Below are 55299 nucleotides of genomic sequence, written 5' to 3'. Positions count from 1 at the left end.
CCGTCGTACTGCTTTGCCACGCGCAACGTGCGCGCGTGGTCGTCCGACCCGCAGGGCATGCTGGTGGAGACCAATCCGCATCGCAATGGTGGTCACCGCTACTATCGCGTGGAGCTTGGCAGCCACTGCCGCCAGCTCGACCGTGCGCCACAGCTGAGCTTCCACTCCGGCATGCAGAACGGCCTGATCTGTGGCAATCCGGGCGATCGCATCCTTACCGCCGGATTCGAGAAGGGTGACCTGCGCAACGATGCACTGGCGCCGCTGCCGCAGTACACCCACGGCGGCTGCACGATCCAGGCGGTCTATCCGGCTTCCAGCCAGGCGTCGAACTAACCGTCGACGCCGAGGAAGGTGAACGGTGCGCTGGGTACGAACTGGCCCAGCGCATCGCCGGCAAAGGTGTTGCGCTGGTCCTTGCCGAGGTCCAGCTTGAGGACCTGGCCGCCGAAGTCGACCTTGTTCAGATCAACCCAGAAGGTGTTCGGGGTCAACGCCGACTCGAAGAAGTACAACCGCCGCTTGTGGTCGGCTACGGTGCGCCAGCGCGTGGAAGAAATGTTCGGCTCGCCTGGCGTGGTGATGCCATACGGCACCGATGCATTGCGGATCACGCTGAACACGCTGGCCAACGCCATCACCGGGTCTTCGACCTTGGGAATGGCATTGATGTAGAACGAGGCGCGGGCGAAGCGGTCGGCGGAACGGTTGGTGCCGGGCAGCATCACCGTGCCACCGATCTGCTGCCAATAGCTGTTCAGCGCCAGCTGGTGCTCGAAGATCGGCGAGTTGGTCATCACCTGGTAGCGCCGGTCATGATGGATCACCTGGCGACCGCCGATGTATTCGACGATCGCGCTGTCGCCGCTGGCATCGGACAGCGACAGGTGCAGCGTCGCCTGGCGGTCTTCGCCGGGCACCTTGTCGGTGACGATCGAGTACGGCTCGCGCTTCAACGCGGTGACCGCCTCTTCGACGGTAGCGAAGTTGTCCAGCACATACTGCGCCCACAGCGAAATCGCCAGGCCCGGCTTGTTGCCACGCTTCTGCGGATACTCCGATTCGACCAGCCACAGCAGGTTGGCCACCAGGCCCTTTTCGTTCATGCCGTCGGTGGTCGACACGTCGTAGCCGGTGGCCACCACGCTGCCGTAGCGCGCGGTCCACGCCAGCGACTTCGGGCCGGCCTGGCCGGTGCGCGCAATGCCGCGCGGCAGTATGTAGAGGTTGGTCGCCACATCGACCTTCCAGTCCATCGAGCGCGCGGTGATCACATCGCCGTTGTCACCCAGGTACACCGCACGCGTGCAGGCCAGTGCCGGCGTGGTCGCGGACGCCAACGCCACGGCCAGCATTACCTTTCCTTTCCAGTTCATCCGTGCCATGCACTACGCTCCTTTCCCCGTGATGCATGATCTGATCCGATCCAGGGTGACACCGGAGTGAAGCCTCAGCGCACGAACCGATCGTGCGCCCAGAAGCCCAGGACCATGGCAGGCACGAACCACAGCGCCTCGCGCGATGCCGCCGCCAGCCCCGCGATGGCCGGGCCCGGGCAGTAGCCGGCCCATCCCCAGCCGATACCGAACAGTGCGGCACCCAGCAGTAGACGCGTATCGACATCGCGCGCGGTGGGCAACTGGAAGCGCATCGCGAACCACGGCCGCGCGCGCCGCAGCGCCCAGCGCTGGCCGGCCGCACTGACCAGCAGCGCCGACCCCAGCACCCATAGCAGGGTGGGATCGAAATCCCCGGTGACATCAAGGAAGCCGAGCACGCGACGCGCATCGGTCATGCCGGAAAGGGCCAGGCCTGCGCCGAACAGCGCACCCGCTACAGCGGCAGCAGCCCTCGGACGACTCATGCCAGGGCTCCACCGTGCCGGGCCAGGAAGGTCGTCAGCATCGCGAACGCCATGAATAACAGCACCGCCAGCGACGATCGCTTCGAACCGCGCGCCAGGCCACACACGCCGTGGCCACTGGTACAGCCGCTGCCCAAGCGGGTGCCGAAGCCGACCAGCAGGCCGGCGCCGACCAACTGCCAGGCCGGCAATGCATCACGCAGCAGTGCGCGTGGCGATGCCGCGGGCACCGACTGCCACCACAGCACCAGCCCCGCCGATGCCAGCAGGCCGGCCAGGAATGCCCAGCGCCAGCCACGCTCGCCTTCGGCTGCCCGCAGGCTGCCCGCGGCGATGCCGCTGATGCCCGCCACGCGCCCGATGCTGGCCAGCAACAGCACCGCAGCGGCACCGATCAAGGCGCCGCCGGTGACCGCACCCCAGGGCAGGTTCATGCCCCACCCTCTTCGCCACCGCACATGGAATTGCTCCTTAATTTAGACTAATCTAAATTAGATCATCCTAAACAAAGGAGTCAACATGGTCCGGTCCCTGCCCGACGGCGCAGCCATGGCCGAACACGCTTCAGAGGCAGCCACGCTGCTCAAAGGCCTGGCCCACCCCGCCCGGCTGCGGGTGTTGTGCCGCCTGGTCGAAGGCGAGGCGGCAGTAGCGGAGCTGCAGGCGCTTACCGGGCTGAGCGCGTCGGCGCTGTCCCAGCACCTGGCGGTACTGCGCGCGATGAAGATCGTGGCAACCCGGCGCGAGGCACAGGCGATCCACTATCGGGTGGTCGAAGGGCCTGCGCTGGGTGTGCTGCAGGCCCTGCACGCTGCCTACTGCGGCCGGGCGTGAGGTTGAATGTCAGCCGGCATGCAGCGCCGGCTGCACCACCGTGTCCAGCAGGTCGACCGGTGTCGGCGCCGCGCGATCCCCCTCCAGCGCCCGGCTGAAACCGGCCCAGTCGCTGGATGACAACTGGCGCAGCAGCGCTGCCTCCACCGGCAACGCCCGCATCGACCAGTAGGGAAACTGGCGCTGGCCGAGGCGGCCTCGCGCCAGCTCGATGATGTCGATGTGACTGCCGGCCTGGAGAATGCGCTCATACACCGAGTCGATGCCATCCGGCGGCCCCTCGATGTACTGCAGGAAACGATTGCCATCGTGCAGCAGCACTCCGGTCACCCCCGCCATCTTGTTGAAACGCGCAGCGTCTTCGACCAGCGCCTGCAGGCGTTGGCTGGAGAGCTCCGGCAGCGCCCGGCTGATGTAGGCGATGGCGCGCAATGGCATGGTGCTTCCTTGGCTGGGTGTGAACGCACGGTAGCAGTTGCGGACGAGCCCGTCTCAATACGCCCGCCCGTTCCCTGAAGAATTCAGGTTGCGATGGCGCCCGCCCCGTCCCACCGCCGCGGCAGCACGGCCTCGAACACGACCTGGCCTGCCTCGTTGCGCGCCGCGATCCGGCCGCCGTGCGCGCGCACGAACTGATCCACGATGTACAGGCCCAGCCCCAGTCCCTTGCTCTGGTGGAAACTGGCCTTGAACGGCTCGAACAAGCGCGGCAACAGCGCGTCATCGATATGGCCGGCATTGCTCACCCGCAGCACCACCGCGCGGGCATCGTTGCCATCCAGCTGCACGTGTGCCTCGCTGCCATGCGTCAACGCATTGCCCACCAGGTTTGCTGCGATCTGGCCCAGGCGGTCCATGTCGCCTTGCAGGCGCGTGTCGCCGACGGCGTCGAAACGAATGCGCTCCTGACCGTGGGCACTGCCCGCTTCGGCGATCACCGCACGGGTGACCTCACGCAGGTCGCAGGCGGTAGCCTGCAGCCGCAGGCCACCACTGCGGATCCGCGAAAAGTCCAGCAACTGCTCGACCATCCGCGCCATGCGCAGGGTACTGGCCTCCAGATGCGCCAGTGTCTGCTGCGCGCTGCTGTTGTTCGCCGGAAGCTCCAGCGCCAGCTTGTCGGCACACAACAGGATCGCCGACAGCGGCGTGCGCAGGTCGTGGGTCAACACGGCGGCCATCGTCTCGTTGAGCTTCAGCGCCCGCTCGAGCGCCTCGTTGCGGGCCTTCAGCAGCTGGCGCTGCTGGTACAGCTCGATGAAGACGTTGACCTTGCTCAGGATGACCTGTGGTGCCACCGGCTTGTGCAGGAAATCCACCGCACCGGTTTCGTAGCCCTTGAACGCACGCAGCGGATCGTCCGGCGAGGCGGTCAGGAAGATGATCGGCACCGTGCGGCTGCGATGCGAGCCGCGCATCAGTTCGGCCAGGGTGAAGCCATCGATCTCGGGCATGTGTACATCGAGCAACGCCAGCGCCACCTCGTGCTCCAGCAGCAGCTCCAGCGCCTCCGCGCCCGAACCGGCCAGCAGCAGGTTCACGCCCTCGCGCTGCAACAGCGCCTGCATGGCCACCAGATTCTGCGGCACGTCGTCGACGATCAGCAGGTTGACCGGGGACTGCGACTGCGCAGGGTCCGGCGGCAACAGGTTCATGCAAACAGCTCCTTCAGGCGACGACACATCAGTTCAAGGGGCAGCACGGCATCGGCACCAGCGTGCTGCAGGGCGGAGGCCGGCATCATCGATGCCTCGGCCTCCTCGGGACATTGCAGCCAGGCTCGACCACCGGCGCCACGCACTGCGGCCACCCCTTCACTGCCATCGCTGCTGGCGCCGGTCAGCAGCAGGGCCAGCACCTGGTCGCCGAATACGGCCGCTGCCGATTCGAACAGCGGATCGATGGCCGGGCGCGAGAACAGCACCGGCGCGTCCACCGACAGCGCCAGCGAGCCGGCGTCTTCCACCAGCAGGTGGTAATCCGGCGGCGCGAAGGTCACCGTGCCACGCAGCAACGGCTGCTTGTCTTCGGCCTCGCGCACCGGCAGCGCGCAGTACGGTGCCAGCACTTCGGCGATGCGGCTGCTGCGATCGCGTGGCAGGTGCAGCACCGCCAGCACCGGCACCGGCAGCGTCGCGGGCAGCGCGCCGAGCACCGCCTGCAGGGCCGCGACGCCACCGGCCGAAGCCCCGATCACCAGTACGGCCGGGGGTGTCGGCGTGGCCATCAGGCCACCTTCCGGTACAGGCGATGCTCGCGCGAACAGACCTCGAACGCATCGTGGTGGCACCCGAACTGCAGCGACTCCTTGCTGCCCAGGCCCAGGAAGCCGCGGTGCACCAGCGCTTCACGGAACAGGCCCACCGCGCGGTCCTGCAGGTCGCGGTTGAAATAGATCAGCACGTTGCGGCACGACACCAGGTGTACTTCGGAGAACACCGTGTCGGTGGCCAGGCTGTGGTCGGCAAAAACCACGTTGCGGCGCAGCTGCCGATCGAACACCGCGCCATCGTAAGCCGTGGCGTAGTAATCGGACAGCGACGCGGCGCCACCGGCCGCCAGATAGTTGCGGCTGAACTGCGCCATCCGGTCGATGCCATAGGCCCCGGCTTCCGCGGTGGCCAGCGCCGCTGGATTGATGTCGGTGGCGTAGACGATGCTGCGCTCGAGCAGGCCTTCTTCGTGAAGCAGGATCGCCAGCGACCAGACTTCTTCGCCCGTGCTGCAACCGGCCACCCACAGCTTCACCGACGGATAGGTGCGCAGTACCGGCACTACCTGCTCGCGCAGCTCACGGAAATAGGCCGGGTCACGGAACATCTCCGAGACCTGCACGGTGAAGAACTGCATCGCCTGCGCGAACAGGTCCGGCTCGTGCAGCAGGCGGTGCTGCAGATCGGCCAGCCGCCCGCACTCATAGCGCTGCATGGCCTGGCGGATCCGTCGGCGCAGCGACGACACCGCGTAACTGCGGAAATCGTAGTGGTAGCGCTGGTACAACGCTTCCAGCAGCACCTTCAGCTCCAGGTCGAACAGGGCCTGCTCGTTCATTGCCGCGAGCACCAGACCCGGCACAGCGATACCAGCTTGTCGACGTCGATGGGCTTGGCGATGTAGTCGTTGGCACCGGCCTGCAGGCAGCGCTCACGGTCGTCCGGCATGGCCTTGGCGGTCAGCGCGATGATCGGCAGGTCCTGCAGGTGGCGTTGCGCGCGGATCTCGCGCATTGCGGCCAGCCCATCCTTCTCCGGCATCATGATGTCCATCAGCACCAGGTCGACCTCGCGCTCGGCCAGGCGATCCACCGCTTCCTGGCCATTGCGCGCGATCTCCAGGGTCACGCCCAGCGGTTCAAGCACACTGGACAGTGCGAAGATGTTGCGCACGTCGTCCTCGGCCAGCAGCACCGTCCGACCGTCGAGCACAGTATCGCGACGGCGCGCCTCGCGCAGCAGGCGCTGCTGGTCGGTTGGCAGGCTGGCCTCCACGCTGTGCAGGAACAGGGTGACCTCGTCCAGCAGGCGCTCGGGCGAACGTGCGCCCTTGATGATGATGCTCTTGGAATAGCGACGCAGGCGCTGCTCTTCCTCGCGGCTGAGCGCGCGACCGGTGTAGACGATCACCGGCGGGAAACCGACATCGTCGTTGCCGGCCATGTGCTCGAGCAGGTCGTAGCCACTGCCGTCGGGCAGCGACAGGTCCATCACCATGCAGTCGAACGTGACCGTGCTGAGCTGTTCCAGTGCGCCGGCCAAGGTGCCCACCGCGACGATCTGCAGCTGGTCGCGGCCCAGCAACAGTTCCAGGTTGCGGCGCAGCTCGCTGTCGTCCTCGACGATCAGCAGCCGCCGCACGTCGCGTTGGCTGGTCTGTTCCAGCTGCTCGATGGCCGTCACCAGCCGCTCGCGCGTGGTCGGCTTGATCGCAAACCCGATCGCGCCCAGCTCGCGCGCCACCTGGCTGCGATCCGTGGCCGAGACCACATGCACCGGGATATGGCGGGTATCCGGGTTGCGCTTCAGCCGCTCCAGCACGCTCAGCCCGGACACATCGGGCAGGCCGATGTCGAGCAGGATGCCATTCGGGCGCAGTTCGCTGGCCAGGGCCAGCGCCTCTTCCGCCGTGCCCGCTACCACGCAATCGAAGTCCAGTTCATGGGCCAGGGCCACCAGCGCTTCGGCAAACGTGGCATCGTCCTCCACCGCCAGGATCAGGCGACCGGCGCGCTGCCGGCGACCACGGTCGTCGGCCACGCCGGCCGTCGCAGTGACCGGCGCTGCCGCGCTCGCAACGCGCACGGGCGCGGCTGGCAGCACCGCCGGTGCCGCCGGCGGCGCTGCCAAGGGACCCTCGGCAGCGTCAGCCGCGCTCGCGGCGGGCGCACCCTGCAACGGCAGCTCCAGGATGAAGCAGCTGCCGCGTCCGGGCTCACTGTCGACCTGGATGCCACCGCCCATGCGCTCGGCCAGATCGCGCGAGATCGACAGGCCCAGCCCGGTACCGCCGTAGCGACGGCGGGTGCTGCCGTCGGCCTGGCGGAAGGCTTCAAAGATGACGTCCAGCTGCTCGCGGGCAATGCCGATGCCGGTGTCGCAGACCTCGAACCGGATGCGGCCGTTGCCGCCGGCCCGCACGTGCAGGCTGACCTTTCCATGCTCGGTGAACTTCACTGCGTTGGCCAGCAGGTTCTTCAGGATCTGCTGCAGCCGCTGGCTGTCGACCACCAGCTGGGTCGGTGCCAGCGCGTCGGCTTCGATCTGCAACGCCAGGCCCTTCTGCCGCGCCATCGGTTCGAAGGTCTCGCGCAGGCGCTGCAGCGCGCTCTCGACCACCACCACTTCATCGGACAGTTCGACGTGGCCGGCCTCGATGCGCGACAGGTCCAGGATGTCGTTGATCAGCGCCAGCAGGTCGTTGTTGGACGAGAGGATCGCACGCGCGTACTTCACCTGCTCCTCGGTGAGCGTGCCATCCTTGTTGTCGGCCAGCAGCTTGGCCAGGATCAGCGAGCTGTTCAGCGGCGTGCGCAGCTCATGCGACATGTTGGCCAGGAACTCGGACTTGTAGCGCGAGGTCGCGGCCAGCTCGTTGCTGTTGCGCACCAGCTGGCTCTGCGCCACCAGCAGCGCCTGCTTCTGCGCCTCCAGCTCGTGGGTGCGCTCTTCCAGCTGCACGTTGCTCTGTTCCAGCTCGGCCTGCTGCTCTTCCAGGTGGCTCTGCGACTGGAGCAGGCTGCGGCTCTGCTCTTCCAGTTCTTCGTTGGCCACGCGCAGCTCTTCCTGCTGGGCCTGCAGCTCTTCACCCTGGCGCTGCGACTCTTCCAGCAGCACCACCAGTTGCGCACGCAGCAGCGATGCGCGCAGCGCCATGCCGACGGTCTCCGCACAGCGCTCCAGAAGTTCGCGATCCAGATCACGCAGTTCGCCCACCTTGGCGCGACCCAGCTCGATGACCCCGACCACCGCGCCATCGCTGCTGATCGGCGCCAGGATGCGCTCGCGCACCGGCAACCGGCCGAGGCTGGTCTGCAGTTCAAGCACGGCGGCATCATCGCCGTGCAGGTGGCGGATGCGTTCATCACGAGCGACCTGCCCGGCCAGCCCTTCGTGAAGGGCCAGCGACGCTGGCGTTCCCGCAGGCAAGGCGACGCCACCGGTCAGCTGCAACCGCCCGCCTTCCAGTCGGTAGACCGCACCTACCTCCGCGCCGAGCTGCGCGGCCAGGCTTGTCGCTGCAGCCTCGGCGATCTGTTCCGGCCCCAGGTCACCGCGAAGGCTCGTCGCCACCGCGTTCTCGGCTTCCTGCAGCCAGAGCTCGCGCATTGCCTGGCGCCGGGCCTGGATCGCGCGCGAGACGATCAGTGCGATCATCAGGAAGGCACAGCCGCCAATGGTCCGGTTGACGAAGGAGAACGCCGAGTTGGAACTGGCGGGCGCGACGTTGAAGCCGATGACCAGCAGGAGGCAGGACAGCAGGGCCACCACGAACGGCGCCCGCGCGCTGCGCTGGAACACCGTGACGCCAACAGCCAGGAAGTAGGCCAGCCATACGGCATAGCCGAGCGGGACGACCAGTTCCAACGCGATGGTCGCGGCCAGCAGCACAGCGGACGTCATCCAGATCCAGCGGTCACGCGTAGTCGCACCAGGACGCATGCAGGTCGGTTCCAGAAGGCAAAGGGTGGAAGATGGTACTCCGTGTCGCATTCAGCCGCACAGGACAAATGGCACGTGTCAGGTGTGCACGCATCCTTCACACTTGACTGCCTAGCTTCACGTCCCTCACAGGGGTAACACTTATTTACACGTGGACGCAGCTGCCTCTACGACGTCCGTGCTGACGGACCCTTCCCGACAACTGCGACTGCTGATCGACAGCGTGCGCGATCATGCGCTGTACCTGCTTGATCCTGAAGGCATCGTCTGCAGCTGGAACCCCGGCGCCGAACGCATCAAAGGCTATTCAGCCGACGAAGTGGTGGGAACCCACTTCAGCCGCTTCTATCTGGCCGCCGACCGCGAGGCCGGCGAACCACAGCGCCTGCTCCGCGTCGCAGCGCAACAAGGGCATGTCGCCAGCGAGGGCTGGCGGGTACGCCGTGATGGCTCGTCGTTCCGCGCCAGCGTGGTCATCGAGCCGGTCGTCGAAGCGGGCGAACTGCTCGGCTTCGTCAAGATCACCCGTGACATCACCGAGCAGTGGCAGGCGCAACGGCTGCTGCGTGATGCCCAGCGTGCGCTGCGCAATACCCAGCAGTTCGAAACGGTCGGCCGGCTCAGCCGCGGCCTGTCGCACGAGTTCAACAACCTGCTGACCACCATCGGCAACGCGCTGGACCTGCTGTCGCTGCGCGTCAGCGGGGACGATGCACGCGCGGCCGAGCTGCTGGATGCCGCGCAGGCGGCCACTGACCGTGGCGCGCTGCTGACCCGCCAGCTGCTGGCCTTCAGCACCGGCCAGACCCTGATCCGCGAACCGGTGGACATCAATACGCTGGTGCGGCAGTGGCTGCCGGACCTGCAACGCGCCTGCCCGCCCACGGTGACGCTGGATGCCCATCTCACCCCCGGCCTGCCGCAGGTGAGCACCGATGCGATGCAATTGCAGACCGCCCTGGCAAACCTGGTGGCCAATGCCGTGGAGGCCACCGCCGATGGCGGCCGCATCCTGATCGGCACCGCACTGGAACATCGCCTCGACCCGGATGCGGACACCACGCTGCAACGCGGCTATGTCACCCTCAGCGTCTGCGACGAAGGCCACGGCATGGCCGCCGACATCGCCGAGCGGGCCAGCGAGCCCTTCTTCACCACCAAGGACATCGGCAAGGGCAGCGGCCTGGGCCTGAGCCAGGTGTTCGGATTCACTACCCAGAGCGGCGGCTTCGTCGATGTGTCCACCACCCCCGGTGTCGGCACCACGGTCAGCCTGCTACTCCCCGCAACAGAGGATGCAACCGATGACCGATGAACCGATCCGCGTACTGATGGTGGAGGACCAGAACGATCTGCGCGAGATGATCGGCATGGCCCTGCGCGATTTCGGCATCGAGGTATCCACCACCGCCGACGGCCATGAAGCTGCCGCGTTGCTGAAAGGCGACGCACGCTTCGACGTGGTGTTCAGCGATGTCAGCATGCCCAACGGCATGTCCGGTATCGAGCTGAGCGAGCATGTGGCGCGCGAACAGCCGCAGGCGCGGATGATCCTCTCATCCGGATACGCGCGCTCGCAGCTGCCGCCACTGCCCGATCAGGTGGAATTCCTACCCAAGCCGTATCGTTTGCGCCAGCTGGTGGAGCTGCTGAAGCAAGCGTAAGCCACGGCGCCCCGGCAGCAAGCCCCTGCGGTCATCCCTTCATCGCCCCCCGCTGGAACGACGCCAGCAGCGTGGAGGCCGCCGCGGCCGGCGCCAGCCGACCACGTGCGAGTGACCAGGTGATGCCGTAGAAACAGGTCCAATAGAAGTCCGCGAGCCACACTGCGGTGAAACCGACGTTGAACTCTCCGGCCGCCTGACCACGCAGGAAAAAGGCCTCGAAGCGCTCGCCGATCGGCGCCCAGCGCTCCGGCAGCAGATGCAGGTCGCCCTGGCGCTGCTGCTCTTCCATCATCCGCGCGAACAGCAGCGTCACCAGTTCCCAGTCCGCCAGCAGCGTGGCGGTGACCTGCTCCAGCACGTGGCGTGCATCACCGCCCTTGTCGAACCAGACCGCCGCCGCTTCCAGACGCTCGAAGCCTGCGGCGAACAGTGCTTCGTCTATCGCTTCACGTGTCGGTGCAAATCGATACAGCGTGGCCCGGCTGATGCCTGCCCCCTGGGCCAGTTCGCTGAGCGTGCAACGCGGATGGCTGACCAGGGTGGCTGCCAGGGCGTGGTGCAGGTCGCGGCGGGTGCGCGCTGCGGCAGGTCGCATGAAAGCGCTGAGGTGTGGGTTCACCCTCACGCTAGCATGAATCATCAATTAATAAACTGAATCATGGGTGATTCATCCGAATCACCATTGCGCTAAAACGGGTATGCGTCCGGTGCACCCGGGTCGGCGCGCGGCAGGGAAAGCGTCACAGGCATCGAAGGAGACAACGCCATGCTGCATCCACTACGCGATATCGCTGTGCTGTTCGACGCCAGCGACACCGGGAACCGCGTTCTCAACATCGCCGCCGATCTGGCGCAGGCGCAGCAGGCGCATCTGGTCGCAGTCTCCACCGCCCAGCATCCCACCGACATCGCCAACGGCTTCGCGCGCGGCGCCGCCATCGCCGCCGCGCTCGACCATGCGGCGCGCGCGGATGCCGCCTGCACCGCACAGCTGATGCAGAACCTGCGTGCCGTGTCCGAGCCGCTGCAGATCAGCACCGAACTGCGCATCGTCTCGGACTATCTGGGCGGCGCCGACCTGGCCCTGCAGTCGCTGTACTGCGACCTGATCATCGCCGGCTATCCGCGCACGCCCGGCGCCCCTTCTGGCTGGCACCCGCTGGGCACCCTGCGCCAGACCGGCGTGCCGATGCTGCTGGTGCCGCCGCACTGGCAAGGCGATCAGGTCGGCCATCGCATTGTGGTGGCCTGGAATGCCAGCAAGCAGGCACGTCGCGCGGTGGCCGATGCGCTGCCCCTGCTCGCACGTGCACACGCGGTGCACCTGCTGATGGTCGACACGCCCAAGGCCGAGGCCACACCCGGCGCAGAGATGGCCCAGCATCTATCGCGGCATGGCGTTGAAGTGGAGATCCAGACGATCAGTTCGAGCCAGGGCGGCGTTGCCGCAACCATCCGCCAGCACGTACTCGATGCCGACGCAGACCTGCTGGTGCTGGGCCCTTACAGCCGCAGCCGGGTGGTCGAGCGCGTGCTCGGCGGAGTCACCGAGGATCTGCTCGCCGAAGTACCGGCGCCGCTGTTCGTATCACATTAGTGCCACCCTGCCCCGCCCGGCGGTAGCCAGTCAGCGATTGACCGGTATGCCGCCGGAAGTAGCGACACAGGTAGGACGCATCCTCGAAACACAGGCGCTCGGCGATGCGACCGATCGGCAATTCGCTGTAGGTGAGCAGTGCCTTGATCTCCAGCACCACCTGACGGTCGATCAACGCCTTCGGCGTCTCGTCGAAGCACTCGCGGGTCAGCTGCGAAAGATAGAACGGGGTGATGCACAGCGCCTCGGCGTAGGACTGCACGTCACGTTGGCGCGTGCTGCGCTGCCCGACCAGCTCCCAGAAGTTCCAGGCCAGGCGTTCGCGTCGGCTGACCTGCGCGGGCGCCCGCTTCTGCTTCGGCAGCAACGTGGCCATCTTCAGGAAGAAACTCTGCAGCAGATTGCGCAGCATCACGTGGCGATGCCGTCCACCGTTGTGCTGCGCGTCCATCATCAGCTGCAACCATCCCTGCAGCAACGGCACATCCAACGGTGACGGCCGGCAGTGCGGCTGTTCGTGCAGGAACTGGAACAGCGCATTGGGCAACACATAGGCCACCTCCGATGCCAGCGCTTTGGGCATCAGGCAGACCATCGCCAGGAAGCCGCGCGAGCGATGCCGCAGCAGCGCCAGCGTGTCCTCTGCCAGCACCAGCACATCATGACGCTGCACCGCTACTTCGCGGAAATTCAGTGCAAAGCGCGCGCCCCCCGAGACGCATACCAGTACCACCAGATAGGTGTGACCGAACGACAACGGGACGCCCTGTCCTTCGGCCAGCGTACTGACCTCCAGCCGCATGGATTCGTCCTGGTCCAGAAGCTGGGGTACGCGGTCCATGGGCCGATCCGGCTGTATTCCGGGCCCCAGCATACCCGGGCTCGACCATCAGTTGTGAAAAGTACCGAAACCATCAAGGTCTCGCTCTGGGCCGGTCGCGCCTGGCGACCTAGCCTGTGCACTCTCTTTGTCTCCTTGTAATCGACATGCAGCTGCACACCGAACGCTTGATCCTTCGCCCCTGGCGAGACACCGACGCCGCCGATCTGTACGAGTACGCCCGCGACCCGCGCGTGGGTCCGATCGCCGGTTGGCCGGTGCACACCAGTGTCGAGGAAAGTACCGAAATCATCCGCACCGTCTTCAACCAGCCAGAGGTCTACGCTCTGCAGAACCGCGAAGACGGCCGCGCCATCGGCTGTGTCGGCATCCTGATCGGCGCTGACAGCAACTTCGAGATCAGCGACCGCGAAGGCGAGATCGCCTACTGGATCGGCGTACCGTACTGGGGCCGCGGCTTGGTACCCGAAGCGGTGCGCGAAGTGATGCGGCATGCATTCCTGCAGCTGGAGCTGGAAGCGCTGTGGTGCGGCTACTTCGCTGACAACCTCCAATCACTCACCGCGCAGAGCAAATGCGGTTTCCAGCATCACCACACCGAAATCAACAAGTTCAACAGCTTCCTTGGCGACTACCGTACCGAGCACATCAGCCGCATCACCCGGGAGCAATGGTGTGCCCTGTAGGCCGCCTCGCCGGCCTGAGCAGAGTTCAGGCCAACGTGCGCCGCATGAACAGAAGTTCCGGCGTCGAGGACGCTTCAACCTGCTGGAAACCGAGATCGCGGTACAGGGCCACGGCGGCCGTGTTGTCACGATAGACGCGCAGAGTGAGCCGCTGGATACCGCTTTCGCGCAGCGCCTGTGCACTCAAAGACTGAACGAGCAGCCGGCCAAGGCCGCGCCCGCGTGCCAGTGGGGAAACAATGATGCGGCCCAGGTGCGCGGTGCCGGCGCCAGTCATCCAGTACTGGCCGAAGCCTACACAAACACCCTGCTCGTCCAGCAGCGCCCAGCCCGGGCGCACCTCGAGCTCAAGCACCTGCGCGAACCGCTGCGGCGGTAGTGGAAACGGCACACCCGGGCCTGCCCAGCGCTGGGTGGCCCCGGCGGATTCGGGCCAGCTGGCGACGGTGGCGTAGTTCGAAGGCTGGACGGGGCGAAGGTTCGGTTCCATGACATTCATGGTGCGCCATTTGCACCGGATAGACACGCTTCATGGCCGCACTTGAGTTTTGTCATAGGACAATAAACAACTCCAGACGTCCAGTCGTCACGCCCCAGGCGCGGTGGCACCCAACCCATCCCAGTTCCGGGAGATCCCATGTTCAATGGCCTCAGCGCGTTTCCCCTGACCCCGCTCTCTGAAGCCGGCATCGACTTTCGGGCATTTGCGCACCTGATCGAGCGCCTGGCTGATTCCGGTGTTGATTCAATGGGCGTCCTGGGCTCTACGGGCAGCTACGCCTATCTTGAAAAGCCCGAGCGCAAGCGGGTGCTGCGCGAAGCACTCGCGCATGCCGGGGGCGTACCGGTGATCGCCGGCATCGGTGCACTGCGTACCCGGGATGTGCTGGAACTAGCGCTGGATGCCGAAGATGCGGGCGCTGCCGGCCTGCTGCTTGCACCCGTGTCCTACCAGTCCTTGAAGGACCATGAGGTGCAAGTGTTGTTTGAAACCGTATGCGCGGCGGTACGCACGCCGATCTGCGTCTATGACAATCCCGGCGCCACGCACTTCAGCTTCTCCGATGCGCTGCATGGCCGGATCGCCGCACTGCCCAACATCGCCTCGATCAAGATCCCGCGACTGGCTGATGACCCGGCCGAGGCAACTACGCGCGTCGCGTCACTGCGCGCAAGCGTTCCTGCCCGTGTGACGCTGAGCATCAGCGGCGACGCCACGGCCGTGCGCGGGTTGCTGGCGGGGTGCGATGGCTGGTATTCGGTGACAGCAGGGTTGTTCCCTGGGCTTGCGCTTCAGATCACGCAGGCCGTGGGCAACGGCGATGCGGAGGGCGCCCTTGCTCTGTCCACACGACTGGCGCCGCTGTGGTCGCTGTATGACCGGTTTGGCGGGATTCGCGTCATGGCCTGCGCAGCGGCCCTGCTGGGGCTGTGCGGCGAAGACTGCCTGCCACTGCCTCTGCAGGGGCTGCGGGATAGCGAGCGGGAGGACGTGGCGGCGGTGCTGGGTGGGCTGGGGTTGTTGTGAAGCCCGAGGCGACGGCTGCCGTGCAGCAGTGGTGGATGGTGACCCCGGCCCGATTCGAACGGGCGATCTTCCCCTTAGGAGGGGGGCGATCCGGCTATATCCGCCAATGCTCTTAGTGCGATCTGTGCCAATGCTGTGCCAGATTATGCGCGTCCGGGGGGCGCAAGCGCCGTAAAGGGCATGCTCTCGGATGGAACCTGAACGCGGGAACGGCTATCATCTCGCCTCCAAAATGGAAGGGGGATTAAGGATGAAAAAAGTACTCGCACTCAGCGCCTTTGTCGTTGCCGTACTCACTGGATGTGGAGGCAAATTTGAGCTTTCGGTGCCAGAGGGCATCTCAAAAGCAGGCCTACAGATCGGCAAGTGCAAACGCGACCACAGCGCCGCATCACCGGTATGCACAGTGAAGAACGATTCCAACCTGATCGTTCCGGAACGCTCTTTTAGCTACACCTGCTTCGACAAAGAAGGAAACATCCTTCGCGCACCTGGAAGCGGTCGATTCCCAGACCGAACGATGAACCCTGGAACGGGAATTCGATTCAAGTTCATGTGCCAGAACTCTGAAGACCTGGGGAAGATTGAAATAGGCATGTAACGGCCTTTCTCTTTGATTAGAGCGTTGCAGCACGAACTGGAGCAACGCTCTTACTGCGAGCAGCCTCTCAGGTCCATTGAGGCGTTCCGCGTCAGCCAGGCAGTGAACACGCTGCGGAACAACCGCGAGGACCTGCTGACGCAGGTAGCTTGAGCGGCTCCCATCGAGAGCCGGTAAGGCGGCATGGGGTCACGCAATCCCGACCCAGCGAAGTATCGACCTGTTCCCCTTCACCAGCCGCTCAAACACGAAGGCGCCAGCAGCGCACACGGCGAGCGTGGCAATCACGGCCAGAAGCACAAACGCGGGCTGCAGAGCGTCGAGGCCCGGCACTCTACGCAGGGCCGCCTGAACAACCCCGAGCACCAGCATGTGAGAGAGATAGAAATAGAAGCTTCGCGCACCGAGCCAGGCAAGAACCCAGCGCCAGCCGCTCGCTGTGACCCATGTGCGCGCGACACAGACCGTCAAGGCACACACCAGCAACGACGTAATCATCGAAGACAGCTTCAGCTGCGAGATCGCCAGCTCCATTGAGCTTGGAATCCAATAGAACGCTTCGACAACAGCACAGGTAACCCCAACAGACGCCAAGCCCACTGCAATCTGCCAGCGGCCGACATTCAAGGCCGAATCGCTCTTACCTGCAACCAAGCCGGCCAAGTAGAAGGGAAGCCATAGGAAGAACGGCAGCGCGCTGTACGGGAAGTGTGACCACGTTCCGTCGAGACCACCGGCGCGTATCCCATAGGTGAAGGCGCAGGAGGCCGCGATCGACACCGGGATGCCTACCTTCAACGCCCTGCTCGACAAGCGCTCAAGAGCCGGCGAGAGAACGGCGATCTGGAGCATCACGATCACGTAATAGCCCACCGATATAACAGTCCCTGTGGCCAACATCTCCGGTAGCTCAGCAAGTACCAGCTTGCCAGTGATCGCTTTCGCAGCTGAGTACACCGCCGCCCATACCAGGTACGGGACAAGCAGCCGAGATGCCCTACTCCTCACGGCGGAGAGGTACGAATTGGCCGGTCGGCCCTGCAATGCAAACATGCCCGAGAGGAACACGAAGAGGGCGACCGGGAAGTTGATGAACTGCCGGAGAACTACGGCGAATGTCTGGTTCGCGCTTCCATCCGGAAAGGCCAATGCGCTACCGCAGGCATGGATGGCTACAACAGCCACGATGGCAATGCCTTTCCAAACGTCCCAGTACAGATTCCTCATTACATCCCTTGAATTCTCAGCGGCGCGCATTTATAGCACGCCGCAGGCGGATTGCCAGAAGGGCCGCTCTTCAGACCGGTGCCCCCATAGCGTCTACCCATCGCGATCCACTCCAGAACACCGGCTTACCCAAGGATGTGTCCCAGAACCTGTAACCGGCGTCGATCGTCCCGAGGATGGGCGAGATTGTGGAGTTCCGAAACTGGGTATCGCCCCGTTGCAGCCGCTCCACCAGTATTTACTACTTGTCACCTTCGTAGTTGCTCAGAATTCTAAATCTGGCGCGATTGGGGACAGAGAAGCCGACGGCACCGAACGTTTCAAGCTGCTCATCGGGATTTGAATCCTTAGTACCGAACTAAATGCCTTTGGCAAAGAATGGCTTCCTGTTGTGGATTGGCTGGGCCTGAGAGTACGTGTAGGACTCACGCCTACCTGTGATGTTGCTCGTGCTGATGTTGGGCCCGCCGAAGCGCTGCAGAATAGCGCTATTCGTCTGATCTTGAACCTCGCAGTCCGTGCATGAGCCGGACTGAGCAACCTGAAAAGCCACCAGCTTCCCTACCGGTGCGACCTCGCCGGATCCTGCTCGATTTGGAACAAGCACTGTGCAACCATTTGCTCTGAACCCGAAAGCATCGTGCGAGAAGAAGATTCCGTAGCCACCGTTGGGTCGGCAGCGACTCCAAGGTGCTGATCGGTCAGCATTGAGCCTTCAGCCGACGACGGCAAACTCGGCGTCGACCACATCGCCTGGTTCGAACCCAGCACCGCTACCGTGGCCACCGCCTCGGCGCTGGGCGTAGTACTGCTGTTCGAGCTGCTCGGTGCGGTCGGCAGAACCGTGTTGAGGGCTTGCATGGGTTGCTCCACCGAGCGCGCGACATCCACGACAAGCGCTGTGCGTCCGCCGGCGGTGGCCACCTGGTCGCGTGCGCCTGCAGGTTGACCAGCAAGCATGCCGATCCCGACATGGCCATCGCAGCGCGGCGCCGACTCAACCGCCCCACCCGCAGCGCGCGAGCGCCCGCCCTGCCGGCTGTCGCCGACAACGTCGTGCAGTTCAACCTCGGCCTCGCTGAGCAGGCGCCGACCAGGAGAATAGCCGCGGGAGGCGCCAATGGGCGCCGCTGAAAGGCTCGACCTATCAGGGAAAGACTGGCTCACCGTCGAGGAAGCCGCCCACTACTGCGGCGTCTCCAACAGCCAGTTCAGGAAGAGCGCCATGGGCTACGGGCTGACGCCTCGCCGGTTCATGGGAAGCGGTTGTACGAAAAGGCGGCGCACTATGCCGCGATCGAAGGTGCAGAGGAATGGCAAAGGTTCGGCTCTACTGGCGCGGCAGCAAGGCCTACCTCGACTGGGCGGAAGGCAGAGAGCGCTTTCGCCGGTCCATTGGGCAACCTGACGCCCGTGAGGCGGAGAGAATACGTGCCGCGAAAGAAGCAGAACTGACTCATGGGGTCCGGATCTTGGCGCGCCTGCCGAAGGTCCGCGGTTACCTGGAGTGGTATCTGGACTGGTACGAGGCCGAGCACCCGACCACGATTTCGAAGGCCAGAAGCGAGGTAAAACGCTTCGTCGAGCGCTTCGGCCACCGGCCGATCGACAGCATCCGCGCAGTTGAGGTGGAGCAATACAAGCGCTCCAGGCTGCTGGACGACAAGGCGGCAAAGGAAACTGTCGGCAAGGAGATTCGGAGGTTGAAGGCGGCTTTCAACCGCGGCGTCGAATGGAAAGAGCTTGACGTGAACCCGCTGGCCTCCGTAAGGGCGCCTCGCGGCGTGCGGAGCGTGGCCGTCAAGTTCTATGACCGGGCGGCGATGCGCCGGCTCTATCGGGCGAACCCTGGGCGGGCGCCGCTGTGGCTCTTTATGGCCCACACCGGGCTGCGGCGGGGCGAAATCATCGGGCTTGAGAAGAGCTCGACAGTGGCCGGTCGGCTCCTGGTAGAGAGCGATCCGGACGATAGCGGCGAAGGCCTAACTAAGTCAGGGAAATGGCGGGAGGTTCCCCTCAATCGCTATTCCAGGTGGGCCCTGCGCCATCTGCCCGATCCGCTCGTCACGGCGCACAAAGACACCGTGTCGGACTGGTTTAAGAAAGATTCGGAGCTGGCCGGCGTGGGAGGGCATCCGCACAGGCTTCGCCATACGTTCTGCGCACACATGGTGATGGCTAGCGTACCACTGCGTCGTGTGCAAGTGCTTGCAGGTCATGCAGACTATGCGACCACCGAAAAGTATTACGCACATCTAACTCCAGATGGCGACGAGATGGCGGACTCTAAACTGCGCTATTGATTAAATCGCTCATAGCTAACGACGCTCCAAGGGAAGTGCTGAATCAAAAATCGTCCACTCTGACGAGCTAGGCGAAGGGTCGACAATAGCTTTCGCTTTTTCGATCAAAGCAGCGGCAATCTCACTCTGACGCACAAAAAGCTCGCCCTCGAGCGGCTCCTCATGTGGCACGGCGGTCGGGAAAACGACATTCGTGTGGCCTGCGTACTCCTCTGGAGTGTACTCAAGCCCAAGGTTCTCGGTTAAATAATCACCAGCAGTAAGTGCAGCCACGCCCCAATAATGGTTGCTACCGGAGTTGCCAATTGATGCACATCTGGCTTTGACCTTTGCGTCTGGGTCTTCCCTATCCAGCCAGCGAATAGTAGACAGCTTCGCGTGCCCACGTTGGGGCCGAAACGCAGCAGAGGTCAAGGATCCCTTCCTGTAGAAGTGGGGAGTCTTCAAAATCCTGACAATCAACTCATCTTCCATGAAATCCCCTGAACTACTCACCACACCCTCGCTATGTAGATAAGCCCCCTTCAGTCAGAAGCACATTGGCAGACCCGCAACTATGCAGCTTCTTCCCATGCATGCTTCATAGTGAACACAACAGTGCGAGGGTCTTCGGCCTTTGAACTATGGGCTATAGCCCAAGCCAAGTCGGACATCCCCAATTCTGGCACCCGCTCGTTATCGCCTGAGCATGATGTGCGGCGGGCATAGCCAGGGGATTTGTCCACGACAATCCAAGAGTGGCGAGTCTTGCCGATTTCCAGCTCAGCGCGCCCAGTTCGCCAGCGCCACGCAAGCGTAATTGTTCCATTGGGATTAGGGTAAGCAATAGGAGTGGACATCGTGCTACCCATCAATTCCACAAACTGCGTGGCCGTAGAAATGGCTTGGGGGGCAATAGGTGCCGCGCCTTCTCCATCCCAGTCCTCAGGAAGGTTTCTAAATCCCCTGATCTCAGACACAAGCGCGACCCTCGAAGCGAAAGCGTGAATGCTCTTCGTCGCTTCTAACGCCTGCGCCACCGCAACGCCACTTGTAAAGGCGGATGAATGGAACGTCGAAAAAATGGTGGCGCCCGAAGTCAGCCCGCTGATAGTCGATGCCAAATCAGGAATCGCGCCGCCAATAGCTGCTGACGACCCAACTCTTGAGCCAAGAATTTCGAAATTTTCGACAAGCATCTTAGCCTCCCAACCCAAGGTTGGCGCTAACACGAGCGCTTCTATTGACCATTTCGAAGAATGTCTTATGAGCAACCGCTTGCAAGTCATCAAAAGAAGTCATCACGTCTTCAACGGATTCCGTCTTTAGTGCCGACGAGATAATAGTAGTGTTCATCACGATTCCGGGCTTATCGTGGAGCCCGCCTTCACCAACGTCCAAGGCGAGCTCCCGACCATTCGAGTCCTTACTTGAATAGAAGAACCTCATGGACGACGCGCTGGTATCGGTCGAAAAATCTTTTGCCGAATCAAGCTCTTGGTACTGCAACCCCACCACATCTGCGAAGAACTCAGTAGCGGTCAGGCCAGCAAGATGAGACTCATTGAAGAAATCAATGTACTTCACGACACACCACACCTCAGCCTTGCTGGCCAAGGGAGAGACCACATTCAAAGCCTCAACGCCCCTGTGAAGCACGTCGCGAAAAGTCGCCCAAGATGTGTAAGGCGCCACTCCATTAGTCGTAAATATGCCTACGCCGAGTTGGTAGAGGGTGTTGAAATCACCCTCACCTAGGCGGTATCGATATGCCACCGTCCCACCGGGCTGACCTGGGATCCCTTGCGGCATCGTGCGTTCAAGTTGGTTGTACCCAAACTTGCCCACCTCTATCCCGAACTTGATGTAGTCAGATTCATTCGCAAATGCAAAAGGCGCGGGATGGATTGGGTTGCCCTCACCCCATCGCAGCTCGGCGATTACTTCAACGATCGGTGCGTTTGTCATTGCGACTATCAGTCCGGATAGATAGCAGGTTGGCGTCGTGCCAGAGTGTCGATCCATTGCGCGGATCCACGGCCTACGAATAGCATGCCGTTGACATGCTGCCTAGAGGGGCAATGGGCTCCCGCCAACGGAGTTTACGTAGCCCAAGAGGTAGCCCCCCCCCCAACCGGACAGCATCTTCCGCTCGTGCAGCCTGTCCCCGACCCAGTGCCAACTGTGCCAGATGAAGCGACAAGTATCGCTAAGAACGGCAACCCAGCACCAGCAACACTCGCGTAACCTATTGATTAATGGTGACCCCGGCCCGATTCGAACGGGCGACCTTCCCCTTAGGAGGGGGACGCTCTATCCAGCTGAGCTACGGGGCCATTTCCAGCAGGGAAGGATACCTCCTCTGGCTGAATGGACCAAGCGTTAGTCGTTCTTCGCAGCGCCCGGAGTCGATATGCTGGCCCGCCGCGCCCCGTTGTGAACTGGATGCCCGACGTCTGGCGAAGCCTCTCCGCCCTCGGCGACAGCCGCTGGCTGCTGCCGGTGGCCCTGGTGCTGCTGATCACCCTGCCCCGCGCAGACGTACGCCTGAAATGGCGATGGCTGCTGGCCATCGCCGTCACCGCCGGCGTCACGCTTGCCTCAAAGCTGGCCTTCATGGGCTGGGGAATTGGCATCAAGAGCGTGCACTTCACCGGGTTTTCCGGGCACGCGGCGATGTCCAGTGTTATCTACCCTGTCGTTGGCATGCTGCTCGCCGGCCACGGCAAGCGCACTCGGGCGTTCGGCCTGGTCTTCGGCGTACTGCTGGCCACCGCCATTGCCTGGTCACGAATCCCGCTGCATGCGCACAGCCTTTCGGAGGTCATTGCCGGGCTGGCGCTTGGGCTGGGCAGCGGCGCCTGGGCGCTTTCCACCACAACTCCGTGCAACCGCCCCAGCGCGCGGATCCTGGCCTCTGCCCTGCTCATCGGCCTCATCCTTCCATTCTGCCTTCCAGATCTACGCACACATCAGCTGGTCACAGCGCTTGCCGAGGCCCTGGAGGGCTGCCTCGACACCAACCACTGAAGTTGAAGGCCGTCGATTTGCTTGCACAAGCCCTTCACCTTCCTTGACAGGGCAGATGACTATTCGCCACCATACGCGTGGAAAAATTTACCTCACGGAGTAGGAGACCCCGTAGATGAAGAAGATGATTGCCGCCCTGGCCCTGCTGGGTCTGTCCTCCCCGGTGTTCGCTCAGGAGGTTCCGGCAACGGAAGCCACCGCAGAAGGCACCACCGCCGCTGTAGCGGGCACCGAAGCCGCAGGCCTGTCGACCGCCGCCATTGTCGGCACCAGCGTCATCGCCGTTGCTGCTGGCGCCGTGCTGTACAGCGTCGCCGGTGACAGCACCAGTGGCCCAAGCGATCCGGGCGGTGACCCGGGTAATCCGGAAGAGCCGGGCACCGGTGGCACCGGCGGCACGGGTGGTACTGGCGGCACTGGCGGCACTGGCCGCTGATCCAACCGTTTCCGGTTTCAAGCCCTCGCCGGGCAACTGCTTGGCGAGGGTTTTTTATGCCTGTCGAATTTTCTTACTCCCATGACCAAGAAGTTGACCTGTCTCGCGGCTGCTCTACTGGCAACCGCCACCCTGTCCGGCTGCCTGCTGGCCCCCGGCCAGCACCTGCGCCATAGCGATGTCTCGCGCGGCCGCCAGAGCGACGACCGCCAGCTTGAGCTGATCACCATCACGCCCAAGCTCATCGCCATGGATCGAGCAACGCAGAGTGAGCAGGTCCTTCCCTCGGAACTGTTTGACTACCAGCCACCGGAATACACGGTTGGTATTGGCGACATTCTGTATATCACCGTCTGGGATCATCCGGAACTGACTGTTCCCGCCGGCTCGCAGCAGCAGGGCAATCTTGCCGGACGACTGGTGCAGAGCGACGGCTCACTGTTCTACCCCTACATCGGTAAGGTTCAGGCCAAGGGCAAGACTCCGGTTGCCCTGCGCGAGGAAATCAGCCGACGACTGGCGCAGTACATCGAATCGCCCCAGGTCGACGTTTCCATCCTTACCTACGGTAGCCAGCGCGTATGGGTCACGGGCGCTGCCGAGCGCTCAGCCCCGATTGCACTTGGTACCTCGCCGCTGACTTTGGCTGACGCCATCAGTCAGGGTGGCTTGAACGTCAATCAAGCTGACCTGTCCGGCGTCCGCCTCAGCCGCGCCGGTGCCACCTATACGATCAATCTGGAAACACTGGCCACCCAGCATGGCGGCCGCCAGTTGTTCCTGAAGGACGGGGATTCAATCTTCATCCCCTACTTGGATCGAAAGGAAATTTTCGTAGTCGGTGAAGTCAATCTTCCTGGCGCCTACAGCTTCCGCACCGGCGACGTGTCACTGAACCAGGCACTCGGCCGCGCCCGCGGACTGACCCAGGAGACCTCAGCGGGTAATGCAGTCTATGTGATCCGCGGCAGCAGGGATCTGGAGTCAGTGCCTTCCACTGTCTATCAGCTCGAAGCTCGTTCACCGGCTGCCTTCGCCATTGGCAGCCAGTTCATGCTGCAGCCTGGAGATGTGGTTTTTGTTGGCGCGGCCGGCGTCACGCGCTGGAGCCGCTTCGTGAACCAGCTGTTGCCATTCACGAACATCCTGTACACCGCCGCCCGCACGGAGAACGAAGTCGGGAACAAGTGACATGATGCGCATGGATGTGCTCTTGGCGCGCCGCAGATTGCGGCGCGCCCTCCATTGGATGATGACCCTCTCCATGCTGGCTCTGCTGGCAGGCTGCACAACGGCCAGCCGTGCGACCAGCGATTCCTTTCGCCTGCTGCTGAAGCGACAGGTGACAGCTACTCCTGAACAGGTCGCCGCGAACCGCTTCCCACAGGCGCAGTTGAAAGCCCCCGACCTGACTGCCGTGATGGTGTTGGGTTACGTCGACGGTGGGCGCCAGAGCTGGTACGCCGGAAGCAACGCGGTATTCCAACTCGACGACACAGGCCTGGTAACCGGCGTTTCGAGCTCAGACCGGCAGATTCAGGCGCGCATCGCAGGAGCCTCGCCTTTTAGCAGATTGCATGCGCTCAACAGCACCACCACTGTACAGCGCGAGTACGACTGGATTCCTGGCTACCGTATGGGGGTCAGGGCCACCGGCACCCTCACGCGTGGCGGTATCGAGTCGGTGAGCATCCTCGGCAAGGAACGGTCGTTGATTCGCTTTGATGAGCGCATCGAAGGCGGCTTCCATGCGCACAACATCTACTGGGCGGATCCCAGCACGGGCTTTATCTGGAAGAGCCGGCAGCAGCTGGGACCCTCCTACACCGTGGAGCTGGTGCAGCTCAAACCTTACCGCGCCGCAAAGGACTGACCATGGGATTTCGATTCTTGCCGCTGCTGGCAGCGTTGCTGGCTGCTGGTCCTTCCCTGGCCAACAAATCGCCGGCGCCCGGCAATCTTGAGGTCGTCGCTGATGGAGCGCTGTCTGCACCGGGAAGCTACACGGTGGCTGTCGGCACCCGGCTTTCCCGGCTTCTCGCAACCACGCAACCCACTGCAGACGCCTATCTGCCCGCATTGGCGCTGTATCGGCCGCATGCACGCCTGCAGCAGGTTCGACTGCGTGCGGGTCTGCAACACGACCTCGACTTACTTGAGGAGCATCAGGATCCGCAGATCGCAGACGCAGCAACCGGGCTTTCTCGTTGGCTGCAGGACCATCCGGCATCGGGTCGCATACGACTGCCCGTCAACGACATGCGACTGATGCAGGTTCAGGCGGGCAGCGACCCGGTGCTGGAACAGGGAGATGTACTGATCGCTCCTCGCCGACCTGCCACGATCACCGTAGTGGGTGCGGTGGAATCAACCTGTGAGCTTACTCATCAGCCGCTGCGTGATGCGCATGAATACCTGCGCGAATGTGCTGTCACACCTGCGGCAGACCGTGATGAACTCTATGTGGTACAGCCAGACATGACTGTCCAGAAGATCGGCATCGCGCTATGGAACCGCTCCGATCCGCAGCCAGTCGCCCCTGGCGGCGTCATCTTCGTGCCACTGCGCCAGCACGCCGTCGCTGCAGTCGACAGCACCTTCAATGCCGAGTTTGCGGCGTTCATCGCTACCCAGGCCCTGCAACCGTGATTCGCTCCACCCTCTCATCCGCCGGCGCTACGCGCCCTACCGCCTTCGCCCTGTCGCTGCTCGCCCTGTCGCTGGCAGCCGAACTGCATGCACAACAGGCTCCGCCCCCGACTGCCAGCGAATGGGGTGGCATCGGCTTGCTGCAGACACCGACAGCACGCATGGCCGAGGATGGGGATATCGCGTTCACTGCATCACACAATTCTCCGTACAGTCGATACAACCTGACATTGCAGCCATTCTCTTGGCTGGAAGGCTCGTTCCGATACATCAACGTCTCCAACCTGCGATACGGGGAAACCAGCCTCAGCGGTGACCAGAACTACAAGGACAAGTCGATCGATTTCAAGGTGCGATTCTGGCGCGAAACGCGCTGGACGCCAGATCTTGCCTTCGGCGTGCGTGATCTGGGCGGCACGGGCTTCTTCTCCAGCGAGTACTTGGTCGCGAGCAAGAATTTCGGCCCTATTGATGCATCCGTTGGCCTGGCAACCGGCTACATTGGCAATCGCGGCGACTTTTCGAACCCTCTAGGAGCAATCGATGATCGCTTCAAGGAGCGCCGGCCTATCGCCGGAAGCAATATCAATGACGCCGGCAAGTTCGGGGTGAGCAACATGTTCAAAGGCCCAGTAGGCATCTTTGGCGGCATCACCTACCAAACACCGTGGGATCCCCTGCTAGTCAAGGTCGAGTATGACGGCAATGATTACAGGCGCGAACCGCGACGCAACAACCTCAAGCAAAGTACGCCGGTGAACATCGGATTGGTCTACGCGCCAAATCGAAATGTGGAACTCACAGCGGCTTGGGAGCGTGGTGAGGCGGCCATGTTTTCATTGACCCTGCGCGGGAATCCCGGTCATGCCCCCTCTGCACCTAAGCCCTTCGATCCACCTCCCACAAGGATTGACCGCAGCGCGCTAGCGAACCAAGGAGCATCAAGTGCGACGCAACCGGATTGGAAGTCCGTCGCTGGCGACATTGACGAGAACGCTGGATTCCGCGTAGACAGCATTTCCCGCCGCGGCAGCGAGCTGGTGATCGACGGCTATCAGAATCGCTACGCCAGCCCAGCCAAGGGCATGGGCCGCGCTGCCCGCATTATTGGCAACACGCTTGACGACAGCTACGACTGGTACACATTCCGGACGACACGTCTGGGCATGCCAACCGCAGACATGTCGATCAAGCGAGAGACCATCGAAGCGTATCTGCAGGGGGCTGCAAGCGAAGATGACCTTCGACGCAGTACCGAGATCAGCGCGCCCACCGCCAACCAGACCGAACCCCTCTATCAGGCAGGAAGCCGCCCCTGGGGTGGCGGCTTCAGCTTTGGGTATCGACAGAATCTCGGCGGCCCGGATGGATTCATCCTGTATCAGGTTTCTGCCAATGCAAGCGGGAGCGTATTCTTCCGTCCAAACGTATGGCTGACAGGTTCGCTGAGCGCGAACGTCATCAACAATTACGACAAATTCCGCTACGACGCCCCGAGCAATGTCCCGCGGGTACGAACTGATATCCGCAGGTACTTGAATACATCCGACCTAACAATGCCCAACCTGCAGTTCAACATTGCAGGCCGACTTGGCAAAGACCTCTACGGTATTGCGTACGCCGGCTATCTTGAGTGGATGTACGCCGGTGTGGGCGGCGAGCTTCTCTATCGACCGATGGGTGAATCATGGGCAGTTGGCGCCAATTTGAACCACCTGCGCCAGCGTGATTTCAATCAGCATTTTGGTTTGCGTGATTACCGAATTACCACGGGCCACGCCACACTTTACTACTCGTTTGACGCACAGGAACGCGTCGTTGGCTCTCTCTCGGTAGGACGGTATCTGGCCGGCGACTACGGCGCCACGATCAATGTCGCGCGGGTTTTCGACAATGGCATGAGCATGGGGGCCTATGTTACGAAAACCGACATGTCTGCCAGGGACTTCGGGGAGGGCAGCTTCGACAAGGGAATCTACTTCAGCATACCGTTTGACAGCATTCTTCCTCGCTCCACCCGCGGCAGCGCAACCATCAACTGGGCCCCCCTTATCAGGGACGGCGGCGCAATGATGGGACGCAAGTACTCGCTCTATAGCATTACTGGCGAGCGTGAAGATCGAATTTTCTACGACAACATCCGGTCGATTGCGGATTGAGCAAAGAAACAGTCGGCGGACAAGCAGAAGCACAGAACAGGGAGAGTTGCAGCCCAATCAGGCGAGTTCAGCTGCCGCTAGAAGCTCCATATGCAGTTGAGCGCATGGGCTGCAAGCTTCAGATAAACCAAAGCAAGACCGGTAGTCCGTAGCAAATCCTGCTTCTGCCATGGGTTTCTTCGGGTCGACCGAAGTCGATGCAACCTTCATCAAGTTCACAAGAGGCGCCCGTGCGCCTGCCGCACGGGATCCCTGATACGCCACCTCAGCCCTTCCAATTGAGAATTGGGCTAGACAATCAGGCGCAGGCCACCCACCCGTCAAATGGCGCCGTCACACAGCATTGCAAAATAGCCAAGCTCCACACCAAGTCACCGCCGACCAACGACTGCAGCCGGCCCTCGCAATCCGAGCGCCAATGCAATGGCCAGGCTGACAAATACACTATTCATCGCAGAGACCGAAAGCGCAGAACTACAGATGATGCCGAGGAATACGAAAACTTCATTCTTTGCATAGCCACTCTTCCTGAGTGAAATCATCATGAAAAGGAGCAGAAACGCCAGACCAATAATTCCATGATCAAAGATTACACGAAGAAAATAGGAATGAAGAATAACCGAATAGCAACGCCCATCCCCCGAAAAACTAAATAAATCGTGATAGTAGGCAAGGCTACTGCAGGAAGCACTCGACAACGGCGTCAAGGGCATGCTTCCAAATAGAAACTTCCAGGCAGGCCAGTACCGGACCTCGTCCACGAAGACCATCATAAAGTTATAGCGATCGATCGACTGAATCCCCCCCCCATCCGAGCGAAGCACAAATATTGCAACTGCCGCGCCACCGAGCAGCAGCAACCCCGCAATGTAGAAGAACGACCGCAACGTCAGACGATTAAGGAAGACTCCATAGAACAGGACAAGCAGCGCCAATACAGAGCTGCGCGAACCGGACATCCCGACAATTGCCACCAACAAGCCAAACCAGACAAGCGCCCTCCGGCCCAGGTCACTTCTAAGCAAGTAGAACATGAGCATCAGGAATATAAGCTCAAAGTTATTCTCGACATAGAGACCAGGGCGACTCCCCATCCGAGGCGTCAAATTGAGCGCAACTGAGTAAGCGTACTTCAATAAAAAAATTATCAGAAGGAGCTTCAGAAGCTTAACCGAGCTCTCTCTTGAAAAAGCCTCCGACCTGAAGAAGACGCACAAGGGGGCGACATAGAAGAACGCCTTGAATGCCTGTGCGAAATCGAGGAAATGTGCCGGCCGAAAAAGGCTCATTACTACATACGATCCGCCAACATATAGAATCGACGCCAGGAAGAAGCCAGCTACCGGCCTTTTGGGCACACGGAAGGCAAGAGTGGCGCACAACAGAAGTACGACCTCAAAGTAGGAGTTCGCGGGAATAAGGTTGTACTCGAAGGGGCTAAGGAGCCCCGCCACCCCCACCAGCAAGAAAGAATAGAAGTAGACCTTCGCTGCCAGCTGGACTCTTGCGATACGCATTGCATTGCCCTACCTGAATTTTCCGACATCACACCGACCGCATCTGATCCACACTCTCAGAATCACAGCCTTTGAGCATAAATCTAGCGTTTCAAAAGGCGCTTTGCGCCCGCTAGAACCATTGGCATCATCCACCCGCCACAATAGGTGGCGTGAACATAAATCCGCTGTGCGACTGAGAGCTGCGCACACATCGTTCGTCGGCACTGGCGCGGGATACTTCCGAAGAACCCCCGGGATGCCGAGTAACACTGCCAGTAGTTCCGCCAGGTGCACCCCTTCCCCAATCCCGACGCAAAGCGCGGAAGTGAGTAAAAGAAGAGTTCTTTGACGATCGACGGTCCCAGTCTCCTCGCCTCAACGGCGCCATAAAACATGAGATGGGAGAGTGCGAACATAAGGTCATCATGACGGGAATAATTCCCATGAATACTCGATGCTGGACGCACCCCGTAGCGATATCTGATTACTGGATCACAGAAGATATGCCTCGAAGAAGTGAGCCAAAGTGGCACAACCGCAAGATCCTCATGGATCCGCCCTTCGACAAATTGATTTCCAGGCAAGAAAAATATCTTCTTGGAGACAACTTTATTCCAAGCGCTGTGCCCCAGATCGTCAAATCGGCTGATATGAGAAGAAGCCACTCTCCCGCTTGCAATCTGCGGCCTATAGACGCCGAGTGAGCATCCCGAAACTGCGTCATATCGCTCAAATCCGGTCAACAGGATATCAATGCCCTCTTCGGACAATTGAACAAGGAACTCAGTTGGAACCCGGACATCAAGAAGATCATCCACATCCACGAACCACAGGTACCGGCCACTGGCAGCCGCAGCACCCAGATTCTTGGCACGCCCCTGCCCTCCATTCTCCACATGCAAGGCACGGATCGACGGGTTCGCCGAGGAAATCGCATCCAGCATCTCTGCCGTGCCATCAGTGGAGCCGTCATTGACCATGACAAGTTCCACGTCCCCCTCATCCAGCAGCCTCTGGACCGAGGCCATGAATGGCGGTAGGAATGCGGCACCGTTGTAGACCGGTACGATGATCGACAGTGTTGTCATGAGCGCTGTTCCTGCTGATGACGAACATTGCGCAGACGAAGGCGAACATCGGCGAGCAAGAAGGGCTGGTACTCGATCAGATAGCGACGCCACAGTCGCCGCGGCTCGCGCAGCAGCCGATAGGGCGCCCGCAGGTTGAAGCGATTCACCCAGTCCGGGTAGTACTTCACGCCGGATGCAAGCGCTTGGTCCAGATACCCGCCGCAGGTGAAGCCAAGCCCCCTCCAACCCGAGGCCTTTAGCTCCAACAGGAACCGATCCTGGTGCGGCGCCCCCATCCCACAGATGACCACGTCGACGTTCTGCTCACGCAATGCCCGGAAGCACTGATTCCGCTGCTCCGCGTTGGCGAAGAAGCCAGATCGAGTAAACACCACTTCTACGCCGAATTCCTTTCGGAACAACGATGCAGCCGCACTCGCGACGCCTTCAACTCCACCCACCAGCGCAACACGGAGCCCATTGCGCTGGCAGAAGGACAGTACCTCCGGCGCCAAGGAGTTGCCATCGAACGACTTCCGTTCAATCGTGCGACCCAGCTGCCGGGTCGCACTTTGAGCGAGCAGGTTTCCATCAGGAAGCACCACATCGAACTGTGCCAGCGTCGAGGAGTAGTCCTGCCGGTCCATCATCAGCCGCACCGAATGGGGATTGGCGAACGTTACCAGCCACGCTTCGGGCTGGCCCGCGCGGAATTCACGCCAGTCCGGCGCTGAGCGACCCAACAGTCCTGCGAGCTCGTACAGGGTGGCGATGGCATTGGCTGGCATGGTCAGAAACCGAGCTTCTTCAAAATGCGGGAGACGAGACCCTGTCGCCAGGACTTCCCCCAATGGTGGATCGCGAAGGTGTCCTGCGTGATGCTGCTGAACATGAGTTCCTTTACCGGACGCGACGCATCGTACGGGTTGTAGGGATAGAAGTGCTCTTCGGACAGAACCGCGATGCTGCCGGCCTCCCCAGCTTCGACACACGCCATGGCCACTTCCGGAGCAATCAGATACGGCTTGCGAGCTGCGTGGCGTTCGTTGATCAGACGCATGCAGGCGCGCGGGAACCAGTGATCGGCAACCGAGCCGATAACACCCGTGGTCGGGCGGGCCGGAGCTTCCATTCCCAGGAAACACTGATTCGCCAGCAGAGGATCGAATGATTTCACCACTTCGATATCGGCATCCAGGTAGATGCCGCCCTCGTCGGCGATTGCACGCAGCCGGATGTAGTCGGAGAGAAACGCCCATTGCTGCTTTCGCAGGCAATCCTGCAGGAAAGGCGTATCGAACTTCGTGTTCGTTTCATCCCAGCGAACAACCCTATAGTCTGGGAGCTTCTCGGCCCAGCTATCGACGCAGCGCTGATAGAGAGGTGGTAGCGGCTTTCCACCAAACCAGCAGTAATGAATGATCTTGGGGATCATGAGCGAGCCTCCACGTCGAGCGCATCGGACAGGAAGGCACGTGACTTCATCCTCAGCTCTGCGATGCGTCGATTGACCCGGCTATAGTCGATCTGCGCACCGGGCAGCTGCACCCGCTCATTACCCACCTCAACCAATCGATCCTCCAGACCCAACTGGGCCAGCAGGGACTTGAACCGGGTCAGGCCGCGCCCCGCATTGCCTATAGCCACGAACTGCTTCTCGAAGATGATCGAGAAGATCATCCCGTGATAGGAGTCGGTAACCACGAATTCCGCGTCACGGAAGCGCCGCACCCACTCGCCGAGGTCCACGTACCCTGCCAGATCATTCTCCGGTTCGGCAATGGTGATCTTCGAGAGATTCTCCGACTGCCCGGCAGCGTCGATGATCGCCTTCTTGTCCGCAGAACGATCCAGCACGTACGCATACAACCCACCCTCCCCGCGCCCGGGGGCCAACGTTGCGATCACTTCCTCATGGAAGCTGCGATCGACCAGCAAAGTAGGATCAAGCACGTGTACAGCGTCACTGCGACCGAAGCGATCGGCGCACAACTTCTGGCCGCTGTCTTCACGGACCGACACCGCCTGGAATCCGGCCAACAGGCGAGACACATCTTCCACCCTGGACGCATCGGGCCACCGGTCGGTTCCGAACGACGCAGCGTAGGACACGCGGCGAATCGGAGACCCCACCAGGAATGAGAGGAAATAGGCGTCGTAAGCACCATCGTCAATATAGTCCAGGCGCCAGACCTGATCGCTTCCCACCACGACTGCATCCAGGCCGAGTCGATCACACTCCATGCGAAGCTCTGCAGGCGAGCGGCTGACCCTGGATTGCTCAGGCAGGAACGCCTTCATGAACGCAGCGTGCCGTTGCAGCTTGAGATACTGGTTGCGATAGTTCGCAATGTTTTGTCCCGGAAGCCGCTTGAGCACCTCGATGATCATTCGCTTCCAGCCCGCCTTCTGGTGCTCCTTGCGGAGCAAAACCGGCTGCAAGCCAAGCGCGCGTACGAAAGCACTGAGCGCTGCAATCTGGATGATGCCGCCGTAATTGGAATGCAGGGGCAGTGTCAGCAGCCCGATTCGTTGAGTCATGGTTTCCTTCCCAAGGGGCGGAGGACGAGCGATTGCAGCATCGCCCTCAATGTACGGTAGGTCCTACGCAGGAGCTGGCGATTCTGGTAGTTGTAGAGCACGTCATAGGGCAACAGACGCAGGAAGTACCACGCCAACCCACCGCGCTTCTTTGCATCGCGCAAGGCACGATGGGAGGCCTGCGATAGACGCATACGGGTTATGTAAAGGCGCTGCCGCAGGCGGGGGAGCCCCGCATCTCCTGGCTGCACACGCTTGCTCGGGCGCCAGATGCCTCTGGCGTCCATGTGCGCAAGCCTGACTTGGAGGCCCTCGCCACGATGGCGGAAGGTAGCGGCCTGGGATTGATGGATCTTCGCCGGTTCGATCGGATCCAAAGCGATATCACCGCGGTCACGCGCTTCGCTGAGAAGACGCGCGATCAACGGATGGCGCACGATAACCACGTTCGTTCCCAGGCTGTCCTTCACGTACTCGGGCAGCCAGGCATCACCCATCACGACATCGGCCGTTTCACAGGCGACATCATCACAGAAATCGCATGCCAAGGGCTTGAACAACCCCAGCCCCCAGTCCGATCCATACAGGCGAAAATTCTCTGTGCGTTCGACCCGTGTCGCCGAGCTCACCTGAATGGAATAGTCATTGGCTGGCCGCGTCTCGTCCTTCACGCGGAAGTCCACGTCTGTGACCTGATCCGGCTCGATTCCCAACTGCCAGCCAAAGGACTCGACGAAACCACGCGACTTCATGTGGCCGCAGAAGATCCCGACGAAGAACTTGATCTTGCCGCGCAGGAGCGGATCTGATTCGACGACCAGGCGCAGCGCCTTGATGTGACAAGGAACACCGGTGATTGCGAAAGTTCGGCCCTGCTCTCTACGTACCTGTTCCAGAACATCATGGAACCCGGTCGGGTAGTAGAGCGACTTCACCCGCGGCCGCATCTCCTCGACTGAATTGGAGATCAAATATTCAAAAATGCCATCGCCGGGCCCACGACCGACATGAATGACTGCATCCACCTCACCGCGGGTCAGCAGTTCTTCCAGGACCCAGGACGTCAGCCCGCCGGAACTTCCCGCAGCACGGTGCGGGCCAACCACGGCGTGCCCTGCATAGAGTGATGAATGGAATCCGGTGGAGGGGTGATGCTCGATTCCAGGAATCCCCGCGAACAGTGCATTGGCCAATCGCGTCTCGTCCGGCGCATCGCCAAACGGGCAGGAGTCAGCCGCAATGTCGTCCAGCTTCGGATGCACGGGCTCTGGCATGCCGATGTCATTGATGCGCATCGTGACACCCGACTTCCCAGAGGCGCATCCACCACAGCCAACACAGTAGCCGCCGCGAACGACCTTTCCGATAGTTACAGCCTTGTTCATGCCTGAGCGTCCATGCGGAGAGAGCGATTGGCGGTAAAGAGGTACAGCCCCATCAAGAGTGCTTCGGTCGCGATAGCCGCAACCACGGCGCCTCGTAGACCGGCCCAACCAATGAACAGGAAGTTCATGACCAGATTGAGAACCGCGACCAGCCCCATGATGCGGATCTTTATTCGCATCCGGTCACCCGTGCTCAGAACTGCACCTGCACTCGTCGAAACGAATCGCATGGGAATACAGGGAGCCAGCCAGGCCAGCAGCCAAGCAGCTTGCTCATAGAGCTTCCCGAACAGCAGCGGCACAAGGAACTGAGCAAGTAGCGCCGTACAGACGGCGGCTGCCAGGCCCAGCAACAACATGTACTTGTTGCCGGCGTGATAGGCACCGCGAAACGCGACTGGGTCCTGATAGGCCCAACGGTGAAGCCGAGGCATCAGCAGCTTCTGGTAGATGGTAGTAGGCAGCAGATACAACGCTGCCAACAGCGTCACTGCAACACCAAACGTGCCGGTAGCCTCCGCTCCCAGATAGTGACTGATGAAAATGACGCTACTCTGGAAGTAGACGAGAAAGAACAGGTTCCCGAGGCCAAATGCCCAGGTCTCTTTGGCGACGGCCAGAACACCTGGGCGGACATCCAGGGAGATGGCACCAGGCTTCTGGTGTCCAACCATGTGCATTCGCCCCCTCGCCAACGTCATCATGCTGGGAACGCTCGCGAGTGCGAGACCTCCGCCCACAAATGCGTAGAGCCAAGCGACAGTCACGGCGTCAGGCGCCGTAGTCGCCATCAGCACACCAACTACGACAAGGAAGCGCACCACCTGTGGCAAGGTCTGCCAGACCATCAATGGCAATGGCTTTTCCTCCAGCAGGAAACGGGTGGTCACCACCTCGATGCTCGCAACGGAAAGCAGGTTGGTGGACAGGATCAAAAGGCACCACGCCACACGGTCTTCCATGCCCAGGCCCAACAATGCCCAAGCCACCACGCCAAGCATGGTCAGCACGGTGCTGAGCAGGCAGAACACGAAGGTTGGCCGGATCCAGCGCATGGCATGCCAGCCCTCCCGCCCAAAGGCCTTAAGCCAGAATGCCTGCAAGCCAAAAGCAGTCAGTGGCGAGACGATGTTGATCGTCGTGAAGGCTGCCATGAAGATCCCGTATTCACGCGGGCCCAGGACGCGTGCAGCCAGCATCTGGGTGAAAAACGCAAGACCGGCCCCTGCAAGAGTAAAGAGGCCGATGACTGAGGCGTGCTTGACGGAACGATTCATGGTGCCAACCCGCGTTCCCGGCCTCAGGATGCGGTCGACTTGTACTCGTAGTACCCGTAGCTGTAATAGCCCGTAGCGCGACGCTGTACCGCGTTGAAGATCGCACCCTTGATACGCACGTTGTTCTGTTCAAAGCGGCGCTTGGCGAGCGCCAGCTCCTTCGCCTGGTTGAGGCCAAAGCGCGCCACCATCAGGCAGGTACCGGCGTGATGGGCAATGATCGCAGCATCGGTAACGGCCAGGATCGGCGGCGTATCCACAATGACCAGGTCGTACTGCGGTGCCAGCTCTTCCAGCAACGCGGTGAAGTTGGCGTGCATCAGCAGTTCCGACGGATTCGGCGGAACGTCGCCACGCGCGATGAAGCTCAGATTGTCCAAGCCCGGAAGGCTTCGCACCACCTGAGAACGATCAACCTTGCCCACCAAAAGGTCAGACAGGCCCGGGGTCTGCGCTGCACCCAGCGCCTTGTGCAGGGTTCCCTTGCGCATGTCGGCGTCGATGATCAGCACGCGCTGCCCGGCCTGCGCGATCACCGCCGCGAGGTTGGAGGACACGAATGTCTTGCCGGCGTTGGGGCTCGCGCCAGAGATCAGCACAATGTTGTTCTTGGCTTCCAGACGCGCGAAGTGCAGGCTGGTACGTAGGCTGCGCACTGCTTCGATGGCCAGGTCGGCCGGGTCTTTCACCGCCAGCAAGTGCAACTTGCCGTCGGCGCGGAACTTACCGCGGACCGAATCGGTCTGCTGCTGCGGACTCACCGGAATCGACGCATATACCGGGAGACCCAGCTCTTCGATCTGCGAGGGGTCTTCCACGCCGCGATTGAGCAGCTGCTTCAGCAGTACCAGCGCCACCGACAGGAATGCGCCCAACACGGTGCCGATCAACACGACGACAGCCTTGCGCGGCTTGACCGGCGTAGTGGCATCGACTTCAGCAGCATCGACGATGCGCACATTGCCGACGGTGCCAGCACGGGCCACGTCCAGCTGCTGCGCCTGATTCAGCATGCCGGTATACATCTCATTGCTGACCTGCAGGTCGCGGGTCAGGCGCAGCAACTCCTGCTGCGCTTCTGGAAGCTGCTTGACCTGCCCCTGGAAGTTGCTCTTACGGCCCTCAAGCTCGCCGATCTGGCGCATCAACGCCTGGTAGGCCGGGTGGTCGCGGGTGAACTTGCGGTCCATCTCCGCCTGCTGCAGGCGAAGCTGCTGGATGCTGGTTTCCACGGCCACTTCCTGATCCAGCAGACCCTTGGTCTGCAGGGTCAGATCCACGGAGTTGGCACGCGTCTGGTAGGCACTCAGCGCCTTCTGCGCCGCATCCACCTGGTTGCGGACGTTGGGCAGCTGCTCTTTGACAAATGTCAGCTGCGCAGAGGCTTCGGCCGAATTGCGCTCGACGTTCTGACGGACGTAGGCCTGCGCCACCTGCTGCAGGAAGTTCTGCGCCAGAACCGGGTCGGCACTCTCATAGGCCAGGGTGAGGATGCCAGAGTCCTTGCCGGACTCACTCACGGCAATGTCCTTCTGCAGATCGTTGATGACCGTCAGATGGCGCTGGCGGGACACTTCGAAGCGCATGCCCGGATGCGCTCGCAACTCGGCAACCTGCGCGGTCACCCCCTTCCCCGATGCGACCTTGCCGACCTGCCCCTTCAGCAGAAGATTATCATCCTCGTCAAACAGCTCATAGCTGCTGTTCTCGCCGACGACCAAGGTCATCGGTCGCGCCAGCAGCGTGCGCGGCACGTCCAACTGGAAGACCTCCAGCTTCTCGCCGCCCCAGCCGAAACGGCTCATGCCAAAGCGCACATCAGCCAGAGCGTCCGGATCGGCACGCTCTGCCTTGCGTGCGACATAGCCGCCCAGCAGCGGGAAGCGATTGGGCTCGATGGTGATATCCAGCTTCAGCGCGTCGACCGCGCTGCCCACCACTGCACGTGAGGTGATCAATGCGATCTCGGTGGTTGCTTCTGCAGATCCGGTGCCCATGCCCAGCGACTGGCTGATATCCGACAGACCTGGCAACGAAGGCACCTTCGATTCAACCTGGACGATTGCGTCCGCACGATAGATCGGCGTGGCCAGCAACGCGTAGGCCACCGCAACCACGAAGAAGAGCCCGGTAATGCCGACGATCCACCACTTGTAGTCGATCAAGGTTCCGAGCAGCTGGCGCAGATCGATCTCGTCGCTGTCTTCAGGTGCGGAGGTACGGGCTTCGGTGGTCATGGATTAGGGATCTTCAATGCGGGAAAAGAGTTGCAGGACAGGACTTCGCAGCGGACTTCAGAGGTGCCGCGCCCAGCTCTCCACGCCCTCGGCCATCAACTTGTAAACATGCTCGAATGCCGGGCGTTGCTGGCGGTAAGGATCGGGAATCTCCCGATCCTGCTGCCATTTGCCCAGCAGGAAGGTTTTTCCGGACGCCTGCGGCGCGATCTCGGCGATGCGGCGCACGTGCTTGCGCTCCATGGTCAGCACCAGATCAGCGGCTCCCAGGATGGCGTCATCAATCTGGCGCGCGCGATGAGCCAGGCCATCCATGCCCTGCTCAACCAGCAGCTCCTGCGCCGTGGCATCAATGCCATGCCCAACCAGCGCACCGAGACCCGCGGAGGACACCTGGATGCCCCTGCCCTCGACCGCCTGCCGCAGCATCACTTCTGCGGACGGACTGCGGCAGATGTTGCCGACACATACAAAAAGAACGTTCTTGAACACTGACCTGGATCCTGTGGCATTCCTTGCAGCGCACGCGACCAGAACACCCAGGGCCGGCGGCAGCCGCACAGCATACCTCACAAGCGCACTACAGGCGATGAAATCGCCAACAGATTCATGGAATTACGTCGCAGTTCTGGAAGTCGGCGGCCTAGTACGCCGATTTCTGCCCCAGCACCTTCAGCGCAGTCAACACAATGATCCGCACGTCAAGCGTCGGGCTCCAGCGCCGGATGTAATCGATGTCGTACTGCACGCGTTTCTTCATCGAGCGCAGCTCCGGCGTCTCGCCACGCAGGCCGTGCACCTGCGCCCAGCCGGTAATCCCAGGCTTGACGTAGTGACGATGCATGTAGCGCTCGATCACGCGCTCGTAGTGGTTGTTGTGCTGGATCGCGTGCGGGCGCGGCCCGACCACCGACATGTTTCCACCCAGCACGTTGAAGAACTGCGGCAGTTCGTCCAGGCTGCTGCGGCGCAGGAAGGCGCCGAACCGGGTGACTCGCGGATCACCGCGCCTAGCCTGGGTAATCTGCCCCTCTCCCTCTGCATGCACGCGCATGGAGCGGAACTTGAGCATCCAGAACTCCTTGCCACCCAGCCCGTGACGCTTCTGGCGGAACAGCACTGGCCCGGGCGAACTCAGCTTCACGCCAATGGCGAGCACGACAAACAACGGCGCCAGCAGGACCACCGCGACACCAGCCACGAGGATGTCCTCGATCCGCTTGAACAGGCGAAACCGGTGGTCTGCCAAGCCCTGCCGCACACCGATCATCGGCACATCACCCACTTGGTGCAGACCGGGGTTGAGCGCCCCCAGGCCCGTGGTATCAGGGATCAGACGCACAGGCACCGGAAATCGCTCGATCTGCTTGAGCATGTCCCTGACCGCGGCGGCATCCCCCATCGGCATCGACACCCAGACTTGATCGAACTCACCCCGATGCTGATCCATGTACTGCGGGACCTCAGCCAGCAAGCCCAGTCGGCGCGGCGCATCACCGCCACGGCGGGTGGCGATATCCCCTGCACCGGCGAAGTAGCCAATGACTTCCTTGCCCAGCTCCGGCTTGCCACGCAGCAGGCGGTGCAGTTTCAGGGCCGGGGCGCGAAGTCCGACCAGCAGGACCCGCTCGCGGTCCATCCCACGCGAGCGCAGCCGATGCAACTGCACCCTCAGCAGCACACGCAGCGCCACCATCGATCCCAGGCCAAAGGCATACCAGCCAATCAGCCACGTCGAAGGCACCACATCGGCAAGCCCGACCAGCACGACGTAGAGCGAGAACAGCGCAAAAGTGGCAGACCACGCCAACAGCAGCAGCCAGAGATCAGCGAGAAGCCCTCGCATCCGCCAGCTGCGATAGACCGGCGCTACCGAAAAGCAGACGATGGCGCTAAGGATCACCGCCCCGAACACGATTCGCTGGGACGAGTCCGGTGCGCCTGCGCCATAGAGCAGGATGTGAGAAAGCACTGCCATTCCTGGAAGTAGCAACAGATCACCCAGGCGCAACCCCAGCTCGAGGGCTGCTCTAGCCTCGACACGACGGCGGCCAGAGCGGGCGCGCTCCGCGGGAAGGTCTTCTACTGATCCATGTAGCAAAGCACTTCTCCAGTATCCGCTCGACACGACTCCGAAGGATTCGGCGTCACGTGCATGGGCTCCCCAGCCAGCACGGCATTGTCCGGACAACGTCAATTAAATGTGGAGGAATTGTGAATGAAGTCCAGACCAAAAGATAGGAACCTCAAGTCGGGAGAATCCCTACCCAGCCTCGAGAGAATCACCTAAGTAACTAGAATTATTACGAATTTTAATTGTATCACACTGCATCAAAAGAAATCATTTTGAGTCCAACGTCAGGCTTGTCGACGATCCCTGAGCATCAGGGATCCCTCAGCACTGGTAGACTTTCGTGCAGTTTTCGCAACAAGGACGATGCGTGTCGGACATCCTCATCTGCGGCGGCGCCGGCTACATCGGCAGCCACATGGCCCAGTACTTGGCCGAAGCCGGCCACTCGGTAACCGTACTCGACAACCTGTCCACCGGTCACCGCGATGCCGTCCGCTGGGGTGAACTGCTGGAAGCCGATCTGCTGGCCCCCGAAACACTCGAGCGCGCCCTCCAAGGCCGTCACTTTGACGCCGTGATGCACTTCGCCGCACGTTCGCTGGTGGGCGTATCGGTTTCCGCTCCTTATACCTACTACGCCAACAACGTCACCGGCACGTTGAACCTGCTGGAGGCCATGCGCCGCCACGACATTGATCGCATCGTGTTCTCCTCCACCGCTGCGGTATTCGGTAATCCACAGTCGGATGTGATCGACGAGGACCACCCCACGGCGCCCATCAACCCTTACGGTGCCAGCAAGCTGATGGCAGAGCGGATCCTCGCTGACGCAGCCACGGCCTACGGCCTGCGTTCGACCTGCCTGCGCTACTTCAATGCCGCGGGCGCACTTCCCGACCACGGCATTGGCGAGGCCCATGCCTGCGAAACCCACCTGATCCCCAATGTCCTGCGTGCCGCATTGGGCATCGGCAACGCCATGAAGGTGTTCGGCGATGACTACGCCACGCCCGATGGCACCTGCGTGCGCGACTATGTACATGTGCAGGACCTGGCCCAGGCCCACGCGCTGGCGCTTGAGTACATGGACCACACGCCCGGCGCGCATGCATTCAATCTCGGCAATGGCCAAGGCTTCTCTGTCCGCGAAGTCATTGCCGCTGCCGCAGAGGTGAGCGGGCGCAGCATTCCATTTGAGTTGGCAGAACGCCGGCCGGGCGATCCAGCCAGTCTGGTCGCCTCCTCCACCCGCGCTCGCCAATTGCTGGGGTGGCACCCCAGATGGACCGAGCTGGCACCGATCATCGAGAGCGCGTGGCAGTGGCATCGCAACCCGCCCGCATGGTCGCCACAGCCGGCCATTCCTGGCACCGCGCGCAGCCCGGACGAAGCCCTGCCTGCCTGAACAGGCATCCCTCACTGGGATGGCGTCTCGGCGTGGCCCCACCCCGCACCGCACCAAAGCCCAACCACCACCCTCTGCTACCATCGGCGGTTCTGTTCATCGCGTTCCCCACCTGCCCGCGATGGCGCCAAACAACGTAACGAAACACAGGAGTCTGCATGTCTTCCGAGCTGCTCAAGTCCCTTGGCCTGGACGCGATCAACGCTGGCACGTACCTGGGCAACGGGGAGTGGTCGAGCGCGACCAGTGGTGAGCTGATCACCCCGGTCAACCCGACCACCGGCGAGCCGATCGCACAGGTCCGCGCGACCACCGAGGCCGAGTACGAGACCGTCGTCGCCCGCGCCCAGGAAGCCTTCAAGGTCTGGCGCACCACGCCTGCCCCGCGCCGCGGTGAGGCCGTGCGCCTGTGCGGCGAAGCGCTGCGCAGGCACAAGGATGCGCTGGGTTCGCTGGTCGCCCTGGAAATGGGCAAGAGCAAGCCGGAAGGCGACGGCGAAGTGCAGGAGATGATCGACATCGCCGATTTCGCCGTGGGCCAGAGCCGCATGCTGTACGGCTACACCATGCATTCCGAGCGCCCCGGCCACCGCATGTACGAGCAGTACCACCCGCTGGGCCTGGTCGGCATCATCTCGGCCTTCAACTTCCCGGTGGCGGTCTGGAGCTGGAACTCGTTCCTGGCGGCCATCTGTGGCGACGTGTGCATCTGGAAGCCGTCCAACAAAACGCCGCTGACCGCCATCGCCTCGCTGAAGATCTGCAACGAGGCCCTGCGCGAAGCCGGCTTCCCGGATATCTTCTTCCTGATCAACGATGCCGGCACCGCGCTGTCGGAGAAGATGGTCGATGACCGTCGCGTGCCGCTGATCAGCTTCACCGGCTCGACCCAGGTCGGCCGCACCGTCAACGAAAAGGTCGCGCGCCGCCTGGGCCGCTGCCTGCTGGAGCTGGGCGGCAACAACGCCATCATCCTGGACGAAACCGCCGACCTGAAGCTGGCCGTGCCGGGCATCGTGTTCGGTGCGGTCGGCACCGCCGGCCAGCGCTGCACCACCACTCGCCGCCTGATCGTGCACCGCTCGATCTACGCCGACGTACTGGCCACCCTGGTCAAGGCTTACAAGCAGGTGGAAGGCAAGATCGGCGACCCGACCGATGCCGCCAACCTGATGGGCCCGCTGAACAGCGAAGGCGCCGTACAGCAGTTCCTCGATGCCATCGCCCAGGCCAAGGCCGCCGGCGGCACCATCGAAACCGGCGGCACCCGCATCGACCGACCGGGTAACTTCGTACTGCCCGCCATCGTCTCCGGTTTGAAGAACAGCGACGCCGTGGTCCAGCACGAGACCTTCGCGCCGATCCTGTACGTGATGCCGTACGACACCCTCGACGAAGCCATCGAGATGCAGAACGGCGTGCCGCAGGGCCTGTCGTCCTCGATCTTCACCCAGAACCTGAAGACCGCCGAGAAGTTCCTGTCGGCGGCCGGCAGCGACTGCGGCATCGCCAACATCAACATCGGCACGTCCGGTGCGGAGATCGGCGGTGCCTTCGGTGGCGAGAAGGACACCGGCGGTGGCCGCGAGTCCGGTTCGGATGCGTGGAAGGTCTACATGCGCCGCCAGACCAACACCATCAACTATTCGGACTCGCTGCCGCTGGCCCAGGGCATCAAGTTCGACCTGTAACGCAATCTGTAGTGCCGGGCCATGCCCGGCAGGATGCGCCATGAACACCGCAGGAAATGCAGCCGAGCATGGCTCGGCTCTACAGGGTGGCAAGCCGGTGATTGATTTCACCGGCCGCCGCGTGCTGATCGCCGGCGGCAGCAAGGGTATTGGCCGTGAAATGGCACTGGCCTTTGCCGGTGCCGGTGCGCAGGTCTCGGCCTGCGCCCGCGGCCAGGCAGGCCTGGATGCCCTGCGTGCCGATGCACGGGCGCAGGGCTTCGAACTGCACGCGTTCTCTACCGATCTGGCCGATCCCGGCCAGATCCAGGCCTGGCTGCAGGCCGCCGCCGATGCCCTCGGCGGTATCGATGTACTGGTCAACAATGCCACGGGCTACGGCATGGTCGACGACGAGCACGGCTGGGCCGCCAGCCTGCAGATCGACCTGATGGCGGCCGTGCGTGCCTCGCGCCTGGCACTGCCATGGCTGCGTGCCTCCAGCGACGCCTGCATCCTCAACCTGTCCTCGATCGCCGCCCAGCAGCCGCGTCCCGGTGGCGCGCCCTACGCTGCCGCCAAGGCCGCGCTTTCGCACTACACCACGTCACAGGCGCTGGCGCTGGCCAAGGACCGGATCCGGGTCAATGCCATCGCACCGGGCTCGATCGAGTTCGATGACGGCCTGTGGGACCGCCGCCGCACCGAAGACCCCGCCCTGTACCACGGCACCTTGGCGAAGATCCCGTTCGGCCGCTTCGGCCACCCGCGTGAGATCGCCGACGCCGCCCTGTTCCTGTGCTCGCCGCTGGCGCGCTGGATCACCGGTCATGTGCTCAACGTGGATGGCGGCCAAGTGTTGATGGGCTGATGCCGGCACGCCGGTAGGTGCCAACCTTGGTTGGCATGGCTTTCGTCGACCAAGGTCGACGTCTACCTGGCTGAAATGCCGTTCGTCGACCAAGGTCGACGCCTGCCATCACATCCGCCGGGCATGGGATTGCCCGGGCAGAGGCACTATCATGTGCACACTGCCAAGGAGGACCCCGATGAGCGTGGCACCCCGACAGACAAGCGCCCTGGCCGTGGTCAGCCTGGTCATGGGCATCGCCAGCTGGACCGTCCTGCCCTTCGTGGCCAGCATCGTGGCCATCATCACCGGCCACATGGCCCGCGCCGAAATCCGGCGCCGCCCGCTTGAACTGGAAGGCGATGGCATGGCCGTTACCGGCCTTGTGCTGGGCTGGGTCATGGTCGGCGCCGTGCTTGCCGCCATCCTGGTCTTCATCCTGTTCTTCGGCGGCCTGGCATGGCTGGCGGCAGTGTCGAAGTGACGCCATGACTGCCTCCGACAGCACTGAACGCTTCAGCAGCCGCGTTGCCGACTACGTCCGCTACCGGCCCGGTTACCCGCCCGCACTGCTGGACTGGCTGCACGGCCCGATGGGCGCCAGCCGCGAGGCGATGGTCGCCGACATCGGCGCCGGTACCGGCATTTCCAGCCGCCTGTTCCTGGCCAGCGGTCACCCCGTGATCGCGGTGGAGCCCAATGCGGCCATGCGGGGCGCGGCCGAACAGTGGCTGGCACCGCAGTATCCGCAGTTCCGCGCGGTCGACGGGCGCGCCGAGGCCACCGCGCTTGACGCGGCCAGCATCGATCTGGTCAGCGTCGCGCAGGCCTTCCACTGGTTCGACACCGTGGCGGTGCGCGCCGAGTGGCAGCGCATCCTGCGCCCGGGTGGCCTGGCACTGATCTACTGGAACTCGCGCCTGCTCGACGCCAGCCCGTTCCTGATCGGCTACGAACAGCTGTTGCTGGACTACGGCACCGACTACACCGCGGTGGCCGAGCGCTACCAGGACGACGCCACCATGCAGGCCTGGTTCGGCGCCGGGCTGCGCGGCATGGTGCAGCTGCCGAACGTGCAGCATCTGGATTTCGACGCCCTGCGCGGGCGACTGCTGTCCTCCTCCTATGCTCCCCAACCCGGTCACCCGCGCCACGCGCCGATGATCGACGCGCTGCAGGACCTGTTCGCCGCCCACGCGGTCGACGGCCAGGTTGCTTTTGAATATCGAACCCGAGCCTTCCTCGGCACGCTGGACTGAACCGACGCATGTATTCGCTTGCCCGCCCCTTCCTGTTCTCGCTCGACGCCGAGCGCGCCCACGGCCTCGGCCTGTCCGCACTGGACCTGGCCTACCGCACCGGCACCACGCCGCTGCTGGCCGCACGCATCGCGCCGATGCCCAGCACGGTGTTCGGGCTGACCTTCCCCAATCCGGTCGGCCTGGCTGCCGGACTGGACAAGAACGGCGAGCACATCGACGCACTGTTCGCGCTGGGTTTCGGCTTCGTCGAGATCGGCACCATCACCCCGCGCCCGCAGGCCGGCAATCCGCTGCCGCGCCTGTTCCGGCTGCCGGCGCACAACGCGATCATCAACCGCATGGGCTTCAACAATGCGGGCGTGGACGCGCTGGTGCGCAATGTCGAGCGCGCGCGCAACCGCCGCGGCCTGCTCGGCATCAACATCGGCAAGAACAAGGACACGCCCAACGAACAGGCGGTGGACGATTACATCGCCTGCCTGGACAAGGTCTATCCGCTGGCCGACTACATCACCGTCAACATCTCCTCGCCCAACACTGCCGGCCTGCGTGAACTGCAGGAGGAAACCGCGCTGCGCCAGCTGGTCAGCCAGTTGCGCGACCGCCAGGAAGCACTGGCCGCGCAGCATGGCCGCCGCGTCCCGATGCTGGTGAAGGTGGCGCCGGACCTGAGCGAGCGCGACATCGATGCCGCCGCCCGCGTACTGGGCGAACTGCAGGTGGACGGCGTGATCGCCACCAATACCACCATCGACCACAGCAAGGTGGCCGGCGATCCGCTGGCCAACGAAGCCGGCGGCCTGTCCGGCGCGCCGGTGCTGGAGCAATCCACGCTGGTACTGCGCCGCCTGCGTTCGCGCCTGCCCGAATCGGTCCCGCTGGTCGGCGTCGGCGGCATCCTGTCCGGTGCCGATGCGGTGGCCAAGATGGCCGCCGGCGCGGCGCTGGTGCAGTGCTACAGCGGCTTGATCTTCCGTGGCCCGGCGTTGGTCTCTGAATGCGTGGAGGCGATCCGTCGCCGCCGCGAAGCGCCGAGCCGCGGCGCGGTGGCCCCACTGTGAGCGCGCCCATGGATACCGTCGACGGCAACGCCCCGCTGCGCTGGACGCTCACCCGCAATGCGCCGCTGCAGGCGCTGAACACCTTCCACGTGCAGGCCAGCGCCGCGCAGCTGCTGGAACTGCACGATGCCGCACTGCTGCCGGACGTGCTCGCGCTGCCCGAGGTGGCCAGCGGCCCGCTGCTGGTGCTGGGCAGCGGCAGCAACGTACTGATCGCCGAAGACCTGCCTGGCACCGTGCTGGTGTTCGGCAACCGGGACATCAGCTTCCTGGAGCACCGCGCCGACCATGCGGTGATCCGCGCCGGCGCTGGCGTGTCCTGGCATGGCCTGGTGATGTGGTCGCTGCAGGAAGGCCTGTCCGGCCTGGAGAACCTGGCGTTGATTCCCGGCACGGCCGGTGCCGCGCCGATCCAGAACATCGGTGCCTATGGCGCGCAGGTCGGCGAGTTCATCCAGGCCGTTGAAGCCTGGGACTGCCAAGAGCAGGCCTGGGTGCGGCTGGACAACGAACAGTGTGGCTTCGCCTACCGCGACAGCGTGTTCAAGCAGCAACCCGATCGCTACCTGATCACCGCCATCGAGCTCAGGCTGCCGCTGCTGCACGACCTGCGCATGGACTACGCCGGCATCCGTGAGGAACTGCAGGCACAGGGCGTGGAGCTGCCCAGTGCCGTGGACGTGGCCAATGCGGTGATCGCGATCCGCCGCCGCAAGCTGCCCGACCCGGATGTGCTGGGCAACGCCGGCAGCTTCTTCAAGAACCCGGTACTGCCACTGGAACAGGTGGACGTACTGCTGCAGCACTTCCCCGAGCTGCCGGTGTTCCCGGCCGAACAGGACGACAAGCGCAAGGTCTCTGCGGCCTGGATGATCGAGTCCTGCGGCTGGAAGGGCTTCCGCGAAGGCGATGCCGGCGTTGCGCCGAGCCACGCGCTGGTGCTGGTCAATTACGGCAACGCCACCGGTGCTGAGCTGCTGGCGCTGGCGCGACGCATCTCGGCCTCGGTGCTGGAAAAGTTCGGCGTGCCGATCGAACCGGAGCCCCGCCTGCTCGGCGCACAGTGGTGAACACCCCCGCCCTCTCCCCCAGCGCCTCCCCGATGCGGGCGGCGCTGCTGATGCTCGGCAGCACGATGGCATTCGGCCTGATGGCCGTCGCCATCCGCTACGCCACCCGGTACGTACCAACCCAGGAAGTGGCGTTCTTTCGCAATGCCTTTGGCCTGCTCGCGTTGCTGCCGATGCTGCTGCGCCCCGGCCATGCACCACTGAAAACGCAGCAGCTGCCGCGTTATTTCGTGCGCAGTGCGATTGGCCTGGGTTCGATGCTGTGCGCATTCTGGGCACTGGGCCATCTGCCACTGGCGCAGGCGGTTTCCCTCTCGTACTCCACGCCGTTGTTCGTCACCATCGCCGCCGTGCTGTGGCTGGGCGAGACCGTGCGTGTACGCCGCTGGGCTGCGGTGGTGGTTGGATTCATCGGTGTGCTGGTGATCGTGCGCCCCGGTACCGCCGGCTTCACGGCGGGCAGCCTGGTAGCGGTGGCAGCCGCCGTGCTCAGCTCATTGGTGGCGATCCAGATCAAGCAGCTGACCCGTGTCGACAGTGCTGACACCGTGGTGCTCTACACCTACGTGTTCTGGGTGCCGCTGTCGCTGGTCCCGGCACTGTTCGTCTGGGTCTGGCCCTCCGGCATGGCGTGGCTGTGGCTGCTGGCCACCGGCGTGCTGGGCACCGTCGGCCAGCTGTTGTGGACCCGCGCGCTACGGCTGGGCGAAGTCTCCGCCCTGACCCCGATCAGCTTCCTGCAGCTGCCACTGGTAACGCTGTTCGGCTGGCTGCTGTTCAACGAAACGGTGGACCGCTGGACGATCATCGGTGCCGGCATCATCCTCGCCGCCAACGCCTACATCGCCCACCGCGAAGCCGTGCTGTCGCGGCGTGCCGCAAGTGCAGCGGCCTCGGCAGCGGCCAAGCCCGCCGAGTAGATCCACGCCACACGTGGATGACGCTGCACTCCTCGGTAGAGCCGAGCCTACGCTCGGCTGCTCTTCGCGCCTCCACCGTTGACTGAGCGCGCAGGGTTCATCCACGCATGGCGTGGATCTACAGCGCGCGATACACCCGCTCCGCCGCATCGAACACATTGCCCGGCGCGAACTGCTCGCCCAGATAGTGCAACGACTGCCGGCGCAACTGCGGCGAACGCTCCTCGCCATCGCTGCCCAACAGCACCTGCTGGAACTCGATCAGGTCCTGCAGGATGCGCCAATGCCGGTACCAGGCGATCCAGCGCGGATCGCCGCGGTCGCTGCCGTAGCCCTCCTCGAAGCCCAGCGGATTCTCGCGCCCCCAGCGCCCACCAACCGCCGCACCAATGAACATCAGGTCGCGCTCGCGCGGGGCCAGCGAAAGGCCGTCCCAATCGATCAGGTGCAGGCCCCCGTCATTGCCCATCAGCAGGTTGCCGGCATGCAGGTCGGTGTGACACAGATGCAGATCTACCGGTACGTCCTGCAATGCCACGAGCAGCTCCCGTGCCTGCGCATGCAGCGCCGCGATGCGCGCATGCTGCTGGTCCCATACCGAAACAAATGCGCGGCCCAGCCCGTCCTTCGCGGCCGCCAGGCCTTCGCCGGCCAGCCATTGACCGACCGTCTCCAGCGCTGCGGTTTCCAGCCGTACGATCGGCAGCGCCTGCTGCAGTTGCGCTGGCAGTTGCGCGCCGTGCAGGCGCCGCAGTACCTCGCCCAACCGCTTCCACTGCGTGCGGCTCAACGCCGCCTCGAATCCGGACTGCCCTTCCACATAAGGGAACAGGGTGAACTGCAGCCCCCACCGCTGTACCGATGCGCCGCCGGTCAATGCTGGCCACGGCGCAACGATCTCATCGATACCCAGCGTGCCGCGCAGCCAATGCAGGCTGTCCCACACCGCTGGGGCGACCTGGTAGGTGCGGCATTTCAACCACCACTGCCCGTGCCGCGCATCGACGCGATACACGCTGGCATTGGCGTCGGCACCCACCGGGCGTGGCACCACGGCGGTGGCAGTGATGCCATAGGATTGTTGCAGGACTTCGCCGAGATGCTGCGCCGAAGCGAATGACATGGATGCAAGCGGAAAGTATTGCCTGCTGCCACTATCGCAGATGCATTCGCCGCGACACAGACATGTCCGTCACAACATCAGCTCGCCGCGACCAGAGAACTAGCCTGCGATGCGTCGCATCACCATCTCCAGCGGGCCGCGTGCGAACTGCCACGACCACAGCCAGGCCGCGCCCGTGGCCAGCATCAGGAACAGCATCGCCCACAGCAGCACCGATGCGAGCGACGCGCTGCCATCGAGCAGGCCCAGGCTTTCCAGCGTGCCCATGCCCAGCAGGATGTGGCCCACGTACAGGGTCAGGGTCATGCGCCCGGCCGCGGTGAACGGCTCCAGCCAGTCCCCGGGTTGCACACGCGTCAGCCACAGGCAGGCGGCAATGACACTGCACGCTGCGCCCGCACCCGTGAGTACGTAGGCTGGTCCCGGCGGCATCGGTTGCGTTCCCAGCCACACCTGCCAGGGCGTTCCCTGCGCAAGCTGCTGAACGCCATGGCCGGCCGCGATCAGCAGCAGCCCCAGCACCAGCAATGCTCGCTGCACCCGCGGTTGCGACAGCTGAAGGCGTGCCAGCAGCATCCCCAGCAGGAAGAAGCACAGCCACGGCAGCAGCGGATGGAAGCCGTTGAACAACAGGTTGCGGGCCGCGCCCGGCCATTGCCACAGGTCGGCGTATTCCAGCGTCTGCCAGTTCCATCCCTGGCTGTAGTCCCAGTGCAGCAACGCCCAGAACGAACACGCCGCCAGGCCCACGATGCTGGCCAGCAACACCCGCGGCGACGCACGCAGCCACACCACCGCCAACGCGAAATACACCGCGTAGTAGTGCAGGATATCGGCCGGGAACAGAGTCAGGTTGAGCAGGCCCAGCACCATCAGGAACAGCGCGCGCCTCCAGGTCTGCACGCTGGCCGGCCACCACCCCTGCCGCTGCGTGGCCAGCACCAGGCCAAGACCGGCCAGAGTGACGAACGTCGCCGAGGCTTTGCCTTCCAGCAGATGGAAGAACCCTGCCAACCAACTCGCACCCTCTGCCGGCACGGCCATCGCCAGGCGGACGTTGACCAGCACCATGCCGGCCAAGGCCAGGTAACGCGCCAGATCAACGCCGTGCAATCGCCGCTCAACCGCGCTCATGCGCGTGCACCGAGCAGCAGCGCGAGCAGGCCAGGGTCCAGCGGAGCCTCATCGGTGCCACCGGCTTCGCCCAGCCCCCGGCGCAGCGCATCGCTTTCGATGGCATCCAGCAGCACCTGCGCCTGCAGTGCCGGGGCCAGTACGGGACGCCGGCGCTCACGCTGTGCCACCTGCTGCAGGGCTTCGGCCAGCACAGCCTGCAATTGCCTGCGATTGGCCGCAAATGCCTCGGCCACGGCCCGATTGCGTGCGCTCTCGGCCAGCACTTCGACGGCGAGCGTCGCCCATTCCGGCTGGCAGCACAGCGCGTGGAAGTCCTGCAGGAACGCCAGCACCTGCGTGCGATCACCGTCGGCCGCGGCCAGCCGCTGCAGCAACGGCGCCAGTTCCTCGCTTTCGGCCACGGCCACTGCAAGGATGATCGCTTCCTTGCCGGGGAAGTGGTTGTAGAGATTGCCCAGGCTGACGCCGGCCGCCTGCGCGATGGCACGCATGCTGGTCTGGTGGAATCCCTTGGCGAGGAAGCACCGCAGGGCCGCGTGCAGGATCAGGGTCACGCGCTGCTCATTGCGGTCGATTCGGCTCATGCCACAAGCATGAACGAACGTTCGTCCATTTTGTAGATGTCGACCTGGCCACCATCGGGCTCCGTTCAGCCGGGCTTGACCTCAACTGCGGTTGAGGCCCGATGCTGCGCGACCTGTTCCATGCCCAACCCGGAGTTCCTGCATGCCACGGATGATCACCACCCTGCTCGACAGCCGCGTGCTGTGGTTCCTCGCCCGGCTGCTGCTGGCCGTGGTGTTCCTGTCCTCGGGCCTGGCCAAGCTGCAGGCGTGGGACAACAGCGTGGCCGAAATGCAGGCCGCCGGGCTGCAACCGCCTGTGCTGTTCAACCTCGCCAGCGCGGTGGTGCTGCTGGGCGGCGTACTGTGCCTGCTGCTTGATCGCCTGCTCTGGCTGGGCAGCGGCGCGCTGGCAGTGTTCATGCTGCTGACCATCGCCGTCGTGCATACCTTCTGGACCAAGCACGGCGCGGAACAGCAGCTGGCCCTGTTCTTCGCGCTGGAACACTTGAGCGTGGTCGGTGGCCTGATCTGCGCGGCCATCGCCAGCCATGCGCGGGCTCAAAAGAACTCGTCGAGCAACCGGTAGAACGCCAGCCGACGCTCGTCGGCCACCGCGCCATAGCGCTGGAACAACGGCGCCACCCAACGCGTGTCGCCGAAGTTGTGGACCAGGCTGCGCGCGGCCAGCGCCAGGTCCTGGTAGCGGTCGGCCACGCCCAGCCGCCCACAGTCGATGAAACCACTGAAACGCCCCTCGACCGCCATCAGGTTCGGCAGGCACGCATCGCCATGGCTGACCACCAGATCTTCATGGTCGGGCCGGGTGCTGCACAGTTCGGCGAACACCTGCTGTGCGCTCTGCCCCAGGCGCTCGTCATCGAAGTCATCGGCGTCGACCAGACCCGCCTCGACGCGGGCGGCGGCGGCCTGCAAGCGCGAGGCCAATCGCTGGTCGAACGGACAGGCTGCCACCGGCAACACATGCAGCCTGCGCAGCGCGTCAGCCAGCAGTTCCACCAACTGCTGCGGCGCAAGTTCCGGCGACGAGGCCAGGTCGCGGCCGGGCAGCGCGCTCATCAGCAACCAGCGCCGGCCCGCTTCTTCGGCGGTGGCAATCACCGTTGGCGCCGGCAGTCCCTGTGCCTGCAGCCAGCGCAGGCGCATGATCTCATCGCCCAGCTCACTGAAGGCGTCGATCACTTCCGACTTCACGAAGGCATCGGGCTGGCCTGGCTGCTGCACACGAGCAACATCCGCAGGCGACACGCCGATCGACTGCCGCTCGATGCGCGCATCGCCCAACGCTTCCTGCCACGCCCGCGGCAGCGGCAGGCCATCAGTGAAGGGATCGGGTGCTCCCATGTCGGGATGCTCCTGTTGCTGGGGACCCTACGGATTCTCGCCGATCCCGAAGCACACCGCCCAGCAGAGCGCGCAATGGAAGGAAGCAACATGAAATTGATGGTCATCGGCGCCAGCAGGGGCCTCGGTCGGGCATTCGTGGAAGGCCTGTGCAGTGCGGGCGACACCGTCATCGGCGTTTCGCGCAGCCGTCCGCGCGACTTTGAATGCCCCGAGGGTGTCACCCTGCAGTGGATCGAGGCCGATCTGTCCCAACCCACCCTGGCTGCCAATCACATCGCAGCGCAGGCACCGGCCGATCTGGATGTGCTGATCCACAACCTGGGCATCTGGGAAGAGACCGCCTTCAGCGACGAGTACGCCTTCCTCGACGAGAGCGATGCCGCGCTCACCCAACTGGTCGACGTCAACATCACCGCGACCCTGGTGCTGCTGCAGCGCCTGCTGCCGCGGGTACTGGGCGCACCACGCCCGCAGCTGGTGCTGACCGGCTCGACCTCGGCGCTGCCACGCAGCGGCCGCCCGGAAGTGGCGTTCGGCGCATCCAAGTTCGCGCTCAACGGCATCGCCGATGCACTGCGCGAGGGTTTCCGCGATCGCCGCCTGGCGGTGACCAGCCTGCAGCTGGGCTACCTCAACACCGACGATGCACTGTCGGTGCCGGTGGCAGAGGCCGCAGCACGCGGGGATGGCGAACTTGTCCCGGTACACGATGTGGTGACCATGGTGCGTGCGCTGCTGCAGCTGTCGCCGTCCGGCTTCGTACGTGAACTGGTACTGCCAGCCATCGCCGACCCACGCTACTGACCTTGCCGGCCGCCGCAGGGCACCATCAGTGGCCGCGCGCGCGGTCGTGGTTTACCCTGCTCCTCACCGGCCGTCGGTCACAGGCGGGAATGCTATGGATGCGCTGTCACGGGTCTCGGCCCAGGTCCTGGACGGTTCCCTGCCCAGCCTGCCGCTGTACCTGCTGCAGGCCACCGCAGTGATCGGCATGATCGGGGTGCTGCTGATCGCCACCCGCCGTGCCGGCCATGCCATTGAAGGCCGCCGCCTGTATGTGGGCGTGGCACTGGGCCTGATCTACCTGTTCAATTCCTGGTTCGTGGCCCGTTACACCCAGGGCGTGGTCAAGCTGCACCTCGGCTTCGACATTCTGCTGGTCAGCGGCCTGCTCGGCGGCTGGCGCGGTGGCCTGGTGTGCCTGGGCGCCAGCCTGCTGGCCCGCTACCAGTTCGCCGGCACCCAGTACTTCCTGCCTGCCGGCCTCGAGGCCACGCTGCAGATGCTGGCCGGCGTCTGGCTGCGCAGGCGCCTGCACCCACGCATGCTCAATGAACTCTCGCCGCGCATGATCCTGCAGGCCTGGGGCGTGCGTATCGTCGTCACTGCGTTGGGCCTGGCACTGGGCGTCGCAATCATCGGCGCCAATCAGCTACCCGTGGAGGAGTTGGCATCCAGCGCCTGCTGGCACTGCCATTATCGCTGCTGATGCTGGGCGCGGTGTTCGCACTGGTTTACAACGATGCGCAGATCGATGCACAGCGTCAGCGCGAACACGCCTGGCTGCGCATCGATCCGATCAGTGGCCTGCCCAACATGCGTGCGCTCGGCGAACGCCTGCAGCATTACTGGCGCGACAACGACGGTATCGGCAAGGCCTGCCTGATCGTGGCCGAGATGGGCAACCTGCGCGACCTGCGCCTGCGCTACGGTCCGCTGCAGGACAACGGCCTGTGGCAGCGCGACAGCACCGAAGAGGTGCATCGGCTGCTGCCCTCGCTGCCGGCCGGCCAGCTGGAGATCTACCAGTTCGGCGATGCCGCGCTGGCGATCCTGGTGCGCGACCTGACCTTGTCCGAACTGCGCACGCAACCGCAGATCACCGAGCTGGCCAGCAACCTGGCCGATCAGGTCGGCCGCGATTGGCCCGGCTTCCGGCCGCTGTTCCGCTGCGCGGTAGTCGAACTGAAGCCACCGGGCGCGGCAGACGATGGCCACCTGCCCTTCCGGGCAATCACCGTGGCGCTGAGTGCGATCGAATCCGGCGTCGTGTTCTTCGACGACACGATCCAGCGCGACAGCGAGATCGACGCCCTGATTGAAGTCGCCCTTGATCGCTGGCTGCAGCAGGGCGACGCCCCGCTGTGCTACCAGCCCAAGCATCGCCTGCAGGATCGCCAGCTGGTCGGCGCCGAAGCACTGCTGCGCATGCGCGACGGCGAGGGTCGGCTGATCGCGCCGATGCGGGTGATCTCGCTGCTGCGCCGGCAGGGGCGGCTGGCTGAACTGGAATGGGCCACGCTGCAGTCGGCCATCCACTTCCTGCAGCAGTGCCGACGCGATGGCACGCAGCTGAAAATCGCCGTGAATGTTTCGGCCGAGTCACTGCGCCTGCCCGGCTTCGGCCTGCGCCTGCAGGAACTGCTGCAGCTGCACGATGTGCCCGGCGTGATGCTGCGCCTGGAGATCGTCGAATGGACCGAGATCGTCGAGCGCGACGTGGTCGATGCCAACATCGCACAGCTGCTGGCGGCGGAGGTCACGTTGTCACTGGATGATTTCGGCGCTGGCTATTCAACCCTGATCCTGCTCTCGCAGCTGGCCATCGCCGAGGTCAAGATCGAGCAGGCGCTGATCGCCACACTGTCCGACGCCAAGTCGCAGTCGATCGTGCGCTTCATCGTCGAAGTCGCGCACCGCTGCGGTGCCATCGTGGTGGCCGAAGGTACCGAGACCCTGGCGCAGGAACAGCAACTGCGCGCACTGGGTGTGGATGTCGGCCAGGGCTATCTGTACTCGGCGGCGCTGCCGGCCGACGAGTTCCGCCGCTTCGCTGCCGGCTAGACCGCGTAGAAACCCAGGAACATCGCCACCGCTGATTCGGCAACGCGTGCACGCTCCTGTGCGCTCAACGGTGCCTGCCCCATCGTCACCTGTGGCCAGAACGCGAAGCTCTTCACCAGCCCGTGCAGCTGGTGGCCGGCAAAGTCCGGATCCACCTCGCGCAGGCGGCCATCGGCAATTGCTGCGCGGATCCAGGCACTCTCGCCACTTTCCTTCTCGCCCATGCGGCAGACGATGGCCTGCGCCCGCTCCGGTGAGTGGATGACCTCGGCCATCGCCACCCGTGCCAGGTCGATGAAGTTGGCATCGCTGAGCAGTTCCAGCTTCTGGCCCAGCAACTGCAGCAGCTGCGCCTGCAACGGCTGGTCCGCGCGATACGGCAGTGCG

56 protein-coding genes, 2 tRNA genes and 1 pseudogene (2 of these 59 running past the window's edge) are annotated in these 55299 nt (G+C 63.3%); 26 read left to right on the top strand and 33 right to left on the bottom strand.

Annotation, left to right across the window (positions count from 1 at the left end):
• Positions 1–336: the end of a DUF6491 family protein gene (locus G370_RS0115405; RefSeq protein WP_019661404.1), read on the top strand. It extends 444 nt beyond the left edge of the window; the window shows 336 of its 780 coding nt (coding positions 445–780); its start codon lies off the left edge, out of view; its stop codon occupies positions 334–336.
• Here G370_RS0115405 and G370_RS0115400 read toward each other — a convergent pair.
• The 3 genes from G370_RS0115400 to G370_RS0115390 form a co-directional block, all read right to left on the bottom strand.
• Complete coding sequence (locus G370_RS0115400; protein ID WP_019661403.1) at positions 333–1385, bottom strand: linear amide C-N hydrolase; 1053 nt, start codon at positions 1383–1385, stop codon at positions 333–335. The genes G370_RS0115405 and G370_RS0115400 overlap by 4 nt on opposite strands.
• A gap of 65 nt (positions 1386–1450) precedes the next feature.
• The gene (locus tag G370_RS0115395) at positions 1451–1864 is read right to left on the bottom strand and encodes a DUF6691 family protein (protein ID WP_019661402.1); all 414 of its coding nucleotides are present in this window, start codon (positions 1862–1864) and stop codon (positions 1451–1453) included.
• Positions 1861–2298, bottom strand: coding sequence for a YeeE/YedE family protein (locus tag G370_RS0115390; protein WP_019661401.1), 438 nt, complete (start codon positions 2296–2298; stop codon positions 1861–1863). The genes G370_RS0115395 and G370_RS0115390 overlap by 4 nt, the downstream gene beginning before the upstream one ends.
• Before the next feature lie 85 nt (positions 2299–2383).
• Between G370_RS0115390 and G370_RS0115385 the strand changes: the two genes are divergently transcribed.
• On the top strand, positions 2384–2698 hold the full coding sequence (locus G370_RS0115385) for an ArsR/SmtB family transcription factor (protein WP_019661400.1): 315 nt from the start codon (positions 2384–2386) through the stop codon (positions 2696–2698).
• Between the two features lie 9 nt (positions 2699–2707).
• Here the strand turns inward: G370_RS0115385 and G370_RS0115380 are convergent, their stop codons facing one another.
• The 5 genes from G370_RS0115380 to G370_RS0115360 form a co-directional block, all read right to left on the bottom strand.
• The gene (locus G370_RS0115380; RefSeq protein ID WP_019661399.1) at positions 2708–3136 is read right to left on the bottom strand and encodes a BLUF domain-containing protein; all 429 of its coding nucleotides are present in this window, start codon (positions 3134–3136) and stop codon (positions 2708–2710) included.
• Positions 3137–3219: 83 nt separating this feature from the next.
• A complete protein-coding gene (locus G370_RS0115375) occupies positions 3220–4353 on the bottom strand; it encodes a hybrid sensor histidine kinase/response regulator (RefSeq protein ID WP_019661398.1) in 1134 nt (377 codons plus the stop codon).
• Positions 4350–4925 (bottom strand): chemotaxis protein CheB, encoded by a 576-nt coding sequence (locus G370_RS0115370; protein WP_019661397.1) that lies wholly within the window; start codon positions 4923–4925, stop codon positions 4350–4352. The genes G370_RS0115375 and G370_RS0115370 overlap by 4 nt, the downstream gene beginning before the upstream one ends.
• Positions 4925–5749: a CheR family methyltransferase gene (locus tag G370_RS0115365; RefSeq protein WP_019661396.1), complete on the bottom strand. Its 825-nt coding sequence runs from the start codon at positions 5747–5749 to the stop codon at positions 4925–4927. The genes G370_RS0115370 and G370_RS0115365 overlap by 1 nt, the downstream gene beginning before the upstream one ends.
• A complete protein-coding gene (locus tag G370_RS0115360; RefSeq protein WP_019661395.1) occupies positions 5746–8853 on the bottom strand; it encodes a response regulator in 3108 nt (1035 codons plus the stop codon). The genes G370_RS0115365 and G370_RS0115360 overlap by 4 nt, the downstream gene beginning before the upstream one ends.
• Before the next feature lie 151 nt (positions 8854–9004).
• On the opposite strand from G370_RS0115360, the gene G370_RS0115355 reads away from it, so the two are divergent.
• Together G370_RS0115355 and G370_RS0115350 are read left to right on the top strand one after the other, a co-directional pair.
• Positions 9005–10168, top strand: coding sequence for a two-component system sensor histidine kinase NtrB (locus G370_RS0115355; protein ID WP_425423335.1), 1164 nt, complete (start codon positions 9005–9007; stop codon positions 10166–10168).
• Complete coding sequence (locus G370_RS0115350) at positions 10158–10517, top strand: response regulator (protein WP_019661393.1); 360 nt, start codon at positions 10158–10160, stop codon at positions 10515–10517. The genes G370_RS0115355 and G370_RS0115350 overlap by 11 nt, the downstream gene beginning before the upstream one ends.
• Before the next feature lie 31 nt (positions 10518–10548).
• On the opposite strand, the gene G370_RS0115345 is transcribed toward G370_RS0115350, so the two are convergent.
• Complete coding sequence (locus G370_RS0115345; protein WP_019661392.1) at positions 10549–11115, bottom strand: TetR/AcrR family transcriptional regulator; 567 nt, start codon at positions 11113–11115, stop codon at positions 10549–10551.
• Positions 11116–11286: 171 nt separating this feature from the next.
• On the opposite strand from G370_RS0115345, the gene G370_RS0115340 reads away from it, so the two are divergent.
• Entirely contained in the window at positions 11287–12117 is an 831-nt protein-coding gene (locus tag G370_RS0115340) for a universal stress protein (protein WP_019661391.1), read from the top strand.
• Here G370_RS0115340 and G370_RS0115335 read toward each other — a convergent pair.
• The gene (locus tag G370_RS0115335; protein WP_019661390.1) at positions 12065–12958 is read right to left on the bottom strand and encodes a helix-turn-helix domain-containing protein; all 894 of its coding nucleotides are present in this window, start codon (positions 12956–12958) and stop codon (positions 12065–12067) included. The genes G370_RS0115340 and G370_RS0115335 overlap by 53 nt on opposite strands.
• A gap of 146 nt (positions 12959–13104) precedes the next feature.
• Here G370_RS0115335 and G370_RS0115330 point away from each other — a divergent pair, with 146 nt between their 5' ends.
• A complete protein-coding gene (locus G370_RS0115330; protein ID WP_026347182.1) occupies positions 13105–13644 on the top strand; it encodes a GNAT family N-acetyltransferase in 540 nt (179 codons plus the stop codon).
• A 25-nt stretch (positions 13645–13669) separates the two neighbouring features.
• Here G370_RS0115330 and G370_RS0115325 read toward each other — a convergent pair whose 3' ends face one another.
• Positions 13670–14134, bottom strand: coding sequence for a GNAT family N-acetyltransferase (locus G370_RS0115325; RefSeq protein ID WP_019661389.1), 465 nt, complete (start codon positions 14132–14134; stop codon positions 13670–13672).
• A gap of 147 nt (positions 14135–14281) precedes the next feature.
• On the opposite strand from G370_RS0115325, the gene G370_RS0115320 reads away from it, so the two are divergent.
• Positions 14282–15172, top strand: coding sequence for a dihydrodipicolinate synthase family protein (locus tag G370_RS0115320; protein ID WP_019661388.1), 891 nt, complete (start codon positions 14282–14284; stop codon positions 15170–15172).
• Between the two features lie 36 nt (positions 15173–15208).
• Here the strand turns inward: G370_RS0115320 and G370_RS1000000121680 are convergent.
• Positions 15209–15301: transfer RNA gene (locus tag G370_RS1000000121680), tRNA-Arg, on the bottom strand.
• A gap of 121 nt (positions 15302–15422) precedes the next feature.
• Here G370_RS1000000121680 and G370_RS1000000121675 point away from each other — a divergent pair.
• On the top strand, positions 15423–15773 hold the full coding sequence (locus tag G370_RS1000000121675) for a hypothetical protein (protein ID WP_195670306.1): 351 nt from the start codon (positions 15423–15425) through the stop codon (positions 15771–15773).
• 189 nt (positions 15774–15962) lie between these two features.
• Here the strand turns inward: G370_RS1000000121675 and G370_RS0115310 are convergent, their stop codons facing one another.
• Positions 15963–17000, bottom strand: coding sequence for an acyltransferase (locus tag G370_RS0115310; RefSeq protein ID WP_019661386.1), 1038 nt, complete (start codon positions 16998–17000; stop codon positions 15963–15965).
• A 561-nt stretch (positions 17001–17561) separates the two neighbouring features.
• The gene (locus G370_RS0115300; RefSeq protein WP_019661385.1) at positions 17562–17861 is read right to left on the bottom strand and encodes a hypothetical protein; all 300 of its coding nucleotides are present in this window, start codon (positions 17859–17861) and stop codon (positions 17562–17564) included.
• Positions 17862–18313: 452 nt separating this feature from the next.
• Between G370_RS0115300 and G370_RS0115290 the strand changes: the two genes are divergently transcribed.
• Positions 18314–19303 carry a tyrosine-type recombinase/integrase gene (locus G370_RS0115290; RefSeq protein ID WP_019661383.1) on the top strand — a complete coding sequence of 330 codons (990 nt, stop codon included), beginning with the start codon at positions 18314–18316 and terminating at the stop codon, positions 19301–19303.
• 15 nt (positions 19304–19318) lie between these two features.
• Here the strand turns inward: G370_RS0115290 and G370_RS1000000121670 are convergent, their stop codons facing one another.
• From G370_RS1000000121670 to G370_RS0115280, 4 genes are all read right to left on the bottom strand, one after another.
• Positions 19319–19777, bottom strand: a complete 459-nt coding sequence (locus G370_RS1000000121670; protein ID WP_154081351.1) for a hypothetical protein — start codon at positions 19775–19777, stop codon at positions 19319–19321.
• An 80-nt stretch (positions 19778–19857) separates the two neighbouring features.
• Positions 19858–20481 carry a hypothetical protein gene (locus G370_RS1000000121665; RefSeq protein ID WP_154081350.1) on the bottom strand — a complete coding sequence of 208 codons (624 nt, stop codon included), beginning with the start codon at positions 20479–20481 and terminating at the stop codon, positions 19858–19860.
• Position 20482: 1 nt separating this feature from the next.
• Positions 20483–21250 carry a TIGR04255 family protein gene (locus G370_RS0115285; protein WP_019661382.1) on the bottom strand — a complete coding sequence of 256 codons (768 nt, stop codon included), beginning with the start codon at positions 21248–21250 and terminating at the stop codon, positions 20483–20485.
• Between the two features lie 291 nt (positions 21251–21541).
• Positions 21542–21618 (bottom strand) — tRNA-Arg (locus tag G370_RS0115280).
• A 109-nt stretch (positions 21619–21727) separates the two neighbouring features.
• On the opposite strand from G370_RS0115280, the gene G370_RS0115275 reads away from it, so the two are divergent.
• The 6 genes from G370_RS0115275 to G370_RS0115250 all read left to right on the top strand — a co-directional run bounded on the left by G370_RS0115275 (position 21728) and on the right by G370_RS0115250 (position 27556).
• Positions 21728–22312, top strand: a complete 585-nt coding sequence (locus G370_RS0115275; protein WP_032955435.1) for a phosphatase PAP2 family protein — start codon at positions 21728–21730, stop codon at positions 22310–22312.
• A gap of 115 nt (positions 22313–22427) precedes the next feature.
• Positions 22428–22748 carry a hypothetical protein gene (locus G370_RS0115270; RefSeq protein ID WP_026347181.1) on the top strand — a complete coding sequence of 107 codons (321 nt, stop codon included), beginning with the start codon at positions 22428–22430 and terminating at the stop codon, positions 22746–22748.
• Between the two features lie 81 nt (positions 22749–22829).
• Positions 22830–23939, top strand: coding sequence for a polysaccharide biosynthesis/export family protein (locus tag G370_RS0115265; RefSeq protein WP_019661380.1), 1110 nt, complete (start codon positions 22830–22832; stop codon positions 23937–23939).
• A 1-nt stretch (position 23940) separates the two neighbouring features.
• Positions 23941–24621, top strand: a complete 681-nt coding sequence (locus G370_RS0115260; protein WP_019661379.1) for a YjbF family lipoprotein — start codon at positions 23941–23943, stop codon at positions 24619–24621.
• 2 nt (positions 24622–24623) lie between these two features.
• Positions 24624–25397 carry a capsule biosynthesis GfcC family protein gene (locus tag G370_RS1000000121950; protein WP_080112538.1) on the top strand — a complete coding sequence of 258 codons (774 nt, stop codon included), beginning with the start codon at positions 24624–24626 and terminating at the stop codon, positions 25395–25397.
• The gene (locus G370_RS0115250) at positions 25394–27556 is read left to right on the top strand and encodes a YjbH domain-containing protein (protein ID WP_245541228.1); all 2163 of its coding nucleotides are present in this window, start codon (positions 25394–25396) and stop codon (positions 27554–27556) included. The genes G370_RS1000000121950 and G370_RS0115250 overlap by 4 nt, the downstream gene beginning before the upstream one ends.
• 371 nt (positions 27557–27927) lie before the next feature.
• Here the strand turns inward: G370_RS0115250 and G370_RS01000000120885 are convergent, their stop codons facing one another.
• The 10 genes from G370_RS01000000120885 to G370_RS0115200 form a co-directional block, all read right to left on the bottom strand.
• Positions 27928–29073: a hypothetical protein gene (locus tag G370_RS01000000120885; protein ID WP_019661376.1), complete on the bottom strand. Its 1146-nt coding sequence runs from the start codon at positions 29071–29073 to the stop codon at positions 27928–27930.
• An 83-nt stretch (positions 29074–29156) separates the two neighbouring features.
• On the bottom strand, positions 29157–30143 hold the full coding sequence (locus G370_RS0115240) for a glycosyltransferase family 2 protein (RefSeq protein WP_019661375.1): 987 nt from the start codon (positions 30141–30143) through the stop codon (positions 29157–29159).
• Positions 30140–30913 carry a WecB/TagA/CpsF family glycosyltransferase gene (locus tag G370_RS0115235; RefSeq protein WP_019661374.1) on the bottom strand — a complete coding sequence of 258 codons (774 nt, stop codon included), beginning with the start codon at positions 30911–30913 and terminating at the stop codon, positions 30140–30142. Before G370_RS0115235 ends, G370_RS0115240 begins: the two co-directional genes overlap by 4 nt.
• A gap of 2 nt (positions 30914–30915) precedes the next feature.
• Entirely contained in the window at positions 30916–31560 is a 645-nt protein-coding gene (locus G370_RS0115230) for a glycosyltransferase family 32 protein (RefSeq protein ID WP_019661373.1), read from the bottom strand.
• Positions 31557–32666: a polysaccharide pyruvyl transferase family protein gene (locus tag G370_RS0115225; RefSeq protein WP_019661372.1), complete on the bottom strand. Its 1110-nt coding sequence runs from the start codon at positions 32664–32666 to the stop codon at positions 31557–31559. Before G370_RS0115225 ends, G370_RS0115230 begins: the two co-directional genes overlap by 4 nt.
• Positions 32663–34051: a Coenzyme F420 hydrogenase/dehydrogenase, beta subunit C-terminal domain gene (locus G370_RS01000000120875; protein WP_032955414.1), complete on the bottom strand. Its 1389-nt coding sequence runs from the start codon at positions 34049–34051 to the stop codon at positions 32663–32665. Before G370_RS01000000120875 ends, G370_RS0115225 begins: the two co-directional genes overlap by 4 nt.
• Positions 34048–35328, bottom strand: coding sequence for an oligosaccharide flippase family protein (locus G370_RS0115215; RefSeq protein WP_019661370.1), 1281 nt, complete (start codon positions 35326–35328; stop codon positions 34048–34050). The genes G370_RS01000000120875 and G370_RS0115215 overlap by 4 nt, the downstream gene beginning before the upstream one ends.
• 23 nt (positions 35329–35351) lie before the next feature.
• Entirely contained in the window at positions 35352–37565 is a 2214-nt protein-coding gene (locus G370_RS0115210; RefSeq protein ID WP_019661369.1) for a polysaccharide biosynthesis tyrosine autokinase, read from the bottom strand.
• 57 nt (positions 37566–37622) lie between these two features.
• Positions 37623–38057, bottom strand: coding sequence for a low molecular weight protein-tyrosine-phosphatase (locus G370_RS0115205; RefSeq protein WP_026347179.1), 435 nt, complete (start codon positions 38055–38057; stop codon positions 37623–37625).
• 151 nt (positions 38058–38208) lie between these two features.
• Positions 38209–39693: an undecaprenyl-phosphate glucose phosphotransferase gene (locus G370_RS0115200; protein ID WP_281162053.1), complete on the bottom strand. Its 1485-nt coding sequence runs from the start codon at positions 39691–39693 to the stop codon at positions 38209–38211.
• A 313-nt stretch (positions 39694–40006) separates the two neighbouring features.
• On the opposite strand from G370_RS0115200, the gene galE reads away from it, so the two are divergent.
• From galE to G370_RS0115160, 8 genes are all read left to right on the top strand, one after another.
• Positions 40007–41044 (top strand): UDP-glucose 4-epimerase GalE, encoded by a 1038-nt coding sequence (galE, locus tag G370_RS0115195; protein ID WP_019661366.1) that lies wholly within the window; start codon positions 40007–40009, stop codon positions 41042–41044.
• 158 nt (positions 41045–41202) lie between these two features.
• Entirely contained in the window at positions 41203–42735 is a 1533-nt protein-coding gene (gene amaB, locus G370_RS0115190) for an L-piperidine-6-carboxylate dehydrogenase (RefSeq protein WP_019661365.1), read from the top strand.
• Positions 42736–42775: 40 nt separating this feature from the next.
• Positions 42776–43585: an SDR family NAD(P)-dependent oxidoreductase gene (locus tag G370_RS0115185; protein WP_019661364.1), complete on the top strand. Its 810-nt coding sequence runs from the start codon at positions 42776–42778 to the stop codon at positions 43583–43585.
• Between the two features lie 178 nt (positions 43586–43763).
• Positions 43764–44048: a DUF4190 domain-containing protein gene (locus G370_RS0115180; protein WP_019661363.1), complete on the top strand. Its 285-nt coding sequence runs from the start codon at positions 43764–43766 to the stop codon at positions 44046–44048.
• A 4-nt stretch (positions 44049–44052) separates the two neighbouring features.
• Complete coding sequence (locus G370_RS0115175) at positions 44053–44823, top strand: class I SAM-dependent methyltransferase (protein WP_019661362.1); 771 nt, start codon at positions 44053–44055, stop codon at positions 44821–44823.
• Between the two features lie 8 nt (positions 44824–44831).
• Complete coding sequence (locus G370_RS0115170; protein ID WP_019661361.1) at positions 44832–45887, top strand: quinone-dependent dihydroorotate dehydrogenase; 1056 nt, start codon at positions 44832–44834, stop codon at positions 45885–45887.
• An 8-nt stretch (positions 45888–45895) separates the two neighbouring features.
• Positions 45896–46957 (top strand): UDP-N-acetylmuramate dehydrogenase, encoded by a 1062-nt coding sequence (murB, locus tag G370_RS0115165; protein ID WP_026347177.1) that lies wholly within the window; start codon positions 45896–45898, stop codon positions 46955–46957.
• 32 nt (positions 46958–46989) lie between these two features.
• On the top strand, positions 46990–47877 hold the full coding sequence (locus tag G370_RS0115160) for a DMT family transporter (RefSeq protein ID WP_019661359.1): 888 nt from the start codon (positions 46990–46992) through the stop codon (positions 47875–47877).
• Positions 47878–47995: 118 nt separating this feature from the next.
• On the opposite strand, the gene G370_RS0115155 is transcribed toward G370_RS0115160, so the two are convergent.
• The 3 genes from G370_RS0115155 to G370_RS0115145 form a co-directional block, all read right to left on the bottom strand.
• Positions 47996–49000, bottom strand: coding sequence for an aminoglycoside phosphotransferase family protein (locus G370_RS0115155; protein ID WP_019661358.1), 1005 nt, complete (start codon positions 48998–49000; stop codon positions 47996–47998).
• 99 nt (positions 49001–49099) lie between these two features.
• Positions 49100–50134 carry a DUF418 domain-containing protein gene (locus tag G370_RS0115150; protein ID WP_019661357.1) on the bottom strand — a complete coding sequence of 345 codons (1035 nt, stop codon included), beginning with the start codon at positions 50132–50134 and terminating at the stop codon, positions 49100–49102.
• Entirely contained in the window at positions 50131–50721 is a 591-nt protein-coding gene (locus G370_RS0115145) for a TetR/AcrR family transcriptional regulator (protein ID WP_019661356.1), read from the bottom strand. Before G370_RS0115145 ends, G370_RS0115150 begins: the two co-directional genes overlap by 4 nt.
• A gap of 142 nt (positions 50722–50863) precedes the next feature.
• Here G370_RS0115145 and G370_RS0115140 point away from each other — a divergent pair, with 142 nt between their 5' ends.
• Positions 50864–51289, top strand: coding sequence for a DoxX family protein (locus tag G370_RS0115140; RefSeq protein WP_026347176.1), 426 nt, complete (start codon positions 50864–50866; stop codon positions 51287–51289).
• Here G370_RS0115140 and G370_RS0115135 read toward each other — a convergent pair.
• Positions 51262–52065 (bottom strand): APH(3')-II family aminoglycoside O-phosphotransferase, encoded by an 804-nt coding sequence (locus tag G370_RS0115135; RefSeq protein ID WP_019661354.1) that lies wholly within the window; start codon positions 52063–52065, stop codon positions 51262–51264. The two genes, G370_RS0115140 and G370_RS0115135, sit on opposite strands and share 28 nt — an antisense overlap.
• 90 nt (positions 52066–52155) lie before the next feature.
• On the opposite strand from G370_RS0115135, the gene G370_RS0115130 reads away from it, so the two are divergent.
• Both G370_RS0115130 and G370_RS01000000120870 read left to right on the top strand, forming a co-directional pair.
• Positions 52156–52872, top strand: coding sequence for an SDR family NAD(P)-dependent oxidoreductase (locus G370_RS0115130; protein WP_019661353.1), 717 nt, complete (start codon positions 52156–52158; stop codon positions 52870–52872).
• 94 nt (positions 52873–52966) lie between these two features.
• Positions 52967–54912: pseudogene (locus G370_RS01000000120870) on the top strand (EAL domain-containing protein).
• On the opposite strand, the gene G370_RS0115120 reads toward G370_RS01000000120870, so the two are convergent.
• Positions 54909–55299, bottom strand: partial view of a TetR/AcrR family transcriptional regulator gene (locus G370_RS0115120; RefSeq protein ID WP_019661352.1) — the 3' portion only. Its footprint extends 221 nt past the window's final position; the window shows 391 of its 612 coding nt (coding positions 222–612); its start codon lies off the right edge, out of view; it ends in the stop codon at positions 54909–54911. The pseudogene G370_RS01000000120870 and the gene G370_RS0115120 sit on opposite strands and share 4 nt — an antisense overlap.

The organism is Stenotrophomonas hibiscicola ATCC 19867 (assembly GCF_000382065.1).
In the GTDB taxonomy this organism is placed as follows: domain Bacteria; phylum Pseudomonadota; class Gammaproteobacteria; order Xanthomonadales; family Xanthomonadaceae; genus Stenotrophomonas; species Stenotrophomonas hibiscicola.
Note: the sequence above shows the minus strand (reverse complement) of the source record. Positions and strands in the feature narration are given on the sequence as shown.

Bases quoted from the DNA above. Each gene is read 5' to 3' on its own strand.
- G370_RS0115400 (WP_019661403.1), bottom strand. From the start codon at position 1,385: ATGGCACGGATGAACTGGAAAGGAAAGGTAATGCTGGCCGTGGCGTTG.
- G370_RS0115395 (WP_019661402.1), bottom strand. From the start codon at position 1,864: ATGAGTCGTCCGAGGGCTGCTGCCGCTGTAGCGGGTGCGCTGTTCGGC.
- G370_RS0115390 (WP_019661401.1), bottom strand. From the start codon at position 2,298: ATGAACCTGCCCTGGGGTGCGGTCACCGGCGGCGCCTTGATCGGTGCC.
- G370_RS0115385 (WP_019661400.1), top strand. From the start codon at position 2,384: ATGGTCCGGTCCCTGCCCGACGGCGCAGCCATGGCCGAACACGCTTCA.
- G370_RS0115380 (WP_019661399.1), bottom strand. From the start codon at position 3,136: ATGCCATTGCGCGCCATCGCCTACATCAGCCGGGCGCTGCCGGAGCTC.
- G370_RS0115375 (WP_019661398.1), bottom strand. From the start codon at position 4,353: ATGAACCTGTTGCCGCCGGACCCTGCGCAGTCGCAGTCCCCGGTCAAC.
- G370_RS0115370 (WP_019661397.1), bottom strand. From the start codon at position 4,925: ATGGCCACGCCGACACCCCCGGCCGTACTGGTGATCGGGGCTTCGGCC.
- G370_RS0115365 (WP_019661396.1), bottom strand. From the start codon at position 5,749: ATGAACGAGCAGGCCCTGTTCGACCTGGAGCTGAAGGTGCTGCTGGAA.
- G370_RS0115360 (WP_019661395.1), bottom strand. From the start codon at position 8,853: ATGCGTCCTGGTGCGACTACGCGTGACCGCTGGATCTGGATGACGTCC.
- G370_RS0115350 (WP_019661393.1), top strand. From the start codon at position 10,158: ATGACCGATGAACCGATCCGCGTACTGATGGTGGAGGACCAGAACGAT.
- G370_RS0115345 (WP_019661392.1), bottom strand. From the start codon at position 11,115: ATGCGACCTGCCGCAGCGCGCACCCGCCGCGACCTGCACCACGCCCTG.
- G370_RS0115340 (WP_019661391.1), top strand. From the start codon at position 11,287: ATGCTGCATCCACTACGCGATATCGCTGTGCTGTTCGACGCCAGCGAC.
- G370_RS0115335 (WP_019661390.1), bottom strand. From the start codon at position 12,958: ATGGACCGCGTACCCCAGCTTCTGGACCAGGACGAATCCATGCGGCTG.
- G370_RS0115330 (WP_026347182.1), top strand. From the start codon at position 13,105: ATGCAGCTGCACACCGAACGCTTGATCCTTCGCCCCTGGCGAGACACC.
- G370_RS0115325 (WP_019661389.1), bottom strand. From the start codon at position 14,134: ATGGAACCGAACCTTCGCCCCGTCCAGCCTTCGAACTACGCCACCGTC.
- G370_RS0115320 (WP_019661388.1), top strand. From the start codon at position 14,282: ATGTTCAATGGCCTCAGCGCGTTTCCCCTGACCCCGCTCTCTGAAGCC.
- G370_RS1000000121675 (WP_195670306.1), top strand. From the start codon at position 15,423: ATGAAAAAAGTACTCGCACTCAGCGCCTTTGTCGTTGCCGTACTCACT.
- G370_RS0115310 (WP_019661386.1), bottom strand. From the start codon at position 17,000: ATGAGGAATCTGTACTGGGACGTTTGGAAAGGCATTGCCATCGTGGCT.
- G370_RS0115300 (WP_019661385.1), bottom strand. From the start codon at position 17,861: ATGCAAGCCCTCAACACGGTTCTGCCGACCGCACCGAGCAGCTCGAAC.
- G370_RS0115290 (WP_019661383.1), top strand. From the start codon at position 18,314: ATGGCAAAGGTTCGGCTCTACTGGCGCGGCAGCAAGGCCTACCTCGAC.
- G370_RS1000000121670 (WP_154081351.1), bottom strand. From the start codon at position 19,777: ATGGAAGATGAGTTGATTGTCAGGATTTTGAAGACTCCCCACTTCTAC.
- G370_RS1000000121665 (WP_154081350.1), bottom strand. From the start codon at position 20,481: ATGCTTGTCGAAAATTTCGAAATTCTTGGCTCAAGAGTTGGGTCGTCA.
- G370_RS0115285 (WP_019661382.1), bottom strand. From the start codon at position 21,250: ATGACAAACGCACCGATCGTTGAAGTAATCGCCGAGCTGCGATGGGGT.
- G370_RS0115275 (WP_032955435.1), top strand. From the start codon at position 21,728: ATGCCCGACGTCTGGCGAAGCCTCTCCGCCCTCGGCGACAGCCGCTGG.
- G370_RS0115270 (WP_026347181.1), top strand. From the start codon at position 22,428: ATGAAGAAGATGATTGCCGCCCTGGCCCTGCTGGGTCTGTCCTCCCCG.
- G370_RS0115265 (WP_019661380.1), top strand. From the start codon at position 22,830: ATGACCAAGAAGTTGACCTGTCTCGCGGCTGCTCTACTGGCAACCGCC.
- G370_RS0115260 (WP_019661379.1), top strand. From the start codon at position 23,941: ATGATGCGCATGGATGTGCTCTTGGCGCGCCGCAGATTGCGGCGCGCC.
- G370_RS1000000121950 (WP_080112538.1), top strand. From the start codon at position 24,624: ATGGGATTTCGATTCTTGCCGCTGCTGGCAGCGTTGCTGGCTGCTGGT.
- G370_RS01000000120885 (WP_019661376.1), bottom strand. From the start codon at position 29,073: ATGCGTATCGCAAGAGTCCAGCTGGCAGCGAAGGTCTACTTCTATTCT.
- G370_RS0115240 (WP_019661375.1), bottom strand. From the start codon at position 30,143: ATGACAACACTGTCGATCATCGTACCGGTCTACAACGGTGCCGCATTC.
- G370_RS0115235 (WP_019661374.1), bottom strand. From the start codon at position 30,913: ATGCCAGCCAATGCCATCGCCACCCTGTACGAGCTCGCAGGACTGTTG.
- G370_RS0115230 (WP_019661373.1), bottom strand. From the start codon at position 31,560: ATGATCCCCAAGATCATTCATTACTGCTGGTTTGGTGGAAAGCCGCTA.
- G370_RS0115225 (WP_019661372.1), bottom strand. From the start codon at position 32,666: ATGACTCAACGAATCGGGCTGCTGACACTGCCCCTGCATTCCAATTAC.
- G370_RS01000000120875 (WP_032955414.1), bottom strand. From the start codon at position 34,051: ATGAACAAGGCTGTAACTATCGGAAAGGTCGTTCGCGGCGGCTACTGT.
- G370_RS0115215 (WP_019661370.1), bottom strand. From the start codon at position 35,328: ATGAATCGTTCCGTCAAGCACGCCTCAGTCATCGGCCTCTTTACTCTT.
- G370_RS0115210 (WP_019661369.1), bottom strand. From the start codon at position 37,565: ATGACCACCGAAGCCCGTACCTCCGCACCTGAAGACAGCGACGAGATC.
- amaB (WP_019661365.1), top strand. From the start codon at position 41,203: ATGTCTTCCGAGCTGCTCAAGTCCCTTGGCCTGGACGCGATCAACGCT.
- G370_RS0115185 (WP_019661364.1), top strand. From the start codon at position 42,776: ATGAACACCGCAGGAAATGCAGCCGAGCATGGCTCGGCTCTACAGGGT.
- G370_RS0115180 (WP_019661363.1), top strand. From the start codon at position 43,764: ATGAGCGTGGCACCCCGACAGACAAGCGCCCTGGCCGTGGTCAGCCTG.
- G370_RS0115175 (WP_019661362.1), top strand. From the start codon at position 44,053: ATGACTGCCTCCGACAGCACTGAACGCTTCAGCAGCCGCGTTGCCGAC.
- G370_RS0115170 (WP_019661361.1), top strand. From the start codon at position 44,832: ATGTATTCGCTTGCCCGCCCCTTCCTGTTCTCGCTCGACGCCGAGCGC.
- murB (WP_026347177.1), top strand. From the start codon at position 45,896: ATGGATACCGTCGACGGCAACGCCCCGCTGCGCTGGACGCTCACCCGC.
- G370_RS0115160 (WP_019661359.1), top strand. From the start codon at position 46,990: ATGCGGGCGGCGCTGCTGATGCTCGGCAGCACGATGGCATTCGGCCTG.
- G370_RS0115155 (WP_019661358.1), bottom strand. From the start codon at position 49,000: ATGTCATTCGCTTCGGCGCAGCATCTCGGCGAAGTCCTGCAACAATCC.
- G370_RS0115150 (WP_019661357.1), bottom strand. From the start codon at position 50,134: ATGAGCGCGGTTGAGCGGCGATTGCACGGCGTTGATCTGGCGCGTTAC.
- G370_RS0115145 (WP_019661356.1), bottom strand. From the start codon at position 50,721: ATGAGCCGAATCGACCGCAATGAGCAGCGCGTGACCCTGATCCTGCAC.
- G370_RS0115140 (WP_026347176.1), top strand. From the start codon at position 50,864: ATGCCACGGATGATCACCACCCTGCTCGACAGCCGCGTGCTGTGGTTC.
- G370_RS0115135 (WP_019661354.1), bottom strand. From the start codon at position 52,065: ATGGGAGCACCCGATCCCTTCACTGATGGCCTGCCGCTGCCGCGGGCG.
- G370_RS0115130 (WP_019661353.1), top strand. From the start codon at position 52,156: ATGAAATTGATGGTCATCGGCGCCAGCAGGGGCCTCGGTCGGGCATTC.